Raw genomic sequence first — 55731 nt, 5'->3', positions numbered from 1 at the left:
ATTGGCCTGCCGTAGGAGGGACCTTCGCCCCTCGCCACCGGTATCGCGCCTGACAAGACTCGAGTGCAGAACTCTGTGCTCCTACCGAAGCGAGGCTCCCATGATGTCCGGCGATACCGAGATGGTCGACCGCGCCGGTCTCGACCGTCTGGTGGACGTACTGCGTGATAGCGGGTATCGAGTAATCGGACCCCAGCTGCGTGACAGCGCGATCGTGCTGGACGAACTGGACTCCGGGACGCAGCTACCCGGCGGTTGGGGAGTCGAAACCGCACCCGGCCGATACCGGGTGTATCGCCGCGCCGACGCTGCCGTATTCGCGCATTCGGCCGGACCGGGGTCGTGGAAGCAGTTCCTGCTTCCGCCGCGGCGCAAGGTATGGGAGACCGGGCCGGACCTGAATCCGCGACCGGCCGAGCAGGTCCCGGTCCGGATGGCATTTCTCGGCGTCCGCGGCTGCGATCTCGCCGCCATCTCGGTGCTCGGGCGCGTGCTGGGCGGCGGCGCCCATCCCGACCCCGCGTACGTCGGACCGTCCGGCACGCGGGCGGCTGGGCCCGCCGACACCGCGGTGCAGGGTGCGGAGCCCCGGGATGACCGTGGCCTACCCGCCGCCGATGACCAGACGCCCTTCATCGTCGCGGTGAACTGTACCGAGCCGGGCGGCGTGTGCTTCTGCGCATCGATGGGCACCGGTCCGGGGGTGGCGCCGGGATACGACCTCGCCCTCACCGAGCGCCTCGATGCGGACGGTCACCGGTTCCTTGTCGATATCGGCAGCGAGGTCGGCGCCCGAATTCTCGCCCAAGTCACCACTCGTCCGGCCGATACGACGGAGGTTTCCGATGCGCGCGCGGCGGTGTCGGCGGCGGCGGGCCGGATGGGCCGCACCATGCCGGAGACCGATATCCGCACCCTGGTCCGCGATTCCCGCGAGTCGCCGCACTGGCAAGATGTCGCGAGCCGCTGTCTGGCCTGTGCCAACTGCACCATGGTGTGCCCCACCTGCTTCTGCACCAGCACCGAGGATGTCACCGATCTCACCGGCGAACACGCCGAACGTTGGGAGCGGTGGGCGTCCTGCTTCGAACTGGACTTCTCCTATCAGCACGGTGGCAGCGTGCGGCAGTCCGGCGCGGGCCGGTACCGGCAGTGGCTCAGCCATAAACTGGGGACCTGGTACGACCAGTTCGGCAGTTCGGGATGTGTCGGGTGTGGGCGGTGCATCGCCTGGTGCCCGGCCGGTATCGATCTGACCGCCGAGGTCGCCCGGCTCGCCGAACTCGCCGCAGGTGTCGGCGATGACCACGGTTGACGAGTTGTCCGAGTTCGCCCAGCTGGGTTCATTGAGCCGGGCGGAACTGACCGCGCTGGCCGCGACCGGACGCGAGGTGTCCTATCCGGGCGGACACCGGCTTTTCGTGGAAGGCCAACCGGCGCAACGATGCTGGCTGATCCGCCGGGGGCGGATCCTGCTGGACTCGCCGGTGCCGGGGCGCGGCGATATCGTCGTGCAGACCCTCGGCAGCGGTGATCTACTCGGTTGGTCCTGGTTGGTGCCGCCCTACCGTTGGCACTTCGGCGCGGTGGCGGGTGAACCGGTGGATGCGATCGAGTTCGATGCGGCGGCACTGATCGAATTGGCCAACGCAGACCCGAAATTCGGGCATGCGCTGACCTTGATGCTGTTCGAAGCGTTACTCGATCGGCTGCAGGCTACCCGGGCCAGGCTGCTCGATCTCTACCACAATCCCGCCGAAGCGTGCGCCGACTACGCATGCCGCATAGGCGCCGGGCGGGGTGAAACATGAACCGAGCATCGTGTAGCGATTCCGCGGGGGGTGGTGGTCGGGCGACGGGTGGGCGCGTCGCCGTGCCGGCCCGCCCGACACCGGTCGGCGAGGCGATGCTGCCGTACCGGGTCACCCACCGCACCCAGCAGACGCGGGACACCGTGACACTGCTACTGGAACCGGTTGGTGTTGCGGCGCAACGCTTTCAGGCCGGTCAGTTCATGATGCTGTACAGCTTCGGTGTCGGTGAGGTCGCGATGTCGGTCAGCGGAGATCCAGCCGCGAACAGCGATGTGCTGGAACATACGATCCGCGCGGTCGGTGCGGTCAGCGGGGCGTTGCACGACACCGGAATCGGCGGCGTGATCGGCGTGCGTGGGCCCTTCGGCGTCGGTTGGGATCTGGCGTCGGCAGCCGGGAACGACCTGGTCATCGTCGGTGGCGGGGTCGGGCTAGCACCATTGCGCCCGGTGGTCCTCGGCGCGCTCGCGGCCCGTGCGGACTACCGCCGCGTCATTCTCGTCACCGGCGCGCGCACGCCGTCGAACATCCTGTTCGGGCGCGAGCAGAACGATTGGGAGGCCACAGGTTCGGTCGAACTTCACCAGACCGTCGACCATCCCGAGCCCGGCTGGACGGGGCGGATCGGTTTCGTGACCGAGCCACTGGCACATCTGCGGCTGGAACCGAGCCGCACCACCGCGTTCCTCTGCGGGCCGGAACCGATGATGCGATTCTGTGCACAGATCCTGTTACGCAAGGGAATTATTGCGACCGACATCAGGGTGTCGCTGGAGCGCAATATGCAATGCGGCGTCGCACGATGCGGTCACTGCCAACTCGGTCCATTGCTGGTCTGTCGAGACGGCCCGGTCGTCGACTACGCGGTGGCCGGACCATTGCTATCTATCCGGGAGTTGTGATGGCTACCCCGACCCTCGCGGTTTGGAAATTCGCCTCATGCGATGGCTGTCAGCTGACGCTATTGGATTGTGAGGACGAACTGCTGACCCTGGCGGGCCGGATCCACATCACGCATTTCACCGAGGCGTCCAGCGCGGTCGAGCCGGGACCCTACGATGTGTCGCTGGTGGAGGGTTCGATCACCACCCCCGAGGACGTGCGCCGGATCGCCGATATCCGTGCGCAATCCCGGATTCTGGTGACAATCGGCGCGTGCGCGACGCACGGCGGGATCCAGGCGCTACGCAATTTCGCCGATGTCGCCGAATTCACCTCGGTGGTCTACGCCAGCCCGGAGTACATTTCGACACTCGCCACCTCGACCCCGATCTCGGCGCATGTTCCGGTCGATTTCGAGCTGCGCGGCTGCCCGATCGACCGCCGCCAGTTACTCGAAACCCTCGGTGCTTTCCTGGCCGGTCGCGCACCCGATATTCCGAACACCAGCGTCTGCACCGAATGTAAACGCCGCGGCACCACCTGTGTGTCGGTCGCCGACGGCATCCCGTGTCTGGGACCGGTCACGCAGGCCGGATGTGGTGCGGTGTGCCCGGCCTACCACCGTGGCTGCTTCGGCTGCTTCGGACCGATGGCGAATCCCAATATCGGTGCGCTACTTCCCATCCTGCGCATCAACGGCATGGACCAGCCCGACATCGACCGGGTTTTCACGACATTCGCGGCGGCGGCACCCGCCTTCGCGGACCGGAGCCGCGATGAGTCACCGCAGTAGGCAATTGAAGGTCAGTTCGCTGGCCCGGGTGGAAGGCGAAGGCGCGCTGCGGGTCGTCGTCGCGGACGGGGTAGTCGAGCGCGCGGAGCTGAATATCTACGAGCCGCCCCGATTCTTCGAGGCATTCCTGCGTGGCCGCGCCTATACCGAGCCGCCCGATATCACCGCCCGCATCTGCGGCATCTGCCCGGTGGCCTACCAGACCAGTGCGTGCAGCGCGATCGAGCAGGTCTGCGGCATCCGGTTGGACGAACCGCTGGCCAACCTGCGGCGGCTGCTGTACTGCGGTGAGTGGATCTCCAGCCACACCCTGCACATGCACCTACTGCACATTCCCGATTTCCTCGGCTATCCGGATGCGATCACCCTCGCTGTGGACCACCGTGAGCTCGTCGAGCATGGCTTGGCCTTGAAGAAGGCCGGGAATATGCTGCTCGAGCTCATCGGCGGTAGGCCGATCCACCCGATCAATGTCCGGGTCGGCGGCTTCTATTCGGTTCCCGATCGCGGCGATTTCGCGCCGGTGGCCGAACAATTGCGCCGCGCACAGGATTATGCTTTGCACACCGCTCGTTGGGCCGCGGCCTTCGACTTTCCCGAGGTCGAACTCGACCACATACTCCTGGCCGCCACCGAACCGGACCGATACGCCATCGAAGGTGGCGACGTACATACCACCGATGGTCTCCACTTTCCCGCAGCCGAATTCCTGGCGCACGTCGTCGAGCAGCAAGTACCGCATTCCACCGCACTGCACGCCCGGCTGGACGGCAAAAGGTATTTGACCGGACCACTGGCCAGATACACGCTCAATTCCTGGCAGCTCTCGCCGACCGCCCGGCAAGTCGCGGCGGAAATCGGGCTCGGCGCGCAATGCCGTAACCCGTTCCGCAGTATTTTGGTTCGTGCCGTGGAGGTCGTCTACGCCGTCGACGAGGCGTTGCGGCTGATCCAAGGCTACGAACGCCCGGCCCGCCCCGCCGTACCGACCGCACCCCGCGCGGGCGTCGGTCATGGTGTCAGCGAAGCGCCACGCGGGTTGCTCTACCACCGATACGAGGTCGACGCCGACGGGATCGTCCGTGCCGCCACCATCGTTCCGCCGACCTCCCAGAACCAGGCCGCCATCGAGGACGATCTGCGTCGCGTCGTGGCGGCCAACCTCGACCTCGACGACACCGCGCTCACCACGCTGTGCGAGCGCACCATTCGCAACTATGACCCATGCATTTCCTGTGCCGCGCACTTCCTCGAGATCAATGTGGTGCGCCGGTGAGTGGGGTGCGTGCGGTTGTCATCGGCGTCGGCAACGAATTCCGCAGCGACGACGGAATCGGTCCGGCCGTGGCCACCGCCATCGCGGAACTGGGATTGCCAGGCGTGTCGGTGACCCTGTGCGACGGCGAGCCGGCCGGACTGCTGGATGTGTGGACGGATGTGGAACTCGCGATCGTGGTCGATGCGGTGCTGTGCGAACCGTGCACTCCGGGCCGCATCTGGCGCACCACCATCGATGCGCTGGGCGGGGCTACCCGGGCCGCCAGCTCACATGCCCTCGGCATCCCGGACGCCCTGCCCTTGGGCCGAGCCCTCGGCCGCCTGCCCGGCGAACTCATCGTTATTGCCGTCGAAGCGGCCGGCCTCGATCTCGGCGTCGGCATGTCCGAACCGGTCGCGGCCGCGGTACCACAGGTGGTCGACGCCGTACTGACGGAGCTGGCTCGACTGGGCATCTCGACCGGACAGGTCGGCACAGCCCGCCCGCTGGATGGCAGTCGGGTCCGGGATCATGGGAGCACTCGCCGCCCGGCAGGAAACTCCTGATCAATGGCTTTACATGGTTGCTTGCGGTTACCTCTAGGGCCGATCGGCCCCCGAATCCAGGGACCGGTGGCCCTGCCCAGATATGACCGCCCGGCAATACCGTTGGCAACAACGTGATCCACGAGCAAGGCAGCCACACATGACATCGGTGAGATCCGAGCACACCACCGCCGAGGACGTCGAACCGACCGATGCGGTCGAGCACCTGCGACACGACTTTCCCGCCGTTTCGGCCGAAGCGCTGTCTGCCGCGGTCACCGGTGCAGAGCGAGAGCTGAACGGTGTGCCGCCCGAATGGCTGGCCGAACTCGCCGAACGATTGGCGTGGTGGCGGATCAGCACGGCCAACGGGGCCGCACATTCATGGACTCCGGATTTGTCCGCTAACGGCTCGGCGAGGTGATCGGCGTAGCGCGACCGGACCACGGCGGCGCACTATCCGGCCGGGTGGGTCAGTCTCGACCAGCCGACCGGGCTTGGTCGAGTAGCAGGCGGCGCTCGGCGGCGGCGACGGCTCGGCGGGCCATGCGGACCGCGTCGGGGGTGACCGAGATCGAGGTAATTCCCAGGCGGACGAGGTGTTCGGCGAATTCTGGGTGGTTGGATGGCGCCTGACCGCACAGCGATGAGGTGATGCCGAGGCGGCGGGCGGTGGTGACGATGCGGGCGATGGCGTCCAGGACGGCTGGGTCGGATTCGTCGAAGAGTTCGGCGCATTCTTCGGAGTCCCGGTCCACGCCCAGCATGAGCTGGGTGAGGTCGTTGCTGCCGATGGAGACGCCGTCGATGCCGAGGCCGACGTATTCGGGGAGCCAGTGCATGACGGAGGGAACCTCGGCCATGACCCAGCGGTGCAGGCCGCGCTGGCGACCGAGCGGACTCGTGTCGACGAGTTCGAGACACGCCTCCAGTTCCCAACGGGTGCGGACGAAGGGGATCATCAAGTGCAGGTTGGGGGTGCGCTCCCGAACCCGGGCCAGCGCGGCCAGTTCCAGTGCGAACATTTCCGGTTCGCGGATGTAACGGTAGGCGCCGCGGTAGCCGATCATCGGATTGTGTTCCACCGGTTCGTATCTGGCGCCACCGGTGAGGGCGCGGAATTCATTGGTGCGGAAGTCGGTGGCGCGGTAGATGACCGGGCGCGGCTGGAATGCCGCGGTGATGCGGTGCAGCGATTCGGCCATGCGGTCGACGAAGAGGTGTTCCTCGCCGCGGGCGATCAGATCGCGGGGGTGGCGCCCGCCGAGCGCCTGGGTCAGCAGAGTTTCCGCGCGCAGTAGGCCCACACCGTCGACGTCGGTGGCGGCGACGCGTTCGGCCGCTTCAGGCAGTCCGAGGTTGACATAGATCCGGGTTGCCGTGGCTTCGGTGCCAGCGGTCGCCGCGGCGGGCGCGGTGGTTGTCGGGCTCGATTTCGGTTGTCCGGCACGGACTTCGCCCGCCGAACCGTCCACGGTGACCACGGTACCGTCGATGAGTGTGGTGGTCGCGGTGCGCGTGCCGACCACGCATGGTACACCGAGTTCGCGGGCGACGATGGCGGCGTGACAGGTCATTCCGCCGCTGTCGGTGACCACCGCCGCCGCGCGAGTGAGGGTGGGCAGCCAGTCCGGGTTGGTCATCGGCGCGACGAGCACCTCGCCGTCGCGCAACGATTGCCCCTGTGTGGGCGAGGAAAGATTGCGCACGGCCCCGGTCGCGCTGCCGGGTGCGGCGGCAAGCCCGCGCACCAGCAGCTGCGCGGGCATCGGGCCAGCGACGCGCTGTTGGGCCGGACCGTTGGGCAGCGTCGTGATCGGACGGGCCTGTACCAGCCAGAGATCGTTATCGTCGAAGGCCCATTCGACATCCTGAGGCTTGCCGCCGTGGTGCTCCTGTACGGCCAGCGCGAGGCGGGCAACGGCCAACGCCTGCACTTCGTCCAGTACCGGTCCGTCGGCTTCGGAACCGGTCAATTCCACCCGGCGATCTCCGTTGGGTCCCGCAACGATCGCGAAGCTCTGATGGCCGACGCGGGTTTCGAGTAGGGTCGGGCCGGCCGCGTCGAACAGGTAGGTATCGGGTTCGGTCGCACCGGAGACGACTACCTCGCCCTGACCGCGGGCGGCGTCGACCACGATCCGGTCCCTGCGTCCGGTCGCGGGGTCGGCGGTGAATGTCACGCCGGATCGCCGTGCGGTCACCATGCGCTGCACCACGACTGCCATGACCGGACGCTGACGCATGTCGCGCCGCGCCCGATAGGTCACCACCCGTGGCGTGAACAGGGAAGCCCAGCAGTCGATGAGCGCGGCGAGTAGTTGCGCGTCGCCGCGCACATTGGTGCGGGAGATGTTCATGCCCGCGAACGAAGAGGTGGCGCTGTCCTCGCCGACGGCGGAGGAGCGCACGGCGACGGGAACCTGCTCGCCGAGTGCGTGATACGCGGTCAGGATGGTGTCGCGAATGCCGCCGTCCAGGACGGCCTTGTGTACGAGTTCGCGCATGCGGCGGCACAATTCGGCCACCCGCGGGGTGTCGGCGCTCGCCGCGAGTGCCGCACTGTGCAGGCGATCCAGCTCAGCGCCGTCGGGACCGTCCGAGATCACTTGCTCATAGCAGGCCCGCAGGATCACGAAACCCGGCGGCACCGGCAGCTTCGCCGCCACCAGCTCGCCCAGGTTCGCCCCCTTGCCACCGGCCCGAGCCGTATCGTCGAGCCGCAGCTCATCGAATCCGGCCACATAGTCGCCCATCTCGGCTCCCGTCACTTTCGGTGTCTCGAAATGTCTTTGTTCTCACCGTCGTCCGGTCCAGCAGCGACAGTCACGGTCGAAGGTCCCGGCGTTGGACCCGCGGTCCGGACGGCGATCGGGCTCGGCTCCGGTTACGGGACGACGGTGTTCGACTGTGCCGCGGGCAGACCGAGTGATCGCGCGATGCTCGTGGACCAGGCGCGGATGGCGGCCCAGTCGCGCAGATCGCCGTAGCGGCCGCCACCCATCATGCGATACAGGATTCTGGCTTTCAGCGAGACGCCGACGTGTTCGTAGTGTCCGGAGAATGCCTGGTAGCCCCGCGGCGATATCGAGTCGCGCAGCGCGGCGATCTTCTTCGGCACGATCCGGCCGATCCGGCTTCCGATGGGCCCGCCGAGCGCGGGGCCCAGGCCGACGCTGAAAAGCCAGACGTTCTTGTTCCGCAATGCCTCGCGGTGCGTTCGCACGAAGGTGACCGCCGCGGGCAGGAAGTCCATATCGTGGATCGCGCTACCGAGCACGACGGTGTCGAAGCGGGACAGCTCTGGTGCGTGCTCGGCGTCACTCAGTTCCACTTCGGCGCCCTGATCCTTCAGTTCGGCGGCGATGAACTCCGCGATATCGCGGGTCGATCCCTTTTCGGTCGCGTATACGACCGCGATGCGAGGTGCCTTCGATTCCATACCCTCAGCGTCGCGCAGGAGCCGGACCGGCGGTGAGAGCCGTGATGCCCGTTGGTCGGGGACCAACGTCCCCATTCCCATTCGGCCTCGGTGGTGGCCGATGTGGATGTGGCGGCCGGACCGGCAGGCCGAGTGCGCTGCGCTGGCAAGCCCGCGTCAGATCGGTGGCGGTCACGATTCCGATGAGTCGGCCGAGTGCGTCGACCACCGCGATGGCGTCGAGGTCCGGCGCAGTACGGCGCGGGAAGCGACGACGCTGAGCGGTTCGTTCTCATGTGCGCGGCCGCGATGGTGCCGCGCAACATGTCAGCGTGCCTGCGAGGCAGTGTGCACCGGTCCCTCGGTGAGCAGAATCCGGTGTGCCTCCTGGGCCGCGGCGGCCGTTCGGTTCGCATTCGAGGCGTCGATGGGCAGCCGCTCGAGACCGTGGGCGAGTGCGGCGACCGCATCGCCGAGCGCGCGAACCCGATTCTCCAAGGCGGTGAACCGATCGATCGGCGGATCCTCGCCGGGGGAAAGCTGCGCCGATCGGTCGTCCGCGACGGGTGTTCGCCCGCCGCACAGCACCCCGTAGAGGTGCATCGGCAGCACCGCGAACACTCGGTTCAGCTGACCCGGGGCGAACAGATCCGACAGCGCGGCGGTGACGGCGCCCGCGACCGGTCCGACCTCGTCCGGATCGATGTCGGCCGCCCTGGCGAACTGGGTGACGAATTCGGAACGGCCATGGCGCACCGGCACATGGCTCGGCACCCAGCCCTCGTAGTAGACGCCGCGCAGGATCTCCGGCAGTTGCGCGCTGAGATGAGCGGAACCGGTAACGCTGATCCGGTCGCGGATGGTGTGCATCCAGGCCCGCAACACCCGATAGGCGAAGGCGCGGTCGTCGGTGTCGAGCCCGTCCGCGACGGCATGCACCCATGCCCGTGCGGTGTGCACGGCGGATGCGAAAGGATCATCGGAATGTGACATGGTGTGCTCCTCGGTGTTCACCTGGTGCGAATCGGGATCGCCTACCGCCTAGCCTGCGATGCGGGCGAGCCGGGTCCAAGGGGCGAAAGTTGCCGCGATGTGGGGCGATGGTCACGGTATCGGCCCCCCGAATGGCCCCAGCATCGTCGCGTGCCACGACCAGAGTCGAAAGTCCCTTCGGCCGAGGACTTTCCGCCGACGGCGCTGTCGGCGCCCGCTTTCTGAACACCATCGCCGAACTGCTGCAGTACCCGGACCAGCTGTGACCTATCGAGAGGTTGTGAACGACATGCCCGACACCCTGTCTCGCGCTGATGCGGATTCCGTTGTGCGGGCCGCACTGACCGGCTTCGCAACGACCGCCGAACTGGCGGCGCTCTCCGACACCGAACCGCTGCGCGGCACCCTTGATCTGGACTCCCTCGACTTCCTGACCTTCGTCGAAAAGCTCACGAAGGCAACGGGAGTGCGGATAGACGAGGACGACTACGCACATCTGGCCACAATCGGATCGTGTGTCGAATTCCTCACCGCGGCGCAGTAAGGATGCGCAGGGCTGCCCGCCCGGCGCCCTCGGCGGCACCTCCGCGCGCGGCTGTGGGCCGCTATTGCCGGATCGACCAGCGCGTATGCACGTCGGCCAGCAATTCCTCGACGGTAGTCGCATCGAATACCTCGGTACCAGGCAGCAGTACCGTCGCCGCGGCCGCCGCGACCCCGTACGCACAGGCACGGACACAGGTTGATACCACCGCCCCCGCCTCGGACCGAGCACAGCCGGGCCCGGTTCTTGCCCTCGTCATACAGCTGTTCCACCTCCAGACAGATGTCTACGGTCGGATTCAGCGTGACGGTCAGAATCGCTGACGTGGAGCGGTCTGGATTGCCGGAAGCCATATCCCTCGAGGTCCGCCGATGTCGCGGCGGGATAAAGGGCAATTAGGCGTTTCGACTGTCGACCTTTGTCTCTCACCCACAGCGGTACGCGCGCGCGAGGATTATCGAGTGGCAGTGCCACACTGTCCCATCCGCGGGTACCGGCTGCCACCATCGATCTGTCGAGGTTAACCATGACCGAGTTGCGTCCGTTGGATTCGGGATTCATGGAGTTGGAGGACACCGACAGGCATATCAGCCTGGGCATCGGCGCGGTGGCGATCGTTGCGGGCCAGCCGCCGACGCGCGAAGAGTTCAGCGCGGGAGTCGCCGCAGGGCTCGAACGTAACGCCCGCCTCCGGCAGCGGGTGCGCAGGGCGCCACTCGACCTGACTGCGCCGGTATGGGAAGACGACCCGAATTTCGATCTGGCGCACCACATTCGGTGGACCGCGCTGCCTGAGCCCGCCGACGAGTCGGCGCTGCGCGAACTGATCGCTACGGAACTGGAGGAACGGCTCGACCGAGATCATCCGCTGTGGCAATGCGTGGTCGTCGAGCGCTTGGCCGGCGATCGCTGGGCGATGATCGTCAAGGCCCATCACAGTATGGTCGACGGCATTTCGGGGATCACACTGTTCGAGGGTCTGTGCGACCGGCCAGGGGAAGACCACAGCGTGCGGGGCCCTCGTGCGGAGGATCGTTCAGGTAGTGGCCTATCGGGTCTGGTGGCGAAGGGGATCCGGCTGCCGCTGGTGGCGCCGCGGTTCGCGGTCTCGGTGGTGCGTGGTCTGGTGCCGGTGGTGTACGCGGCCATCGCACCGACTGCCGCGACCTCGTTGAACGGCCCGATCGGACGGCAACGACGCTATGTGGTCGCCCGCGCTTCGCTACCGGAAATCCGGGAGATCGGCGCGGCTTTCGATGCGACGGTCAACGATGTAGCACTCGCGGCCATCGCCTCGGCTTACCGAGCCGTATTGCACAAGCGCGGCGAGGAGCCCACACCGGACAAGCTCCGCATTCTGGTGCCGATATCCGTGCGCCCGTCGGACGCGAAATATGTCATGGACAACAGGGTTTCGGCCATGCTCCCGTACCTGCCCATCGACATCGAGGATCCGGTGCGTCGACTCGCGGCGGTGCACGACCGGATCTCCGAGCATCGTGCGAAAGGGGAGGCCGAGGCCGAGAAGTCGATGCTGTCGATGGCCGAATGGCTGCCTTTCGCCGTCGTCGCCTGGGCAATCCGGCTGGCCGGACACTTCCCGCAGCACAGCGTCGCCGCTCTCGCCACCAATGTCCCCGGACCACGCCGACCACTGACCGTGCACGGTCGTGAAGTACTGGAAATCCTGCCCTGCATTCCCATCGCCATGCGCTTACGCACCACGATCGCGATCCTCAGCTACCACGACCAGCTCGTCTTCGGCATCACCGGCGACTACGACACCACCCCCGACATCGACCTGATCGCCGAAGGTATCGAACAGGGAATCGCCGAACTGCTGGCCGCGTCCCGCGTCCCACACATCCCATGAGAAGGTGCCGCGAGACCGTTCCGTCCGCTACTGCCGCTTTTGCGGACAAAATGTGGCTGCGATGACCATTACCGCAATGAGTACGGCGCCGGTCAGCCAGTCCATGACAACTCCTTCGAACGCGCGGGATCCGATTCGTCCGTCGTCGAGCCGTGCGGTCATGTAGGGGAATTCGGACCTGCGAAGGTGCCTTTCGGCCTCTCTTGCACGGCCCTCATCGGATGCGACAGTCGAAGCACCGCAAGCGATCAGGAGTGCTGACATGAGTTCTTCGGACACCCCCGACTATCCCATCCACCTGCGCGGTGACCCGGACTGATGCTTCGGCAGGCGTTGCTGGGATACGTGATCGGCGCACTGGTGGCGGCAGGGCTGGTCGCGCGACCGTTCAGCACGACCGCCGCGGATCTGCTCTGGCTGGCGGCGACCGTGATCGCATTGCTGCCGGCGTTGTGGTGGGTCGTGGTCGACCTTCGCAAAGGGCGGTACGGCGCTGATCTGCTCGCCGTGGTCGCACTGATAGGTGCAGCCGCGGTCGGTGCGTACTTCGCGGGTGCACTGATCGCATTGATGGTGGCCACCGGCCGGGTACTGGAGGCCTACGCCGGGCGACGGGCGGGGCGAGATCTGTCCGAGCTGTTGCGGCGGGCCCCGGTTCGTGCGCATCTGCGGCGGGCGAAGGGAATCGAGACGGTTGCGGCCGCCACGGTAGAGCCCGGCGATGTGGTCGTGGTATTGCCGGGGGAGACCGTCCCGGTCGACGGTGTGCTGAGCACCGAGGGGGTGTTCGACGAGTCGACGTTGACCGGTGAGCCGGTGCCCGTCGTCCGCAAGGTGGGCACGGATGTGCGCAGCGGGGTGACGAATGCCGGTGCCGCTGTGGATATTCGGGCCGCCGCCACGGCAGAACAGAGCACTTATGCCGGAATCGTGACGCTGGCCGGCCAGGCGGCCGCGGCCGCGGCGCCGGTCGCGCGATTGGCCGATCGGGTCGCGGTGTGGTTCCTGCCCATCGCACTGGTCCTCGCGGGCATCGCGTGGGTGGTCACTGGGGACCCGGTCCGTGCGGTCGCCGTGATCGTCACCGCGACACCGTGTCCGCTACTGCTCGCGGTGCCGGTGGCGGTCACCGCGGGGATGTCGCGGACGGCACGGGCGGGAGTGGTCGTCAAGGACGGTGCTGCTCTGGAAACGCTCGGGCGCGCACGGTGTCTCGCGATGGACAAGACGGGAACCGTGACCGTCGGCCACCCAGAGGTAATAGATATCGTCACCGCTCCGGGCGTGTCCGAGGAGGTGACACTGCGTCGTGCGGCTGCGGTCGAACAATATTCGCCGCATGTGCTCGCCAAGGCCGTACTCGGCGCTACGGCGGCACGAGGACTGAAACCTGCTGTGGCCGTGGATATTTCCGAAGAACCCGGGCAGGGGGCAACGGGTACGGTCGAGGGCGATCGGGTGCGGGTCGGCAGGCTGCCCGCGGCTGCACACCCTGCACCATGGGTCGATGCCGCGTCCCGACGCGCGCATTTGGATCTGGCCGGCATCATCTGGGTTTCGGTGAACGATGCCCCGGTCGCGGCGCTGCTGGTGCGTGACCGTATCCGGGTCGACGCGGCACGGACTATGCGCCGACTACGGGGAGCCGGCCTGCACAGGTTGCTCCTGCTCACTGGGGACCGGGTCGACAACGCGACCGAGGTCGCCCGCATGCTGGGCCTCACCGAGGTCGTCGCCGACGCCGATCCCGCCGATAAGATCGCGGCGATCCGCGCCGAACAGCACGACCGCGTCACGGTGATGGTGGGTGACGGTGTCAACGACGCACCGGCCTTGGCCGCGGCGGATGTCGGTGTCGCGCTCGGCTCACGCGGGTCTACCGCCGCGGTACAGGCCGCCGACGCGGTGATCGTGGACGACCGCATCGACCGGCTGGCCGATGCCGTGGACATCGCCCAGCGAACGCATCGGCTGGCCGTGCAGAGTGCGCTCACGGGCATGTCGCTGTCGCTGGTAGCGATGATCGCGGCGGCGTTCGGATTCTTGGTGCCCGCCGCCGGAGCGCTCGTACAGGAGGGGATCGACGTAGCGGTGATCCTGAACGCGCTGCGGGTGTTGCGCATCGGTCGTGGTCGGCGCAGCGCCGCAATCGACCCGCTGGTGGCGCGCTTCGCACGCGAACACGAACGGCTGCATGCCGCCCGTTCCTCGGTGCGCGATGCCGCCGACGCCTTATCGCACGGGCCGGTACCCGATGCCGACGCCGCACTGCACAGGGCCCTGGATGTGCTCACCGCCGATGTTCTGCCGCATGAGCACGCCGAGGAGACACAGCTGTATCCGGCCCTGGCGAACTATTTGCGCGACCCGGAGGCGATGGTGACCATGAGCCGCGAGCACACCGAAATCGAGCGGCTGGTCGAGCGGATCCGCCGCCATCTCGCCGAGTCGCCCGGCGGCATCCGCGCCGACCAGATCGATGACCTGCGCGCCACCCTGTACGGCTTGGACGCGATCCTCACGCTGCACTTCGCGCAAGAGGACGAGGCATTGTTCACATTGGCGCGCAATCCGGGTGAGCACGATTCGGGTGTCGCTCGCTAGCATCGCGCTTCGGCTCGGGACTATGACGGGTGGACCACGACGACCGGGCAATGCGCCTGCTGCACAAGCCAATTGCTCGTCGAACCGAGCACCGGTCCCCGGAGACCGGCGCCCGCGGCCGACGACGACGATCACCTGAGCCGACTTCGACCAGACCAACAGGTGCCGGCGTGGCCCGGTGGCGAAGATTTCGACTCTATCCACAGCGGCGCTGCGCCGATGGCCTGAGCCGAATCCGAGCGTGAAAGCCAGGCCATCAGGGCGGCGGGGACCAATGTCCACGGCGGGAGGGCCGCCCGACTCTGTCCAGGCCGAAGTCCGCGCGAGCACAGTTGACGGAACCGGTTTCGGACCCTGCCGCGACCGGAAGGTCGCGCAAGGTGGTTTCGTCGATGATCGAGCTGGACGGGCTGACCAAGTCCTACGGCCGCAAGCAGGCGCTCGCGGAGGTGACATTGCGTGTCCCCGTCGGAGTCGTCTTCGGCTACGTGGGCCCCAACGGTGCGGGCAAGACGACGACGATCCGTATCCTGGTGGGGCTCATGCGCCCCACCAGTGGTTCAGCGCGGGTGTGCGGTGCGGACACGGTCCGGGAGCGGGAGGCAGCGCAGCGCCATATCGGTTACCTCCCAGGACAATTCGTCGCCTATCCCGATATGACGGCGGAGCACTATCTGACGTATCTGGCCAATTTGCGTGGCGGCGTCGATCTCACCGTCCGTGACGCACTGATCAAACGGCTGGATCTGGATCCCACCATCCGGATCGATGCGATGTCACATGGCAATCGCCAGAAGGTCGGTATCGTGCAAGCTTTCATGTCCGAACCCGATCTGCTCGTGCTGGACGAGCCGACGACCGGACTGGATCCGCTGGTGCAGCGCGAATTTCTCACCATGATCCGGGAGGCGCGCGACGCGGGACGGACGGTTTTCCTTTCCTCACACATCCTTTCGGAGGTACAGGCCGTCGCCGATACGGTCGGGCTGTTGCGGCAGGGTCGCTTGATCGAGGTGCGATCGGTCGCCGACCTCACCGGCCGGGCGCCACACCAGATCGATCTGCGATTCGCGGGCGAACCGCCCAACACCGACGCGTTGCGCCGGATCGCGGGCGTGCGGGAGGTCCGGCGCGATGCCACCACCGTGCATATCGAACTGTCGGGATCGACCGCGGAACTGCTGAAAGCCGTCGCACCGTACGACGTCGTCGACATCATCAGCCGCGAACCCGATCTGGAAGACATCTTCCTCTCCTACTACGGACAGGCGTGAGGCGATGCTGCGCAATGTATTTCTGAAGAGCCTGCACGATCAGCGCCGCGGACTGCTGGGGTGGGGTATCGGCATCGTCGCCGTCGTGCTGCTGGAATCGGCACTGTGGCCGTCGATCTCGAATATGGCGGGTCTGGGTGAGTTCCTGAACAGCTTTCCGGAGCCGCTGGTCAGGCTGTTCAATATGGATCAATTCATCACGGGCACCGGATTTCTCAACGCGGAACTCTTCAGCATGCTGCTACCGATCCTTTTCCTCGTATTCGCGATCGGCCGGGGTGCCCGAGCGGTCGCGGGTGAGGAAGAAAGCGGTGTACTGGAGGTGCTGCTGATCACCCGGCTCTCACCGATACGCCTCACCCTGGAAAAGGCCGCCGTGCTGGCCACCGCCGTGATCGCCCTCGCCGTGGTGTTGTTCGGAGCGATCGTGGCGGGTTCGGCGATATTCGGTCTCGGCATCTCGATCGCGGCTGCCGCGGCCGGTGCGCTGGCCATGGCGCTGATCGGTATCGAATTCGGTTGGCTGGCACTGGCTCTCGGCGCGGCCACCGGTCGTAGGATCGTTGCGCTCGGTGGTGCGACGGTCTTCGCTGTCGCCGCCTATGTCCTTTATGTCGCGAGCAAGATCGTCGATAGTGTGCGCCCGTGGGGCCCGTTGTCACCGTTCCATCAGGCGATCGAGGGCGGACCGCTCGGGGCGGGACTCCCTGTGGCGTACATATGGCTGGTGGTGGCCGGTGCGGCGGCCGTACTCGCGGCGCTGCCGGTGTTCGATAGGCGTGATATCGCGGGTGTCTGAGCGCCGAGCCGAATCGGTCATCGTGGACCCGAGTAGGCTGCTGGGTGTCAAGTGACGATCTCGGGAGGCGGGTGCCCGGTGATGAGGTCGGAGCGATTCTCGTGGACGCGCCTGCTGCGCGCGGACGGGTCACCGGCGGTGATCTGCATCCGTCTGGCGGTCGGGTTGGTGTTCCTGAGCGAAGGAATACAGAAGTTTCTGTACCCGGACAAGCTGGGTCCGGGCCGGTTCGACAAGATCGGGATACCGGCGGCGACGTTCTTCGCCGACCTCGATGGCGTGGTCGAAATCGCCTGCGGCGCATTGGTTGTCGTCGGCCTGCTGACCCGGCTGGCGGCGGTCCCGCTGCTGATCGATATCAGCCTGGCGATCGTGCTGACCAAATCGAGAGAGCTGCGGCCCGGCGGTTTCCAAGGCGTGCAAGGCTTCTGGGGCATGGCCCACGACGCACGCACCGACTTCGCCATGCTGCTCGGCCTGATCTTCCTGCTCTGGGCCGGGCCCGGCCGCTGGTCACTCGACGCCAGGCTCACCAATAACGCTCACGCCGTACGCAACACTGCCTCGAACCCGTAGCTGCTTGCGGCAGTGTCGCAGCGAGCTGCCCCGGGCTGATCAGCGGCGACATCGATGTCCATCTCCTGGTAGCCAGCCAACATCACCACGTCCTTGTGCAGCCCGGCGACGGGGGCGAGGGCTCGAACTCCTTCAACGTCAGAAATAGTTCCTGGTCGTAGGCGCCTGGATTCTGCTTCGGCTCGATATACACCGGGCCGACCAAGCCGCTGTACTGGCCCAGACTCGAATCCCCGCCGGCGACCAGATGGGTGTGATAGCACCGCAGCCCCGACGACCCCGGCGTGAACGACAACCGCCGCACCGTGCGCAGGGATATAGGGTGTGCCTTCCTCGGCGGACCCGTCCACCTCCGCTGGCAACGTCTGGTCGTGCCGGTGCAGCTGCTCAGGGGTATCGGTGTCGTTGTGGACATCGACCACCATCGGCTTGCCCTCGGTGAACCGCAGCAATGGGCCCGGGAACCGTTGTAGACCCTTGTTGACACGACCCGACCCGGCGCCAACTCCACCGCGCCCTGCCCGATCCGCAATGTGTAATCCGCCCCCGCAGGCGAGGAGGACCGGCCACACCCCGACACGACCCCCGCCACCATCGCCGCGCCACCCAATTCTAGGAGCTCCCGCCGGCCCAACCCGCATCACAGCCACCTTCCGAGATAGCAGTGTCCGATGCGGATCATTATCTGCGTCAATGGCTTTTACACTGATTATCTTGACTTCAAACTTTTCGAGGAAAAACGGACATCGGTCGGGCCGCGATTTCGAATTGGACCGACGCCCACCAGTGCGCCTCGCCGAACCGCAAGTGTTCTCCGACGTCGGAGTCGGGGTCGAAGGTCCCTTGTGGGCGAACATGGAGCAACCGACGATGGTTGTGTATCACGAAGTGTCCGAAGCGCTCGTTTATCACGCTTCTTTCTCCCGCACCTTTTCTGGTGCGCAGTTCGAACGAGAAGGAATAATCACATGCTTACCAAAATCGCCGGCTCCCTCGCCGCAACCGCAACGATTCTGTCCCTGGGCGTCATCGGGGCTACCACCGCAACCGCCAGCCCGGCTTCGCCCGTTGAAGGATCTATTGGACTGTGCTTCGCCCTCCCATTCCCAGGATCGGCCAGCTTGGTCTGGTGCCTCTGAATCAGCCGCGCCCGACTGAGGATATTCGGCTCTGTTCATCCCCTCTAGCGCGACGATGCCACCGAACCGCACCATCGCACCCAACGCGTTATCCATTGTCGCAGTGGAGGTTTCGCCAGAGGACGCCAAGTGAACCGGCGGAGAAGGCCGAGGTGTACCGGCACGGCACGTGGCCCGGATTCTTGCCGACGTGGCCGGCCGCAGCCGCACCGTGCTGGAGGGAATGGCCGATCGGCGCGGCGATAGCAGTGGGCATGACTTGCGATCGGGCACGGCAGCTCGCGCGCCCCGAGCAGAAGGTTGAATGGGGTAGTCGCCAAGCGCGCGGCCGGGAATGATCCTCGGATCATTGAACGAATCTGATCAGACCATCAGCCGCCGTCATGCCGAGCTGATCGGCGAGGAGCTCGGTGGCATCCATGAGATCCCGGAAGGGGTGGTGGAGCCGACTTTCGCGGGAGGGCGAGTGACTACGCGCGGTCGCGAGTGCTCGATGCGCTCGCCAAACCGTTACCGCCCTTTCAAGGCGACCGGTATGGACGCTATCGTCTACCGCGGTGATCCGCCGGGAATCCGCTTCGCCGACCAGCCGCGAAGGATGCGCTCCGACCCGCACGCGGCAACGCCTCTGACCACTGATCCCATGTCTGCCCCGCCGCTGTCCGAGGCGCAGGCAGCCGACCTGCTCTGTCGTGACGGCCTGGTCTTGGCCTCGATTCCCCAATTCTTCCGTGCGGTGACGGGTGTGTTTCGAGAAGGGGGAGTACGGATGCCTGAGTGTCAGGCGCGTCCGTGGCGACGTTCGTAGTCGAGACGTGCTGCTTCGGAGCGTCGGCGGGAATCGGCGTCGGCCAGTGCGGGGTCGAGGCCGTGCTTGATCAGGCGGCTGCGTCGGTAGACATACATCAGGGCCACGGTGAAGTAGATCAGTGGCAGATACAGCAGCGCCATCATTGCCACGCCCATCCATTTCGGGCCCGGGATCAGCAGGAAAAGCATGAGCGGCGGGATGACCGGGATGAGGAAGCGCATCAGGTAACGCCGTGCCGCACCGGGCCCGGTCAGGTCTTTGCGCACCCATTCCGACATCGACGCGGGCAGGGTGCGGCCGAAGATGTAGCCGATCCGCTGGGGCCAGGTCGGTGTGGTGCGTTCGCTCATCGGGCCAGTATCCCTCATGAGGTGTGCTGTTTGCTAAAGTGCGCAATCATGAGATCGGTCATTGGTGCCGATGCCACACAGGGCGGGAGGTTGGTTCGGGGGTGCCGGAACCGAGTTCGCCCCTCTCATAGATGAAGGCCGACTTCCTCGAGACGTGCCGAAACCCGCGTGGTGGTGGGCATTGTCACAGTCCCGTCGTAGGCCAGCTGATTGCATGATTTCTAAACTAGATACGTAGCAAGTTCGAAGGAGAGCAGCTGTGACCGATATCAGCGCATCCCCCATGTCCGTGCAGGACCCGACCGATTATCCCGGCATCACCGAGTGGGTGCGCGAGGTTGCCGAGCTGACCGCACCGGAGCGTGTCGTCTGGTGTGACGGCTCGCGGGCTGAGTGGGACCGGTTGACAGGGGAGTTGGTGGCCAAGGGCACCTTCGTGCCGCTGACCGGAAAGCCGAATTCGTTCTGGTGCGTATCGGATCCCGACGATGTGGCGCGGGTGGAGGACCGCACGTTCATCTGCTCCGAGAACCAGAACGACGCGGGCCCGACGAACAACTGGGTCGACCCGGTCGATATGCGCACGGTGATGACCGAGCACTACCGCAGCGCGATGGCGGGCCGGACGATGTATGTGATCGCGTACTGCATGGGTCCTTTGGATGCCGCCGAGCCGAAATACGGTGTGCAGATCACCGATTCGGAGTACGTCGCGGTCTCGATGCAGATCATGACCCGCTCCGGCGCGGCGGTGTGGGAAAAGCTCACCGATGGTGTCGAATTCGTGAAATGCCTGCACTCGGTCGGTGCGCCCTTGGCGGCAGGGGAGACCGATGTGGCGTGGCCGTGCGATAAGACCAAGTACATCGCGCATTTCCCGGAATCGCGCACCATCTGGAGTTACGGCTCGGGCTACGGCGGCAACGCCCTGCTGGGCAAGAAGTGCTTCGCGCTGCGGATCGCTTCGGTACTCGGCCGCGACGAGGGGTGGCTGGCCGAGCACATGCTGATCCTGAAACTTACTTCCCCGCAAGGCAAGACGCATTACATCGCGGCCGCGTTTCCGTCCTCGTGCGGCAAAACGAATCTCGCCATGCTCGAACCGGCGCTGCCCGGTTGGCAGGCCGAGACCATCGGCGATGACATCGCGTGGATGCGTTTCGGCGCTGACGGGCGGTTGTACGCGGTCAATCCCGAGGCCGGGTTCTTCGGAGTCGCACCCGGTACCGGGGCGAAGACCAACCCGAACGCGATCGCCACCATCGATATCGGTAATTCGATCTTCACCAATACCGCGCGCACCGACAGCGGCGACGTGTGGTGGGAAGGCTTGACCGACCAGCCGCCCGCACACCTGACCGACTGGCACGGCCGAGACTGGACACCGGAATCGGGAACCCCTGCCGCGCACCCGAATTCGCGCTACTGCACCCCGATCGAGCAGTGCCCGTCGGTGGCCCCGGAATGGAACGACCCGACCGGTGTGCCGATTTCGGCGATCTTCTTCGGCGGCCGTCGTGCGTCGACGATCCCGCTGGTCACCGAATCGTTCGACTGGCAGCACGGGGTGTTCACCGCGTCGGTGCTGTCGTCGGAAACCACGGCCGCGGCCGCGGGCAAGGTCGGTGTCGTGCGCCGCGATCCTATGGCGATGCTGCCGTTCCTCGGTTACCACGTCGGGGACTACTTCGCGCACTGGCTGTCCATCGGCGCTGGCGCGGATGCCGCGAAACTGCCGAAGATCTTCCAGGTCAACTGGTTCCGCCGCGACGCGGACGGCACATTCCTGTGGCCGGGATTCGGCGACAACGCCCGTGTGCTGAAGTGGGCGCTGGAGCGGATCGAGGGCACCGCGCCTGCGGAATGGACCCCGATCGGTCATGTGCCATCCGCCGATGCGCTCGACCTGTCCGGGCTCGACGAGGACGCCCGCGACCTGGTCGAGGCCGCCCTTGCGGTCGACATCGACGAATGGGTGGCCGAGACGCGCTCGATCGATGAGTGGTACGCCACCATCGGCGGCAACCGGCTGCCGGAGGAACTGCGCGAGCAGCAGGCCGCGCTGAAACTGCGCTTGCTCGACGCGCGCCGAGCATGAGGGCGCTACTTCCCACCTGGCCGGAATGGAAGCCCGCGGTTCGCGCGCCCGGCGCGGACCTGCTGGCCGGTCTGATCGTCGCCTTGGTGGCGTTGCCGCTAGCGCTCGGATTCGGGATCAGCTCCGGGCTGGGCGCGGCAGCGGGCCTGGCGACGGCGGTGATCGCGGGCGCGCTGGCTGCGGTGTTCGGCGGCTCCCGGTTCCAGGTGTCGGGACCGACCGGTGCGATGACGGTTGTGCTCGTGCCGATCGTGCACGAGCACGGCGCGAGCGGTGTGCTGACAGTCGGGCTGATGGCCGGGATCTTGCTCGTCGTGCTCGCTGTCGCGGGCGTCGGGCGCGCGGTGCGGTACATGCCCGCCCCGGTGATCGAGGGATTCACCGCAGGCATCGCGGTCGTGATCGCGCTGCAACAGTTCCCGGCGGCACTGGGGATCGCCGACGCCGAGGGTGACAAGGTGTGGCAATCGGCCCTCGACGCCGTGCGCAGGTTCGCAGTGGAACCGAGTCTGGCGACCCCGGCAACCGCGCTCGTGGTGGCCATCGTCATCCTAATCGGTGGCCGATATCTGCCCAAGCTGCCGTTTGCGTTGGTCGCGGTCGCCATAGCGACGGTGATCACCGGCGTATTCGATCTGGACCTGTCGTCGATCGGGTCCATCCCGTCCGGATTGCCCGCGCCGTCGCTGGGCTTCGTGCACTTGAACCAACTCGGATCGCTGCTTGCGCCCGCGCTGGCGGTGGCGGCACTGGCCGCGCTCGAATCGCTGCTGTCGGCGACCGCCGCGGACTCCATGTGCGTCGGCACCCGGCACAACCCGGACCGCGAACTGTTCGGCCAAGGCCTGGCCAACATCGCCGCACCGCTGTTCGGCGGCGTCCCGGCTACCGGCGCGATCGCCCGCACCGCTGTCAACGTCCGCTCCGGCGGCCGCACCCGCCTGGCCGCGCTCACCCACGCGGTGATCCTCGCGGGGATCGTCTACTTCGGCACGTCACTGGTCGCCGAGATTCCCTTGGCGGCGCTCGCGGGCGTGCTGCTGGCGACAACCGTGCGGATGGTGGAAACCGCATCGCTGACCGCGATCGCGCGGGCCTCGCGCGGCGACGCGATCATCATGGTCGTGACCTTCCTGGTCACCGTCGCACTGGACCTCGTCACGGCGGTCGCGGTCGGTGTCGGATTCGCGATCGTGCTCGCGCTGCGGGCGGTGGCCCGCGAGGCCCGCCTGGAACAGGTGCCCCTCGATGACACCGACCACCTCGCCGAGGAATATGACTTACTACACGACCACATCGTCGCCTACCGCATCGAAGGACCCCTGTTCTTCGCCGCCGCACACCGGTTTCTCCTGGAACTGGCCGAGGTCACCGACGTCAAGGTCGTGATCCTGCGCATGTCCAAGATCACCGCCCTCGACACCACCGGCGCACTGGTGCTAAAGGACGCCCTCGGCAAACTCGAGCACCGCCACATCACCGTGCTGCTGTCCGGGCTGCGCCTCGATCACCGCCGCCGCCTCTCGGCCATCGGAGCGCTGCCTGGCGGTGGCGCCGATGCCCTCTTCCCCAACACCCGCGAGGCGATCGATCATGCCCGCCGCTTCGTGCCTGTGAGCCATCCGAAGTTCCTCGCACACCACGCAGCCGCCGGTGCCGACCGCCACGAGCCGACAGCATCCGACGCCGAGAACAGCGAGGCACTCATCCGCTGAGCGCAAGGCATTCGAAGACCGTAGTGTCCCAATGGTTTTCGTCAATCGGATAGTGGTGGTTCCGACACGATGACGCGGCCGATGGAGGGCCGCAACGATCGTTCCGACCTACCGTCGGCCGCCGCCGATACAGCGGTGTGTGTGCGAAGTCCGGGAGTCTCACGGCCGAGTGCCGTTGGCCACGAGTGTCACCTCAATGCTGTCGCGGCTCGGCGGCAAGCTCGTCACCGGACACCGCGTCGATTCGCTCGACGAATTCGGTGGCGCGCGTGCGGTTGTGCGTGGCGTTGAAGTGGGGGCATACCTGGTCGGCCATCAGGGCCAGTTCCACTACTTGCTCGCCCGTGACCAACGGTAGCGATCTGTAGCTCCACACCGAGTTCGAACCGGCCGCCGTCGATCGGATCAGCACCACCGAGGAGTCGATTTCCATGTCGTCACAGATCCGTTCGTACGGCCGCCGGGCGCAGACCCGCACCGCGCATCTGCGCCTGGTGGCCCAGTATCTGAGCTGGCGCGCCGCGGGTGCGATGGAGTTGAAAGAGCTCGACGAGTTCCTGTTGGCGCGGGCGATGGAGCACGATTCCCCGACGCTGCTGTTTCGGTTGGGGTGTGAGTATCTGATCTCGGCGCGGGTGATCCGGCCCAGCCCCGATACTGCGGTTCGCCGCGTTGTGCACGCGCGTGAGCAGGCGCAACGGGAGACCTACGACCGGTTGGCGCATGAGCTGACTCCGCAGCGCTGCGCGGAGTTGGACGGATTGCTGGTCACCGATGCCTCGATCCGGATGTCTCGGTTGCGGTGGCTGTCGACACCTCCGATGGAGGCGTCGGCGGCCGCTGTGCGCAATGAGGTCGAGAAGCTGGGGTTCGTTCGCGGCTTGGGCGCGGACACTCTTGATCTGTCGGTGTTGCCGGCGGAGCGTCGCCGGTTCCTGGCTACTCTCGGTCGCCGTCTGACCGGGCAGGCTTTGGAGCGCCGTGATCCCGAGCGCCGATATCCGATCTTGTTGACGGTGTTGGCGCAGTCGGCCGTTGATGTGCTCGATGAGGTGGTGGCGTTGTTCGATCAGGCGCTGTCGGGGTTCGTGCCGGCCAAGTGGCGCGGCTATCTCGACGAGGCCCGCAAGACCGGCAATACCGTGGCCTATCGGCACTTTTGGGAATTGTGCGTGCTGCTCGGGTTGCGGGACGGGCTGCGCACCGGGGACGTGTTCGTGCCCGGATCGCGCCGCCACGCCGACCCGGCCGCCTACCTGCTCACCCCGGCCCAATGGGAGCCTCATCGGGCCGAATTCTGCCGCTTGGTCGACAAACCGGCCGACCCGGCTGCCGTGTTGGCCGCGCTCACCGCCGAGTGGACAGCGGCGGTCGGTGAGCTGGAGCAGATGCTCGCCGCCGGTGACGGGCCGGTGCGCCTGGACGAGGCTGGTGATCTGGTGATCTCGCCGCTGACTGCCGAGGACATCCCGACCGAGGCCATCGAGTTGAAGACCGAGTTGACCGAGATGCTGCCGTTCGCGCCGATCGTGTCGGTGCTGATCGAGATGGACAAGCGCACCGGATATCTGGATTGTTTCACCCACGCGGGCGGCAAGCAGGCGCGTAGCCCGGAGTTGAAACGCAATCTGATCGCGGTGCTGCTGGCGTATTCGACGAACCTCGGATTGACCAATATGGCTGCGGCATCGGGGATCTCCTACGACATCCTGTCCTGGACCGCGGAGTGGTATGTGCGGGAGGAGACACTGCGCGCGGCGAACCTGGCGATCATCGGCTGCCACCAGAGACTGCCGCTGACCACGGTGTTCGGCACCGGCACCCTGTCGTCCTCGGACGGGCAGCGGTTCCCGACGCGAGGCAAATCGGTCACCGCCCGCGCGGTCAATCACTTCTTCGCCGAGGAGGGCCTGTCGACCTATACCCACGTGACCGATCAGCACACCACCTACGGCACCAAGGTAATCGTCACCACTCGCCGTGAAGCCCACTATGTCCTGGACGAAATCCTCGGTAACGCAACGGATCTGCCGATCACCGAGCATGCGACCGATACTCATGGGGTCACCCTGGTGAACTTCGCGCTGTTCGATTTGCTGGGGATGCAGCTGTCCCCGCGTATCCGGGACCTGGGCAAGATCACCCTGTACCGGCCGGTGCCGCGCGCTGATGCCGAAACGCGGTTCCCGCACGCCGGAGGTCTGCTGACACGGAAGTTGAATCTGGACCTGATCGCCGAGCATTACGACGACCTGTTGCGGCTGGCCGGATCGCTGAAGTTCGGGCACGCCACCGCGTCCCTGCTGGTCGGCAAGCTGTCCGCGTCCGGGCGGCAGAACGCCCTCGCCGCGGCGTTGAAAGAATACGGGGCGATGCGCCGCACCATCTACGCCTGCCGGTACCTGACCGACCCTGACTACCGGCGCAAGATCTCGCGCCAGCTCAACAAGGGCGAATCCATCCACGCCCTCAAACGCGGCCTCATCTACGCCCACGAAGGAGTCATCCGCGCCCGTCACCTGGAAGCCCAGACCGAGCAGGCATGGTGTCTGACCCTGGTCACGAACGCCCTAATAGCCTGGACCACAGAGTATTACGGGCTCGCCGTCGACCAGATGCGCCGTCAGGGCCGCCGCATCGACGCCGACGTGCTGGCCCACGTCTCGCCCGCGCACAGCGAGAACATCAACTTCTTCGGCGCCATCGAGGTCGACATCGACGCCGAACTCGCCGCCCTCGGGCCGACCGGCTACCGACCGCTACGGGTGCGCGACACCCTGTTCTGATCCCGATCCCGGCCGACGAGGTGCGGCGGGGAGAGTATGTGGGTGCACGGGTTCGGGGAGTGCATGGGCATGAGCGAGATCCTGTGCCAGCGTGGTGATCTCGGCGCGCAGGTCGGTGGCGATGGTCTCGGTGCAGGCGAGGGTGATCTGGTGCTGGCGCTGGATGTGTTCGAGCTGGCGCAGGGTGGCCAGGTCGCGGGCGATGTCGTGGAGCAGCGGGTCGATTCGTTCGAGCACCGCGGTGTCGGTGGCGGGCGGGCCGATCGGCGGAGGTGTGCCGGTCATGGTGTGTCGCGGAGCCGGTCGCGTTCGGCGGTGAGCGCGGCATTGGAGTGGCGTAGTGCGGTGTTGGTGTCTTCGAGGTCGAGGATCCGCGCGATCGCGGCGAGGTTGATCCCTTGGCCGGCCAACGCGGCGATGCGCGCCAACCGGGCGAGATCGTCGTCGCTGTAGCGGCGGGTACCTCCCGCACTGCGAGCCGGGGTGACCAGCCCGTGCTGCTCGTACAGGCGCAGCGAATGCGCCCCCATCCCGGCCAGCTCGGCAGCCACCGAGATCCCGTACACCGCTTGCCCCGGGCCGGGCCGGTGATCCCCACCCGGGCCGGACAGGGGGTCGTTTCTATCCAGCATCCTGCTCCTCTTTCTCGACGCCACCAGATTACCTCAGCACGACACTTGCACTCTCCTCGCTAGAGTGATAAAACAAATCTCAGCCAGATGACAGAGGTTATCTGAGCATCACCGAGAGAGAATGGAGTGAGTGGAGGTGGCGACCATGCTGATGCGCACCGATCCGTTCCGGGATCTGGATCGCCTGACCCAGCAGATGTTCGGCACATCGGCCCGCCCGGCAGTCATGCCGATGGACGCGTGGCGCGAGGGCGACGACTTCTACGTCGAACTCGACCTGCCCGGCATCGACCCCGAATCCCTGGACCTGGACATCGAACGCAACGTGGTGACCGTCAAAGCGTCACGCCCGCAACTGGACCCGGACCGGTCGATGCTCGCCGCCGAACGCACCCGCGGCGTGTTCTCCCGCCAACTGTTCCTCGGGGAGAACCTCGACACCGACGCGATCCGCGCGGACTACCGCGACGGGGTGTTGCGCCTGGTGATCCCGGTCGCGGAGAAGGCCAAGCCCCGCAAGATCGAGATCACCCGCCACGACGAGCGTCAGGCGATCAACGCCTGACCCGGGTCACGTCACGGGAGGGTCCTGTGATGGTGTGCGCGACCGGTCACGCTGCGCCCGAGGCCGCCGAGGAGGTGTCGCGGCTGGATGCCCGGCTGCTGGGGCTCGATCCCGATCTCGAGGAGTTGTTCGCCGAGATCGACGAGGTCTTGTGCGAGGCATGGGACCGGTGGAGGTACCCGCCACGGCGCGAGCCTCGGATGCCCTGGCCACGGCCGGGCGCGCGGTGGTGGCGAGGGCGGGCCGCCCGGCTCGACGCCCGCCGGCCGGACGCGGGGGCGGCCCGCGAGCGCGGCCCGCCCCCGGGCGCGCGCCAGCGGCCTCGGTGCGGTATCCGATGGTGAGTGAGAGTGAGGTGATGCCTGTCGAAGACAACGAAGACCACACGAAACGTTCTCGCACAGAAGTGTTCTCGCGACGATCCGGGTCGGCGACCCGAGCCCGGCGCCTGCATACCGGCACCAGTGCGTCAGGACAGCCTCGTCCAGCGCGTGCACAGCCACTTGTGTGGCATCAGCAGGGCAGGCACGGCTCGCCGCCCCCCTTAGCGGGAGCATCGCAGAAGTTCCGTGTTCAGATTCCTTCCGTCGACGGGTGGCCCGGACAGCTCGGGTCTTCCGGGCTCACCCGACCTTTCGCCGAATCGACCACTCGATGACATTCCAGGAGGGAACCGCCGTGACCAACACCTGGACCATCACCCCGGCAGGCAGCGACTTCGACCGCGCCGGACAAAACGTTCCCGTCCGCGACAGCGACCGCGACATCGGATTGGACACCACCACGCTGCACCCGCTGGCCGAAGCGGTGCGCGCCGCGTTCGACACTGCCGAACTCACCGACCGTATCGACCAAGCCTGGATCACCCCACTGGACCTCGATGACGACTACGACTTCAGCTCGCGCAGATTCCGGGGCCCGGCGACCGGCTGGATCACCCGACTGGATCTCGCCGACGGCTACGACCGCGCCACCGCCGACTGACCACATCATCTCCTCGGGCGTCACCGCAGCCGATACCGCGCAGTACGACCCACACACCGGCGGCAAGCAAGAATTACCGCGCTGGCACCACGGCCAGGTCGCCTGGTTCAACACCGAGAAGGGGTTCGGGTTCCTGACTCCCGATACCGGCCCCGCGGTGTTCGTCGACTACCAGGTGATCGATGTTCCCGGGTTCAAGACCCTCCTCGCCGGGCAGCCGGTGGTGTTCACCGTCGCCGACACCCCGCGCGGCCCCGAAGCCACGCGCGTCGTGCCCTACACCCGCACACACACCACCCCGCGCATCCCGCCGCGCCCATCGGCTCCCGGTGCTCGACCACACCAGCCACGCTGGCGCCACCACGCGCCGTAACCGACCCAACGACTGGACACCAGGCAGCTCTTACCGCCCAGCCCCGATACGGCGAGCAGCACTCGCACCGACCAGCAACCGGCACAAGGAATACCGTGACCCCCCGATCACATATCGCCGACCCAGCCAACCACACGCTCGAGGTGAGCCACACGCACACGGTCGCAACTGATCCCGACGACTCACCGGTGGTGTACTGGCCTGAACCCAGCCCCCTGGAATCCTGGTGGAACACCATCATGCGCCCCGCTCAGTCGGTGTGACCGCCGACTCGGCGGTGTTCCGTTAGGCGATCCGCCACCGGAACACCGCGGCCGGACGAGTCCAGCCCTGGTCACAGGTGTTCCGTAGAGGCGTTCCGCGTACCGTCCCGCTCAACCCCCGCTATCCGGAACAATTCCGGGTATGGGTGAACCGTTCCGCGTCGGATACTGCCGTTGCTCCACCGATGAACAAGACGTCGAGATCCAAACTGACCAACTCCTCACTCTCGGCGTTCCACGCGAACGGATCTTCATCGACACCGGGTTCTCCGGCGGCACGGCGGCGACCGCACGGGCCTCGACAACGCGCTCGCCGCAGTGACCTCGGCAACGGCGGCCGTCACCGGGCGGCAGGTTGTGCTGACCACAACGAAATTCGACCGATTCGCCCGCAATATGGCCGAAGCCGGAGAGATCCTGACCGACCTGCGCAAGCGCGATGTCCTGTTCGGGCTCGGCAGCTCCGTCTACGACTGGAACGACCCGTTCGGCAAACTCTTCCTGCAAACCCTGGCCATGGTCGCCGAATTCGAGGCCAACCTCAACCACCTGCGCACCCGTGAAGGCATGGCCAAGGCCCGCGCCAAGGGCCGCCTCAAGGGCAAACAGCCGAAACTGCCTCTCGCAGCACGCAAAACGATCCACCGCCGCTACCACCGCATCCCGACGACGACGCCAGCCTGGCCGACCTCGCCGAGGAATACAGCGTCGGTCGCTCCACCATCCACCGCATCATCAGCAGCCCCGCCCCACCCCGCATCTGACGCAAACCAGCGTACGGCCCGAGCCGATCACGACGGTATCGTCGCTGGTCCAGCCATATGTGTTGTTTTCCGCGCGATTACTACCGGAACCCCGACCCGACACAACTGCGATTGATCGCCGACGATCTCGCCGAAGTCACCCAACTGACTCTGCGCAACGCGGTCATCTACGACCGCTTCGCGGGCACCGGCGTCCTGGGCACTGACGATGCCCGCGCACTCGGCTGCCTCGGCTACGCCGCGCGCGAGCGGTGTGGCGATCGATGCCCGCGTCGACCACCCCACCATCGACCTACCGGTCACCGCGGTACCGCCGATACCGGCGATGTCCTTGCTCGCTACGCGGTCCGCCGCGACGAATTCGCCGCATCAACCGATATGATCACCCACCTGGTCGAGAGCCACACCGGGCCAACACAATTCACGACGACAACTGAACCCGCCCAGCGAGCCGGTAGTGATGTCGGCATTGTGGAAGGCTGGCGCGGCACCATCGTGCATCGAGTCGAGACCGACGACACCGGCTGCCGCACCCGCGCCAAAATCGTCGACCCGTCCTGGTTCAACTGGCCCGCCCTGCCGATGGCCATGACCGAAACGATCGTGCCCGACTTCCCCCTGGTCAACAAGAGCTTCAACCTGTCCTACGTTGGTAACGACCTCTAACCAGGCGCACTGAGATTGTGACAGTGAAAGGTGGTGGCGCGGTGCGGTAGTCCTGGCCACGGATGGGCCTCTTAGCAGATGCGCCGATCCGGACGGCGTATCGACGACGCGGTCCTGGCCCACATCAGCCCCGTGCACAGCGAGAACATCGGTGGTGTCACCGGCGGTGTGCTGGCCGAGTGTCCCAGCGGTGGGTGGTCCAGGCGCGGCGGATGAGGGCGCGGACGGTGATGACGGCATCGCGGCGCGGTCGAACGGATCCGTGGGGACCGTCACGGTCCGTCCGAGCACCGCCGGACACGCCACATCAGCCAGATCGACCAGCACGTCGTGATGCGCCATCAGCTGACCCAACGGCAACGCCGAAATCGCGGGCCGAAGAGGCTCCCGCGCCGCAAGGTCAGCCCGAGGATTCGCTAACCAGGGTTGGTTCGGATAGCTCCTCGAGCAACTCGGCCTGCCCCGCGACCACCCCGGTCAGGATGGCCCGCGCCACCTTCAACAGCTCCGCAACCCGCGGCGAGGTCAACGCGTAGGAAACCGACAAGCCCTCCCGCCGGGCAGTCACCAGCCCAGTACGACGCAAAATCGCCAGCTGCTGCGACAGATTCGCCGGTTCGATACCGACCTGCGGCAACATCTCCGAGACCGCATAGTCGCGTTCGCTGAGCAGCTCCAACACCCGAATACGCGCCGGATGCCCGAGGGTCTTGAAGAAATCTGCCTTCATCCGGTAGAGCGGCTGGTGCGCATCCCCCATGATGTCCTCCACTCTCCGGATACCGACAACGCTGAGATTACTTTCTAATCTTAGCAACTCGCCTGTGGGTCACCTGGCCGGTTCGGGCAGGTGCCCGAGGCGGCCGATGACGCGCTGACGCAACAAAAGGTACTCATCCCACCGACGCGGCAACCGCCCACTCGGACGTTCGACAACGCGAGCGGCGGTCACGACCTGACCCAGCCGGAACTGATCACGAGTCAGATCGAGTTCGACACCAGTGGGCAGGCGATTCCACCAGTGAAATCCTTGTTGCTCCACACCGAGCATTACCTCGCCAACCATGAGATCCCCGCCGAACACGTCGTTGACGATCAACGCCGTTATGTCGCAATGACCCCAAGCAGGGTTGTCCGCCTGCCACTCGGCACGGGCGAGGTCGTCCACCGAACAGGTGTCAGCCGCCCAACTTGTGCGCAGAGCTTTATCTATGCCGAGCAGGTCCCAAACGGTCACACGCGCAGCATGCCATCTTTGTCAAAGCGCCGGATTGTGATGTGATTCCGCGTCCGTCCGGGTAGTTACGAGGGAGCATCCACCCGCGATCAGCACTGCTCGGTCGTCGCCGCGCTCGACCGGGTTGGATTGGGCACCCTGCTGACGGATCTGCTCACTCCTGCCGAAGAAGTCCGCTACGCACGGGTTTTCGACATCGAACTGCTCTCGGATCGGTTGGTGGATGTCACCCGCTGGCTCACCCAACAGTCGTGCGCCACCGGTCTGCCGATCGGTTACCTCGGCACCGGCGCGGCCGCCGCGCTGCAGGCCGCCGCCGACCCGCGCGTCGACGTCGCGGCCGTGGTGTCCCGCGCTGGCCGCCCCGACCTCGCCGGCGTCGACCTATCCGCGGGGCGGGCACCGACACTGCTGATCGTCGGCGGTGGCGACCCGGCCGTGGTCGACCTCAACCGCTATGCACAACGGGCCATGTCGTGTGAGAACAAGCTCACCATCGTGCCCGGAGCCACCCACCTCTTTCCCGAACCCGGTGCGCTGGAAACAGGTCGCGGCACTGGCCCGCGACTGGTTCCTGACACATCTGACCTCCGCCACCAGGGGCACCGCGACCGAAAAGTACGTCGACCGGCCATGACCGTACTGTAGGACCCCAGGTTCCCACCCTAGTGGCAGGCGAATGTGAATATGGACGGGCGCGGGGTGTGTGTACAGGTCGCTGCTGCGACCACGCGGGAGGCGGTCGACCTGCTCGAGGCTCCGCTCAAAGAGCGCTTCGAGCGGCTGACCCGGCACTGGGAAGCCATTCGCGGCCACCGCCCGGCGCCGGGTCAACACGAGTGGCGCCATGATGCCCCATCGCGGACCCCACTGCCCTACTTTCCGCGTCCGTTCGAGCAGCGTGAGGAGTGCGGCACAAGTCCTATGCACTGGCCGACGAGACTTGCGCCGAGGCCGCGTTCGACATGGAGCTGATGGATGGTCGGTGTATTCCCCGGAGTTGTGGTGACTTTCGTGTACGGACGGAGGACTTTAGCCCGGAGCGAGCCGGGCCGATCCGGGGCGATACTTGATGCCGCCGGGTAACCGGTGATCTGCCCGAGGCTCTGGGCCGGGGTATGCGAACTCGGTTGAGGCCAACCGTTCCAAAGCGGGGTCTTCATCCTCGGGCAAGTCTCGTTACCATGCGTTCCGTGACGGCAGCCCGCTGGCTTGCGCGGGTGCGGGGAGCGGATGAGCTGATGGCGGTCTGTTCGGCGTAAACGGGATCCGGCAGGGGTGCGGTGCGAATCAGTGAGGGACCAATGACACGCGGTCCGGCGACATTGGGACCTGCCGCCACGTCGCGCCCGGTAGCCAGGCTTGATAGGTCTGCTAGGAGGTCTCGATGCTGTTTCTCGATCGCGGTGATGCCGGCCGACGACTCGCGGTGCGGTTGCAACCGTTACATGGTGAAGACCTTGTCATCCTCGGTCTGCAACGAGGCGGTGTCCCGGTCGCGTACGAGGTTGCGAGGGCATTGGGCGCGCCGCTGGATGTGATCGTGGTGCGCAAGCTAGGTGTCCCGCATCAGCCGGAGTTGGCGTTCGGGGCGATCGGCGAGGACGGGGTCCGGGTACTCAACGATACCGTGGTCGCGGGCACGTGGCTCACCACCGAGGAGATGGCGAAGGTGGAACACCGTGAGCGCGAGGAACTTTCGCGGCGGGCCGAGCGATTCCGGGTGGGCCGTTCGCGGATTCCGTTGGCGGGCCGTACTGCGGTGATCGTCGACGACGGCGTCGTGACCGGTGCCACCGGCCGCGCCGCGTGTCAGGTCGCGCGGGCGCACAGGGCGGCGCGAGTGGTGTTGGCGGTCCCGGTCGGCGCCCAGGACGCATTGGCCGCGTTGTCGAAGGAGGCGGACGAGGTGATCTGCCTGGAGTCGCCGTTGTGGTTCTTCGCGGTCGGCCAGTGGTATCGCCACTTCGGGCCGACCTCCGCCCGGGAGGTGGTCGAATTACTGCGCCGCGCCGCCGAAGAGCTCCCGGAGCCGCTAGCGGGCCCGGCCGGGGATCCATTGCTCCGCGATGACGAGGTACGGGTAGTCGCGGGAAATGTCGAATTGGCGGGGCATCTCATCATTCCGGAGGATCCGAACGGGATCGTGGTGTTCGCACACGGCAGTGGCAGCAGCCGGCACAGCCCCCGAAACCGTTATGTGGCGAGCGTGTTGAACCGCGCGCGGTTGGGCACACTGCTGCTCGACTTGCTCACCGTCGACGAGGAAATCAACCGGGCTCGCGTCTTCGATATCGCGCTGCTCGCGCGTCGGCTGGTCGATGTCACCGGCTGGCTCAATCGCCAGGAAGCCGTGGCCGGTTTGCGGATCGGGTATTTCGGTGCCAGCACCGGCACCGGTGCCGCGCTACAGGCTGCGGCTGATCCGCGCGTCGAGGTCGCCGCAGTAGTCTCGCGCGGAGGCCGACCCGATCTGGCCGGTGCGACGCTGGCCGCGGTGCGCGCGCCGACCCTGCTGATCGTCGGCGGACACGATCATCTGGTGCTGGAACTCAATCGTCGCGCACAGGCAGCCATGTCGTGCGAAACGGCGCTGGCGGTAGTGCCGGGCGCAACTCATCTCTTCGCTGAAGCGGGCGCGCTGGAGAAGGTCGCCGAACTCGCCCGTGACTGGTTCGTCACTCAGTTGGGGCCTATCGCCGCAGACGACCGTTCCGGACGTGGGAATGGGACCGGATGAGCACCGCGCCGCTTCGTATCATTTCCGGCAGTGCCAGCTCGCGGCTGGCTGGTGCGGTGGGCAACCATCTCGGCGTCGGATCCAACGGTTGCGTGCTGCAGCGATTTCCGGACGGTGAGTTGTGCCCGATCGTCGAGAATGTGTGTGGCACAGACGTTTATGTGGTGCAGTCGACGGCACCGCCGGTGAACGAGCACATCATCGAGCTGCTGCTACTACTGAACGCGTGTCGGCGGGCTCGAGCGGCGCGGGTGACCGCGGTGATTCCGTATTTCGGTTATGCCCGCCAGGATCGTCGCACGGCGCCCGGTCAGGCCATCGGCTCGGCGGTGGTCACCGATGCGATAGCGAACGCGGGTGCCGACCGGCTGGTTGTTGTCGACCCGCACACCCTCGGTCTGGAAGCGCGGTGCCGCATTCCGGTCGAAACGCTCACCGCCGTCCCGATCGTGGCCTGTGAGCTCGCCACGGAGTTGGCGGATGACACCGTCGTCGTCGCCCCCGACCTGGGCGCGGTCGAACTGGCCGAACACTACGCCATGGCAGTGCGCGGTTCGGTCGCGATGGTACGCAAGCATCGCGAAAGCGGCACAACAGTCAGCGCGCTCGAACTCATGGGCGATGCGCGCGGCCACCTCGCAGTAATCGTGGACGACATGATCACCACAGGGGCGACCATCGAAGCGGCGGTGAAATTGTTGCGCGCCCGGGGCAGTACCTCGGACATCGTCGTCGCCGCCACCCATGGACTGTTCGTGCACGCCGCGGCCAGTCGCCTGCGCGACCTCGGTCTGCGGCGCGTGCTCGTCACCGACACCGTCGAGCACGAGAACACGACCACCATGATCCGGGTGTGTTCGATCGCGTCTGTGCTGGCCGAGGCGATCGCCGGTCTGCACACCGACCAGCCGCTGCTCGAACCGCGCATCCCAGCACGATGAGCGAATCCGAAGCTGGGCATCGCTTGATCCCGCACACCGCCGACCTGCGTATCGAGGCGTGGGCGCCGACTCGGGAGCGGTGTCTGGCCGAGGCGGTGGCCGCGCTGGTGGATAGCTTCCTGGAGCGTCCACTGCCGTGTGCGTCGACGGCCGTCGAAACGTCCTTGCCTGCTGATAGCGATGAGAACGTGCTCGTCGGAGTGCTCGAGGAGGTCATCTTCCAAGGGGAGGTTTCCGGGATGGTCCCGGTCGCGACGGAAGTGTCCGCGGACCGCAGCGGGGTGCGGGTGCGATTCCAGATGGTCGACCTGGCGGCCGCCACCCCGTGCGGTGCGGTACCAAAGGCGGTGTCGCTGCACCGATTACGGTTCCGGCGCGACTCGCACGGCTGGCGTTGCGCGGTGACGATCGATGTCTGAGGGAACGGTCATGGAACTCATCGAGGAGACACCATTCCGGTTCCGCATCGAACGACACGGCGACATGCGGGTTCCCGGACTGGTTTTCGCGTCCCGGGCGCTGGCGCCCGATATCGCCGGAGATAAGGCACTCGAACAGGTCGTGAACGTGGCCACGCTCCCGGGAATCGTGCTCGCCTCCTACGCCATGCCGGATGTGCACTGGGGCTACGGATTCCCTATCGGCGGCGTCGCCGCGACCGATATCGCCACCGATGGCGTCGTATCCCCGGGCGGGGTCGGATTCGATATCTCCTGCGGTGTGCGGCTGCTCGCCGCCGACCTCGACCGCGCCACATTCGCGTCGAAACTCACCGCCGTCATGGACGATCTCGACGCCGCGATCCCACGCGGCTTCCGCCGCGGCGGGCTGTGGCAGGTCTCCCGCGGCGAGTTCGGCGAAATCCTGACCAAGGGCGCTGCATACGCCATCGAACGAGGCCACGGCGTACCTCGTGACCTACGACGGTGCGAGGACCAGGGCAGGGTCGACGGGGCCGATCCGGATCTGGTCAGCGATCGCGCGGTTGCCCGCGGCCTGGGCCAGGTCGGCAGTCTCGGCTCGGGTAACCATTTCCTCGAGGTACAGGCCGTGGCCGAGATCTACGACGAACCGACCGCGAACGCTTTCGGACTGCATGCTGATCAGGTATGCGTGATGATCCATTGCGGTTCGCGGGGACTCGGACATCAGATCTGCGGCGACCACCTGCGACTGATGGAACCGGCGATGCGCCGCTACGGCATCGAAGTCCCGGATCGCCAGCTTGCCTGCGCCCCCGTGCACTCCCCGGAAGGCCAGGACTATCTGGCCGCGATGGCGGCGGCAACGAATTACGCCCGCGCCAACCGGCAGCTGCTCGCCGAGGCCGTCCGCCGGATCATCCTGGCCCGAACCGGCGCTGGTCTGGACCTGGTGTACGACGTTTCACACAACCTGGCCGCCATTGAAACCCACGATATCGATGGTCGGCCGCGGCTACTGTGCGTACACCGCAAAGGTGCCACCAGAGCGCTACCGCCCGGACATCCCGATGTACCCGCGGATCTGACCGAATCCGGTCAGCCCACGCTGATTCCCGGCACCATGGGAACCGCGTCGTTCGTATGCACCGGGGTCGAGAACGGCCAGGCGTTCCACTCGACATGTCATGGCGCGGGCCGGGTCTGGAGCCGGCACGCCGCGGCACGCAACATCAGCGGCAAGACATTACGGGCCGACCTCGAGCGGCAGGGGATCGCGGTGCGTGGCCTGTCCTGGAAGGGCCTCGCCGAGGAGGCACCAGCGGCATACAAAGACATCACCGCAGTCGCCGCCGCCAGCGAAGGCGCGGGGCTGTGTCGGACAGTGGCCCGACTCGTGCCGCTCGGCGTCATCAAAGGCTGATCAGTGACTCAGCTTGTCATGGGACGAAAGCCATTACGGCAGGATGCATGCGAAACCTGGAGATTGGCTGGTTGTGGAGGGCCGCGTTGTCGGTGGGCCTGTCCGGCGGGGCCTGATCGAAGAAGTGCATTCGGCGGACGGCTCACCGCCGTACCTCGTGCATTGGACCGACACCGGACATCGTGCGCTGACCTTCCCCGGCCCGGACGCGTACGTGCTCAGCAACGCCGAATTGCGCGCCCAAGAGGAGATAGCGGCGGCACGGTTCTCCTCGATGCAGCACGAATAGGCTCAGCATTCGACAACGGTGGGACTTGCTCGGCCCCCGACGACGCGGTCCTTGAACCGCCGCGCGGCCCGTCTGGCGCGGACTGCGTGAACCCGGTGCCGGGGTGGCCACGATCTTCGCCATGGAGACCACGCGGCGCGAACTGCTGGCCGAACGCCTGCGCGGATGGCAGGAGAAGTACCCGAATGTCGAGGTCCGTCGCGTATCGCTCAGCGGGCACGAGTCCAGGGCCAAGTCATCAAGGCCCATACCGTAATCAGCAGGACGGTCACGGTGGCCAGATACCACGGCCAGGGTCCGAGCACATCGAGCAGCGACGGGGTCGAGGGCTTCCCGTTGACGAATCCGTAGTTGGTATGGGCGAGGGAGTTGAAGGTGTAGGTGATCGCGACCCACACCGCAGTGGCTACCACGGTGATCCGGTAGCTTCGCCAGTCCGGGCGCATACCGATTCCCCAGGTCAGGTAGATCGCCGCCCAGACCACGGTCAGATGAATCGCCCAGAAGGCCAGAAACTCGTAGTGCGGGAAGTCCGGGCTCTGCAGTGCTGGTGAGATGAGCGCCTGCGTGCTCAGCGTGAGGCACCAGTAGTAGGTCAGCGCATACGCCCAGCGCCGGTGCGACCACAGCGCGTACGCGGCGACCAGGGTCGCGAGGTCGGTCAGGCGCAACGGGACCGAACGGTCGATAGTTGGCGGGATCGATATGAACAGGTAGATCGCCAGATATAGCGCCAGCGTCGTGGCACCGAAGGCCTGGCTGAAACGCCGTGCGGCGCCGGCATTTCGGTGTGTACGTCCGATGTGGACGGCGAGCACCGCCCCGACTGCGAATACGGCCAGCACAAGCCAGTGGGACAGGCCGTAAGCGGAGAACTCTCGCCGCGCCGCCAGCGGGTACATCTTCCTACTCTAGAAGCGGGTGGGCTTGACGCAGACGGCTTCAGTCGAGCTGTGCCGCCGAGGTCTCGGTGGCCGGGAGTGGCGGGTCGGTCATGGACTGGCCGCACCGGCACCGCAGTGCCAGTCGAATTGTCGACGTCGGCTCGGCGGCCGGGAGTAATCGCGGCCCTTGGCGAGGAAGCGGCGCAGGCGATGCAGCGGCCAGGTGTTGATGACCCGGTCGGCTTCCACCCACCCGCGTTGGGCGGTGGCGACGCCGAATCGCATGTTATCGGCATCGCGGGTTGGTTCAGTCCTGATGTACGACCATGACCGGGCAATATGCATGTTGCACAAGCGCATTGCTCGTGGAGCCGAGCAGAAGGCCGCGGAATCCGCCGCGACCACGGCTGCCGACCACAATGAGCTGTGCGGTCTTGGACCACTCCAGCAGACGCTGCCGGATGCGCCGGTCGTAGACCCGGTGACGGACCTCGACATTCGGGTACTTCTCCTGCCATCCACGCAGGCGTTCGGCCAGCAGTTCGCGCTGCGTGGTTTCCATCGTCTGGAGGGGTGCGTCGACGAAGGGGTATCCGACGAAGGAATCGACGAAAAGGTCGTGGTGGCCGTGCACCGCGACCAGCGTGGCCCCTCGGTCGGACGCCTCGGCGAAGGCGGTGGCGATCGCGGCTTGTTCGGCCGGGCTGCCGTCGACACCGACCACCACCGGCCCCTCGGCCGATAGCTGTCCGCGCGGGTCTGCGGTACGCACGACCACGACGCTGCCGTGGCCGTGCGCGATCACGGCCAGCAGGGTCGATCCGAGATGTGCGGCGGCACCGATTCCGGGTGTTACCCCCATGGCCACCAGATGGGCGGTGCGTGAGTGCCCGATCAACAGCTCGGTGGGATGTGCCTCGGATACCTCTGTCGAAACGGTCGACTCAGGGGCTTCCTCGCGTGCGATACCCTCCGCCATGGCGACGAAATCCGCACCACGCATGCGGATTTCGTCCATGAGTGCGTGGATGGCGCCCGCGTCGAGATCGACGGTTGCGGCACGCAGATCCATGCCATGCGTGATCAACAGTGTCCGCCCGCGCTGCGCGGCGGTCCGGGCGGCCCATCGAACGGCGAGATTCGACGCGGGCGTGCCGTCCACACCGACGACCACCTGCGCCGATGCCAACCGGTGCGGATCGTTCTCGGTCATCTCGGTTGTCCTTCGAGTTGGTTGCGCGGGCGTCGCTGGCTATCCACTGGTCGACCGGTCGGCGATGCAGTCTTTGGTCCGCGAGCTCATCGAATAGTGCGGCGCCGGTTCGGCCGGGGTGGTGCTCATGGTGTGCCGGATCAGACATTCGAGGCCGTCGATCGCGGCCAGCGAGGAGCACTCGTCGGCATAGGTCAAGCCGGGGTATTCGTCGCTGGAGGCGATGAAGGCGGCGGCCGAGGGCGTCCATCTGACGTCGGGGAAGAGTTGGCAGATCCGCCGGTCGATGTCGTCCATCGGAAACTCCTTTGTGTTCGGGGACAGTCGTTTCCGCGTCTCGGCCGCGTCTCGGTCAGCCGTGGCATTCGCTGAAGACGTCCGCGAGTGAGCGACGACCGTGCGGGTCGATCGATAGCAGCTGCCGGTCGGTATCGGTGTGCAACTGCAGCCGGGTGCCATCGAACACCCAGCGCCACGGCTGGGTGTTGTGCACCGAGGGGGCTCGGCAGGCCAGCCGCATCGCGGCCATCATCGTCGGACGGTCGGGCACAACGAGGGCGAGTCGGGTCATACTTCGACTGTCGTCCGACAGTAGCGCCGCTGGATACGGCCCTTCCTCCCGTTCGGATGTGCCGATGGTCATCAGGTGTGGCGAACGGCTCTGGTTTCGGTGACTTCGGCACCCAGCGGGCGTCCGCAGCAGCCCCGCGGCACGACTCGGTCAGCGGCGGCTCAACTGGGCGGGCGGGCTTGTGAACTGATAGTCGGTGAGGCCCTTTCCAGCTGATCCCGATGGCGTTGTACCGCAAGAATTGTCGATAACGCGGGGCGGCGCTGTGCGATGTAAGCCTGACTCGGGCCTTACGGTCCGGTGATCTCCCCGCCCGCTGGATCCGTTGCTGCGGGCTCGGTTATCGCGCGGTGCGTGGCCAGGCGGCGCAGCCGTTCGTGTTCCAGTAGGAACAGCGAAATACTGGTGAGGAACAGCAGCGCGGTGGTGAGGGCGGCGAGTTTCGTCCAACCAGCGAAACCGTGAGCCGCGGCGGTGAGTGTCGAGGCCAGGCCGACCACTCCGAGTGCGAAGAGCACGATGCCCGGGATATTGAAGGAATCGGCCAGGCTCTCGCCAGGCTTGGTGTGGATGGGTGCGCCAAATGTCGCGCTGCTCATGATGATTCCTTCGATCGGGAATGTGGAGTGGGCCGCGGATGGGCGGTTTGTCCGCGGCCCGATGATCACCATGCCGGTCCGGCGGGGTGGTCGAGCAGGGGCTTCGGTCCCGGAGGGTGAGGCCGAAGGTCAGCTCGGATGTACGACCATGACCGGGCAGTCGGCGTGCTGCACAAGCCAATTGCCGGTCGATCCCAGCAACAGGCCGCGGAATCCGCCGCGTCCACGGCTGCCGACCACGATCAGCTGCGCGAACTCCGACCATTTACCGAGCAGCTCATGTGGTCCGAAAACGGAGACCTTGCGGGTCACGGTGACATCGGGATACTTTTCCTGCCAGCCCGCGAGCCGCTCCGCCAACAGCGCGTGTTCGGCGATCTCGAGGTCGACGATGGGGATTTCCAGATAGCCCTCGCCGGCGAACGCGCCGACGTTCAGATCGCTCCAGGCGTGCACGGCGACGAGTTCGGCGTCGCGCTCGGATGCCTCCGCGAATGCCACCGCGATGGCGGCTTCACCGACCGGGCTGCCGTCCACGCCGACCACGACCGGACCGCCGGGATGAGCCGGTTGCCCCGTGTCAGCGCCGCGTACGACTACCGTGGCACCATGCCCGTGGCTGGCCACCGCAAGCAGTGTCGACCCGAGGTGGGCGAGAGTGCCGACACCCGGGGTGGCGCCGAGGGCGACCAGGTTGGCAGTTTGCGAGAGTTCGATCAACAATTTCGCGGGATTCGCTTCGGAGAGTTCAGTAGTGACGGCCAGCTCTGGGGCGACGTCATGAGCCAGTGCACTGGCCTTGGCGAGGATGTGCTCACCGCGGACCTGCAACGGCCCGACGACCGAGGGCTCCATGGCGTCGTAGCTCCCCAGGGCCGCGCGGGCACCGGCGAGGTCGAGGCCGTGCGCGATCAGCAACCGTCGCCGCTTGTGAGCCGCCGTCCGCGCGGCCCACTGGACGGCGGCGTCGCTGGTTGTCGAGCCGTCAGTTCCCACCACAACCGCGGCTGATGCCAGTTGGTGTGGATTCGCTTCGCGAGGAGCGATCATGTCGATACCTTCGGTCAGTTGTGTGGGCGGGCGATGATGAGTGGGCAGTCGGTGGCGTGGAGGACGGTTTGGCTGACTGAGCCGAGGGTCATGCCGGCGAAGCCGCCACGGCCGTGGCTGCCCAGGACGATGAGTTGGGTGTTTTCGGATTCGGTGAGGAGGCGTCGGGCTGGTCGGTCTTCGACGACGACGCGTTGGATTTGCAGGTCGGGATAGTTTTCGGTGTAGCCGGCGAGGCTTTGTGATAGGAGTTGTTCGGCTTCGTTCTGCATGTCGGTGCGGGAGATGTAGCGGTTGAATGCGGACCAGGTGAGTACCGCGCGCACCGGAACTTTGCGGTGGGCGGCTTCGTCGAAGGCGATCTCGATGGCGCAGGTGGAGCTGGCCGAGCCGTCGACACCGACCAGGACCGGCCCGAGTAGCCGGTCTGGTGTGTAGTTCTCCGGTTCGGGGATGACGGCGACCGGGCAGTGTGCGTGCCTGGCCACGGCGGTGCTGACCGAGCCGAGCAGGCCGCGGCGGAAGGCGCCGAGGCCGCGGGTGCCCACGACGAGTAGGCGGGCGTCTTTGGAGCGGTCGAGCAGGACCGGGATCGGTGGTGCTTCGACCATGAAGGTGGTGATGTCGAGTTCGCCGACGGGCGCGGCCGCTGCGGTCGCGTATCCGCGGGCGGTGTCGAGGGCCTCGTTACCGGCGGCCCGGTAGGTGTCGTAGTCGATCTGGTCGAAGGTAACTGCGGGTCCGAAGTCCATCGGCGCGCCGATACCGTGCACGATGTGCAGGGGCGCGCGATGGTGGACGGCGTCGACCGCGGCCCAGCGCACGGCCTCGGCGGCGGCAACGGAACCATCGATGCCGACGAGTACGGGGGGATTGATGGTGGTGGGCATGGGAGTTGGTGGCCCTTCTGCGCGACAGGGGGACGGGGGTGGTGTTACCGCAGGTCGATGACCATGACCGGGCGATACACGGTCTGGACCGGCGTATTGCTGGTCGAGCCGAGCAACAGCCCACCGAACCCGCCGCGACCCCGGCTACCGACAACGAGTAACTGCGCCGCGATCATTGCCACGTTCCGTGCGCCTTGGTTGGTTCGACGAGTGTCATGCCCGCGGTGGCGCCACCGTCGATGACGAATTCCGATCCGGTCGAGAAAGTGGCCTCGGTGACGATGAAACCGACCATCGCTGCGACCTCTGCTGGCTCACCGAAACGCGGAAGCGGTTGCCCCGCAGCCATGCTCTCGTCGAAACCGGCGGTCATCGGAATGTGAATCGGGCCGGGATGCACCGAGCAGACTCGGACCCCGGCATCGCCGAGTTCGAGCGCGGCGGCCTTGGTCAAACCGCGCAGGCCCCATTTACTCGCCACGTATCCGGCGATCCCGGAGTAGCCGATCAGCCCGGCGGTCGAGGAGATGTTGACGATGACACCGTCGCCATTGGCGCGCAGCCGCGGGGCCGCCAGATGCATGCCGAGCCACGCGCCGTACAGGTTGACATCCACGACATGGCGGAACATCGCGGGGGATTCGGACTCGATGCCGCCGAAGTCGACGATGCCCGCATTGTTCACCAGCACGGCGAGCGGTCCGAAATTCGCTTCGGCATCGTCGAGCACCTGCCGCCAGCCGTATTCGTCGGTGACGTCGAGGTGGCGGAATATCGCTGTCGGGCCTAGGGATTCGGCGGTTGCCGCCCCCTCGGCGTCGAGGAGATCGGCCACGACGACGCTCAGGCCGGACTTGACGAGGGTGTGGGCGATGGCCGCGCCGATACCGTGCGCGCCCCCGGTGACGACGGCAGTTCGGCCATGGAATTCGGACATGGTGTCGACCTCCGCTGCCGTGGAAACTGCTTCGATTCGACGCTACGACCGGGCAGCGCGCCCGCACAGTGCCGAACCGACGCATGCCGAGGGACCTTCGACCATCGCCGTCCGGTGATCGAACCGTGCGATTCTGGCCATCTGCTGGCGCGTCTACTTCCGGGCCTGCGGCAATTCGACGGCTATGACCGGACTCGGCTGCGTGCCGATGTCCTGGCCGGTGCCACGGTCGCCGCCTATCTGGTGTCGCAGGTGACGGCCTATGCGACCGTGGCCGGACTGCCGCCGGTCGTCGGGCTGTGGGCCGCGATCGGACCGTTGGCGGTATACGTGCTGCTCGGCACGTCCCGGCAGCTGTCGGTGGGACCGGAGTCGACCACGGCGCTGATGACCGCGGTGGCGCTGGCGCCGCTGCGACCGGTGATCCGGATCGATACGCGGCATTGGCAGCGATGCTCGCCCTGTTGGTGGGCGCGCTGTGTCTGGCGGGGAGCGGTGGCGCAGCTCGGCGTGCTCGCCGATCTGCTGTCGAAACCGGTGCTCGTCGGATATTTGGCGGGTACCGCGGTAATCATGATCGTCGGCCAGCTCGGACGCATGACCGGGATTTCGGTCGAAGGGGAACCCATTCCGGCGCAGCTGCATTCGCTCGTATCCGACTTCGCCGGCCGTAGTCGCGGTCTATGAAAAGGCGAGGTCGGTGGACCCCGGGAGACGATGACCTTCTTCCCTGCCCGCGCACGCGCCCACGCGCGATGCTCGAATCAGTACAAACGCGACCGGAAGAAGGTGATCGGCGATGTCGCAGGACTCGGCGTTCCCGATCCGTGCGGCGTGGTCTCCAGTGCGACGGCTGTGGTGGCTGCGCCCGTGGAGTCCGAATCCCTTGCTGCGGCCGTCGGATCGAATCGAGGCCGTACTGCGACTCGTGGTCGCACTCGCGGTCGTCGTCGCCATCCCGATCGCCGGGGCATGGGGGACGGCCGCCTACACCGAGGCCGCGGCCCGGATCCGTGCCGAGGACGCGGCGAAATCCGCGGTGAGCGCGGTGATCACCGACAAACCCGAGCGCACGCCGTCGCATCTGCCCGAGGCCCGGGTGCAGTGGACCCACGAAGGCCGTCCCGACACCGCGACTGTGCGCGTGCCCAACCACGCGGCACCCGGCGATCACCTGACGGTGTGGCTGGGGCCGGACGGGACTCCGACTGCCGCGCCACGGCGTTCCGCCGCCGCCGCGCTGACCGGGATCGGCGTCGGCGTCATGGTGTTCAACGGCACCTGGATCGTCGCGTACCTGCTGATGCAGGGCGCGGTATGGCTGCTCGAACAGCGTCATGGAGTCGGCTGGGACCGGCAGTGGCGTCAGTTCAATAGTCCGATCAAAGAGGACCCGCAATGAGTGGCGCGGTGACCCCGAACAGCGACCGGCTCTGTCGGTCATATCGGAAAGGAAGTGACGATGGGCAATTCCGCAGGGCGGCAGATCATCGCGGCCGTCGACGGCTCGGCGAGTTCGTATCAGGCGGTCGCCTGGGCCGCGGTCGATGCCGCGTTGCACCACTGTCCGCTGCGTATCCTCACGTCTTTGGCGATGGCGAACTTCGGTCCCGACAAGGCCCCGAGCGAAGCGGATGTGGAGTGGTTGCGCCGCGACGGCGAGCGGATCGTCGCCGAAGCGGCCCGCGTGGCGCAGCAGGCCACACCGGACGAGGAGTTGGACCTGACTACCGAGGTGATCTTCGCACCGATCATCTCGACCCTGATCCCGCGCTCGGCGCAGGCCAGGATGCTGGTGGTCGGCAGCCGCGGCGTCGGCGCGTTCCAGCGCGGACTGCTCGGCTCGGTCAGCACCGCGCTCACCCACCACGCGCACTGTCCGGTCGCGGTGATTCATGGAAATCCGGCGCTGGATCCGGTGTCGGTGAGCAAATCGGTCCTGGTCGGTGTCGACGGATCGGACAATAGTGTGCCCGCCATCGAGCTGGCGTTCGAGGAGGCGTCACGACGCAAAGTCGGACTCACGGCGTTGCACACCTGGAGCGATGCCAGCGGCATCGATTTGCCGCATTCCGGCTGGGAGGCCGCCCGCGAGTCCGAGCAGACCCTGCTGGCCGAGAATATGGCCGGTTACCGCGATCGGTACCCGGACGTGCCCGTGGTGCGAATCCTGAAGGTGGACCGGCCCGTTCGGGCACTGCTCGAGGAGTCGGTGAATGCGCAGCTGCTGGTGGTCGGCAGCCACGGCCGCGGTGGGTTCGCGAGCATGCTGCTCGGATCGACCAGCAACGCGCTGCTGCATACGGTCGAGTGCCCGATGATCGTGGTGCGCAAAGGCTGATCAGACGATACGGCGACCACTCCGGCGAACGCCCAGACGACACGCCGCCACGGTCGTGGCAGCCACGGGAGTCAGTGCCACAATGCCGAGCACCAAGCGCACCGCATCGCCGGCATGCCGCTCGACGACTCGGGGTGTGGGTGGATCGTCGTCAGCGGGCCTAGCTCGCGCGGCCGGTGCCCGGGTCGCCTCAGTCGTCATCGTCATCGCTCTTTCGTCGGTGGATCTGCACTGTCCCAACCGAACCCACGTGCGACCAGGGGCCTACGGCTCCGGAATCGGGGCCGAGCCGGGGGCAGGTGATGCCGACCGTGAGGTTGAGCAGCGCACCTACCGCGAGCCCGGCGCCGCACCACCGAGCACGTCGAGCGGGGTGTACGCACCCGGATAGATTCGCGCGGTGGCGGCGAGCATCGCCATCGCGATGGTGGGCAGCGGGATGCGGCGGCCGAGATCGATGCGCAAGAACAGTTCGCGGCCGGCCCGGTCGATCGCGGCGAACCCGGTCGCGAGTGTGCACAACACGGTCATCAGCACACCGGCGGCGGCGAGCCGCAGGTCCGCCACTTGGCGTCGCCCCGGTGCGATCATGGTGTGTGCCAACGATGATCGGTCACAGACCGGATGGGTAGGTCTCGGGCGTGGTGCCCGCGATCCATTCGCTGGTCGGCTCCAATGGTTCGAGTGCGGTGGTGTGATCGATGTGTATGAGTGCGTCGAACTGGTCGGCAGGCCTGGTATGGAAGTAGTGGCTCTGGCGTTCGGTGCCCGGCTGGTAGACCACGCCGATCGCGCGCTGCAGGCGGGGCTGGCGCAGCAGTTCGCCGGCCTCGCCGGAAAGGTCCATGCGGAGCAGGAATTCCGGGTTGCCGGTGTCGCGCAGCAGTTCCTCCAGACTCGAAGGCAATGCGGGACGGACGGTTTTGCGGCGCGCGGACCCACCCCAGTCCTCGGCCGCGGTGACCGTGCCGGCGCAGGTGCTGAAGCCGATGAGACGGCAGTCCCGGCCGTGGCGTTCGCGCATCAGCTGTCCGAGCGTGAGCTGGCCTTCGCTGCCCGTCTCGGTGGCGCGGGCGTCACCGACGTGAGAGTTGTGCGCCCAGACCACGATTCGAGCCGGGGCGCGCTCACCGGAACGGCCGAGATGGGTGGCGAGTGCGTCGAGGGTGTCGGCCATATGTTCGTCGCGCAGATTCCACGAGGACACCCGGTCGCCGAACATGGCCCGGTAGTAGGCCTCGGCATCGCGCACCGACCAGGCATTGCGCAGCGCGTCGAACAGTTCGTCAGCGGCGAAGGGTTCCAATTCACCCCGGGCGATCGCGACGCGCTGCAACTCCAGCATCTGCCGGATCACTTGGGCCTCACAGGATCTGCCCGCGCCGAAGGCGGCGGCGAACCCGTAGGCTTGCGCGTCGTCACCGGCGAAGTGGTCGAAGCAGGCGTAGCGAATCTTGGCGCGCTGCGCCGCGTTCGGATCGACACGGTCGAGGTAGCGCACCACCTCATGCATCGACCGATGCAGACTGTAGAGGTCGAGACCGTAGAAGCCGGTCTGCGGCGCGTCGTTGCGCAATTGCTCGGCATTGTGCTCGTTCAGCCAGGTGACGAAGTCGCGGACCTCGGTATTGCGCCACATCCAGGCCGGGAAGCGTTCGAATCCGCGCAGCGCCTGCTCGGCGGTGGTATCGGTGCCGCGCCCGTGTACGTACCGGTTCACCCGATAGGCGTCGGGCCAGTCCGCCTCGGCCGCCACGGCGACGAAGCCCTTCTCCGCGATCAGCCACCGCGTCATCGCGGCCCTGGCCCGGTAGAACTCCGCTGTGCCGTGCGAACTTTCACCGATCAGCACGAACCTGGCATCGCCGATCAGCTCGTCGAGTGCCCACGCGGGCGGGACGCCGCCGGGCGCGTCGACGGTCGCGGCGCGGATGGTCGCCGTGGCGTCGATGCGTGGGACGGCCGTGCCGGTGGTCGACATCCCCAGCAGGATGCGCACCTGCTCGTCGGTGACCTGCGTGAAGTCCCAGAACCATTCACCGACCGCGCGGAACGGAGTCGGCATGGTGGCGCAGACCATTTCATCGACCGATGCGCCCAATCCCCGGCAGGTCGACTCCGGTGCGGCGGGGACCGCGACCACGATCCGCTTCGGCTCGCCTTCCCGGATCGCCTCGACGGCCGCGAACATGCTCGCGCCGGTGGCCAATCCGTCGTCGACCAGGATCACCGTCCGCCCGGCCACCTCGATCGGCCCGCGGTCGGCGCGATACGCCGACTCCCGCTGGACCATCTCCGCGGCCTCATCGCGGGCGATACTGCGCACCTGTTCGGCGGTGAGCCGCAGCGCGCGCACCATATCGTCGTTGAGGACAACGCGGCCACCGCTGGACAGCGCGCCGATCGCGAACTCCGGATGACCCGGTGCGCCGAGCTTGCGCACGACCAACGCGTCCATCGGCGCACCAAGCGCCGCGGCGACCTCCCAAGCGACCGGAACACCACCGCGCGGCAGTCCGAGCACCAGCACATCAGGATCGCCGCGATAGTGTTCGAGCAGACCGGCCAGCACCCGGCCCGCCTCGTGCCGATCCCGGAAGATCGGTCGAGGTGGTTCCGGCTGTACTCGTGTATGGCTCATCGCAAGCCTCCCATCAGCTGGACCCTTGCGGGCCGAATTATCTTGTCACAGTGCGGTATTCGGCGGCCAGAACCGTTCCGGTCGGTGCGCGGGAAGACCGAGCGCGCTGCGCTGAACCGCCAGCGTCAGATCCGTCGCGGTGACCACACCGACGAGTCGACCCGGTGTATCGACGACCGCGACGACATCGAAATCGGGGCGCAGCACTACCTGGGATGCCACAGTGGACAGCAGTTCGTCACCGGATACCCGGGCCGTCGGCGGCAGCGGACGAGCGATCCTGCGCACGGCGGTGGTCTCCCGCGCCGCGGCGGGCAATGCCGCGAGATCGGACCAAGCTAGTTCACCGATCGGGTGACCCGCCGAATCGATGACCGGGAACACCCGGTGATCGGAATGCACGATCTGGGAGCGCAGCAGGTCGCCGACCGACCAGGTGGCCGGAATAGACAGCGGGCGTTCGGTCATGACATCGCGTACCCGGATGTCGCCGAGCCGATGTCGCAGCCCGGCGGCGGACAGTTCGACATTCGCGGCCGAGAACAGGAACCAGCCGAGCAACATCAGCCACAGCCCGCCACCGTTGCCAACCAGCAGCAGTTCCATGCCACCGAGGATCAGCAGCGCCAGCCCGAGGACCCGGCCGCTGCGCGCGGCAATGGTGGTGGCGCGCAACCGATCTCCGGTGCGCCGCCAGATCAGTGCACGCAGCACGCGGCCACCGTCCAGTGGCGCGCCAGGCAGCAGATTGAACACGGCCAGAATGAGATTCATCGCGGCCAGCCAGCCGAGCATCTCCGGCACCGGCCCATTGACCACCACCCCGACCACCTCGGCGACACCGAAGAACACGACGCCGAGCACAAAGCTGGTCAGCGGTCCGGCTATTGCGATCCGTAGATCCGAGCGCGGATCCTTCGGTTCGTCACCGAGTTCGGATACCCCGCCGAGCAGCCACAACACGACCACATCGACGCGAGTGCCGCGGCGGCGCGCGACGATCGAATGCGCCAGCTCATGACTCAGCAGGGAGGCGAACAGCCCAGCCGCGCCGCCCGCGGCGACCAGCCAGACCACCACCGAGTTCCCATGGGTGTCGGTGAGCGAGCGGCCGAGCAGATAGGTGAACAGGCCCAGGGTGACCAGCGCCGACCAATGCGCGCCGACGCGAATGCCCGCGACCCGCCCCAGCGGAATCGTCGCACGCAGCATGTCAGCGCTCCCGCGCTTCGGCGCCGACCAGACCTTCGGCGAGCAGAATGCGATGTGCCTGCTGGGCCGCGAGGTTCGAGCGGTCGTCCCCGGGCTTATCGGCGGGAAGTCGCTCGAGGCCGCGCGCCAGGACCGCGACGGCATCGCCGAGCGCCTGGATACGGTTCTCGAGGTTGGCGACCGGATCGACCTCGCGAGCCATGGTGACCGGTTGCCATTCGGTCATCGACTCGTCGGCCGGCGGTTGGGCGCCGCAAAGTACGCCGTATAGGTGCATGGGCAGGACCGCGAAGATCCGGTTCATCTGGCCGGGGGAGAACAGGTCCGCCAACGCGATGGTGACCGCACCCGCGACCAGGCCGACCTCGTCCCGGTCGATGCCCGCCGCCCTGGCGAAATGCGTGACGAATTCGGCGGTGCCATGTCGGACCGGCACATGGCTGGGCACCCAGCCCTCGTAGTAGGCCCCGCGCAGCAACTCGGGCAACTGCGCGGCCAGATGCGCCGAGCTGCTGACATTGATGCGGTCGCGCACGGTGTGCAGCCAGGCACGTAGCGCCCGGTACGCGAAGGCCGGGTCGCTATCGAGACTGTCGGCGATGGCGCGCAGCCAATCGTGCGCGGTCTGCACGGCGGGCGCGAAGGGATCGTCGTGGTGCGGCATGGCTGGCCTCCTCGGTCCTTCCCTGGTGTCGTACGGCCCAGCCTGCGACGCACGTGGCCGCTGGCCAAGGGCCGAAGGGTGCTCTCGGGTGTGCCGATGGTCCTGCTTTCGGATCACCGATCGCCCGATATCGCGCAGTGCGGTGGCTCCGGCACGCGTTGGCCGGAAGTCCTCTCCTTGGTGGGCGTTTCGCACACGGGGACTCGGCCGTGCGGTGCTCCGGGCGGTGACGATGGCGATATGACAGCTACGGCCCCAATCGGCGCATCCACAGGCGGTGTGGTCGGCTAGATGCCGATCGCAAAGCCGCAGACCGAACCGGCGCGGGCCATTCTCATCGACTACGACCGAACGTGTCGCGAATTCTCCTGGGACAAGGCGCGATCCGAACTAGCGGGCTGACGCACGGCGGGCTGACCATCGCCTGGCGGTGGACCGGCACGCCGAGGGTCCGTCGGCAAACACACCCACGTTGCGCTGGTTGCCGCCATGAGCGGCGAGGTCGTCCTGGCCCACGCCGACCTCGCCGCCCCGACTGCTGGCCGGGAGACCGATGTCCGGGTGTGCGTGTCTATTCGCCGGTCGCGGGAATGTGATTCATCCCGCGGCCTCGATAAAAGGGCATTCGGTCGCTGGTTCGCGGGGACCTTCGGCCCTGGGCGGCGGCGGGGCGCAATGGTGGCATGGGAAGCCGACCGAGCGAGCCGAGCATTATCACCGGTATCAGACCCATCGAAAAGGAAAGGTAGGCAATACCATTGACGCGTGATCTGACCCAGCGCGAAATACTCGCCGAGCTGGAGCCGATGGCCGAGGACTGCGTGCACCGGCACCTGTCGATGGCCAAGGATTGGCATCCGCACGACTACGTGCCATGGGATGAGGGCCGCAATTTCGCCGCACTCGGCGGGATCGATTGGGCGGCCGAGCAATCTGCGCTCAGCGAGGTCGCCAAGGCGGCGATGATCACGAATCTGCTCACCGAGGACAATTTGCCCTCCTATCACCGCGAGATCGCGGAGAACTTCTCCCGCGACGGCGCCTGGGGCACCTGGGTGGGCCGGTGGACCGCCGAGGAAATGCGGCACAGCACGGTGATTCGCGATTATCTGGTGGTGACTCGCGGTGTCGATCCGGTCGCACTGGAAGAAGCCAGGATGGTGCATATGACCAACGGCTTCGCATCGGGGGTGAGCACGGCCGATGTGGACAGTGGGGCCGGATTTCTGCATTCGGTCGCCTATGTGAGCTTCCAGGAGCTGGCCACTCGGGTTACCCACCGCAATACCGGCCGGGTATGCAACGACGCGGTCGCCGACAAGATGTTGCAGCGCATCGCCGCCGACGAGAATCTGCATATGATCTTCTATCGCACCATCTGCGGCGCGGCCCTGGATCTGGTGCCCGATCAGACGATCGAGGCCATCGCGAATATCGTGCAAAACTTCCAGATGCCCGGTGCTGGGATGCCGAACTTCCGTCGCAACGGTGTGCTCATGGCCAAGCACGGCGTCTACGATCTGCGCCAACATCTCGAAGAGGTCCTGCAACCGGTGCTGCGGCAGTGGAATCTGTTCAGCCGCACCGATTTCAGCGCACGCGGCGAACAGGTGCGCGAGCGGTTGGCGGCGTTTCTCGAGGATATGGAGCAGGTGAAGATCCCTCGCTTCGAGGAACAGCGCGACCGCGCATTGGCTCGTGAACGTGCCCGGGTCTGATTTGCCGGCCACCGCCGTGGACCCGTCTCGGCGGGTCTCGGCGTGGCTACTGTTCATCGGTGGTCTGCTCGGTTGGCTGGCCTCGGTCACGTTGACCATCGAGCGCTTCAAGCTGTTCACCGAACCCGGCTACCGCCCGTCGTGCAGCTTCAACCCGATCCTGTCCTGCGGATCGGTCATGCTGACCAAGCAGGCGGCGGTCTTCGGATTCCCCAATCCGATCCTCGGCGTGGTGGGTTTCTCGGTGGTGGTCACCCTCGCCGTGTCGGTGGTGGCCGGGGTCGGATTGCCGCGCTGGATCTGGGGTGGATTGTGGCTCGGTACCGCGGTTGGTGTCGGATTCGTGTGCTGGTTCGTCTTCCAGACCTTGTACCGGATCAACGCACTGTGTCCCTACTGCATGGTGGTGTGGGTCGCGACACCGTTGTTGTCGGTCGTGGTGAGCGATCGACTGTGGGGCCGAACGAGCGGACTGCTCGGCGCATTCGTGCAGTGGCGATGGACAATGCTGGCACTGTTCTACGCGGTCGTCCTGCTGCTGGTTTTCCTGCGGTTCCAGGACTATTGGCTGTCGTTGGTGTAACCGGCCTCTTTGTGCCGTATGACTCCGGACCACCCGAACCGCGACCGTCCCATGCTGCGCTACCGCAGCATGGGACGGTCGCGGGGTTCAGGGGCACTTCCCCGACCTGACCCGAGGTCAGAGTCTTCGATTCGGCGCGGTGACTTTCGGGGTCCATTGGCGCGACATTGGGCCCGTGGCAGGCGTCCGTACCAGTGCCATCCTGAGTGAGCACCGAGTCGATCTCCGCCAGAAGGGTGCCGATGATGTTTGTCGATCGCCGTGACGCCGGGCGTCGGCTCGGCCTGCGCCTGCGGTTCCTGCACGATCACAATGTGGTGGTGCTCGGGGTGCCGCGTGGCGGTGTCCCTGTCGCGTACGAAGTCGCACGGGCGCTGGACGCGCCGCTGGATCTGGTCGTGGTCCGTCGGCTCGGCGTGCCCGGACGGCCCGAGATCGCGTTCGGCGCGGTCGGGGAGCATGGTGTGCGGGTGCGCAATGCCGCCGTCGCGCGTCGGTACGAGCTGACCGCCGCGGAGATGGCGCGAATCGAGCACGACGAGTTGGAGGCACTCGCCGAGCAGGTCGAGCGATTGCGGGCAGGGCGCATTCGAATCCCGCTGCTCGGGCGACCGGTTGTCATCGTGGATGACGGCGTTTCTACCGGCGCGACGGCCCGCGCCGCATGCCGCATCGCCCGGCTGCGTGGAGCCCGGCGGGTCGCATGGGCCGTTCCGGTCATTGCCCGGGATATGGTCTCGGCGCTGAACACGGTCGCCAATGAGGTGATCCGCCTCGAGACGCCAGTGCGGCTCTTCGCGATCGGGCAGTGGTACCGGCGGTACGGGTACACCTCCGAACACGAGGTCGTCGAGCTGCTGCGGCGCAACGCCGCGGCCTTTCCATGGCACACTGAGGTCGGCGCGGATGATCCCATGCTCCGGAGCCGGTCGTCCTAGCACCGATCGGACCATCTGGTCGCCGGATGTGCGACCATCCGAAGCAGGCGTATTCGGAAATGCTCGCACCGATGGAGGGGGTCATCGCCCCACTGTCGACCGGAGCGCGTGCCGGGCCGCGGCAGCGCGGCGTTTCGATATGCACCGGATGACCGGTGATCATGTCACGCTGTACCGGCGGATCCTGGCGCAAACCCGAGCCGCGCGGCCGTGGTCACCGCCTTGGGGGCGGCCTGACCGGGATATGGCTCATGCCCCGGCAACGTGCCCGGGGCATGAGCCCTCCCCGACATTATTGTGACCCTTGGTCGGTGGATGCCGGAAGATGTTGTGCGCATACGGCTTCCACGAATTCACCAACGGTGGTATCGGGCAGGCGGCGGGACAGGTCGGCTTCGGTGATGATGCCGACCAGCTTGCCCGCCTCGGTCACCGGGAGTCGTCGGATCTGGTGCTGCCCCATCAGCGCCAGCGCGTCATCGACCTCGGTGCCGATGTCGACGGTGAGCAGGTCCTCGCCCTGAGCCATTTCACCCGCGGTGGTCGTGCGCGGATTCACCCCGGCGGCAACGCACTTGACGACGATATCGCGATCGGTGACGATGCCGACTGGATGTCCCTCACCATCGCAGATCGGCAAAGCGCCGATATCGAGCTGACGCATCCGCTGCGCCGCGGTCTCCATGGTGTCGCGGACCGTAATGCTCGCGACATCGGGCTGCATGATGGCCTGTGCGGTAGTCATGACTGGCTCCTTGTCGAATAGGTCGTGCACTGGTCGCACCCATCATCGACCGGTCGGATCGGGGCAGCGAGGGCCGAAAGTAACTGTGCCGCGAGGATTCGGCGGTGGTGTTCGCCCCGCGCTTCGGGTGCGATGAACCCAACGTCCTCGATTCATGGGACCTTTGGCCCTGTTCGGTGCCGCGGCGTCCGATTGACACTGCCTGGGTTGCGTGCGGCAGGGCTGCCGAGAAGGGGTTGCCGAGTGAGTACATCCGAGCTGTGGTCGACGGGGACAGCTAGGGAACGAGAGTGCACCACCAAGGGGGCGGTGGATCCCGTTCTGATCAACCGTGTGATGCGGGCGGTCGATAGAACGCTGCGCTGTCACCATGTCGATGTATCGGCGCGAGTGCGACTCACCGGACCGGCGTGCGCGGACGCGCCGACCCTGGCGCAAGCGAAAGTGGCGTTCCGGAATACTCATGTGCGAGTCCAGGTTCCGGGTCCCAGCGGATTCATCGCAACCTTCCTGGCCGACCGGCTCGACCGCCAGCTCGCGCGGCTGACCTCCGGTGCACTGCCGCGGTATTGGCCCGATCCGGCGCGACCGCCATTGGCGATGCCCACCGACGAACGTCCGATCGTGCGCCGTAAGCACAGCGCACTGCTGACCGGAACTCCGGACGAAGCCGTGCGGGCGATGGATGCGATGGACTATGACGCCTACCTCTACACCGATGCGGAGACCGGTGACGACGCGGTCGTCTACTGGGCCGGCCCGCTGGGGGTGCGCCTGGCCCGACAGCACCAGCGGCAGCTGCCCGAGTCGGCTTCGGCGTTGTCCCTCACCGTGAATCCGCACCCCACACGGCGCCTGACCGAGGTCGAGGCTGTGGCCCGGCTGTGTCGGTACGGCCTGCCGTTCCTGTTCTTCACCGATCCGAGCAGTCGGCGAGGGCGGTTGCTGTACCGCCGCTACGACGGAGCATTGGCAATCGTGCTGCCCGCGGCACAGGGCGGTCGATCATGACCGAATTCGCCGTCGACGGCCACTCAGCCCGCGCGGTTGTCGAGCTCGATCGGACGTCGGCGTTGAACCTGCTCGCGTCCATCCCGATCGGTCGAGTGGTGTTCAGCCGCAACGCATTACCAGCAATCCGCCCGGTCAACCATCTCGTCGAAACAGACGG

57 protein-coding genes and 7 pseudogenes are annotated in these 55731 nt (G+C 66.6%); 38 read left to right on the top strand and 26 right to left on the bottom strand.

All coding sequences use genetic code 11. The annotated features are described in order from the left end of the window. The first annotated feature begins 103 nt into the window (after positions 1-103). The 7 genes from AB0L63_RS30080 (at position 104) to AB0L63_RS30050 (ending at position 5716) form a co-directional block, all read left to right on the top strand. Positions 104-1315, top strand: coding sequence for a 4Fe-4S dicluster domain-containing protein (locus AB0L63_RS30080; protein ID WP_364507642.1), 1212 nt, complete (start codon positions 104-106; stop codon positions 1313-1315). Continuing rightward, entirely contained in the window at positions 1302-1811 is a 510-nt protein-coding gene (locus AB0L63_RS30075) for a cyclic nucleotide-binding domain-containing protein (RefSeq protein WP_364507639.1), read from the top strand. The genes AB0L63_RS30080 and AB0L63_RS30075 overlap by 14 nt, the downstream gene beginning before the upstream one ends. A gap of 95 nt (positions 1812-1906) precedes the next feature. Then, complete coding sequence (locus AB0L63_RS30070; protein WP_364507704.1) at positions 1907-2716, top strand: FAD/NAD(P)-binding protein; 810 nt, start codon at positions 1907-1909, stop codon at positions 2714-2716. After that, the gene (locus AB0L63_RS30065) at positions 2716-3489 is read left to right on the top strand and encodes an oxidoreductase (RefSeq protein WP_364507637.1); all 774 of its coding nucleotides are present in this window, start codon (positions 2716-2718) and stop codon (positions 3487-3489) included. Before AB0L63_RS30070 ends, AB0L63_RS30065 begins: the two co-directional genes overlap by 1 nt. After that, positions 3473-4765, top strand: a complete 1293-nt coding sequence (locus tag AB0L63_RS30060) for a Ni/Fe hydrogenase subunit alpha (RefSeq protein WP_364507634.1) — start codon at positions 3473-3475, stop codon at positions 4763-4765. The genes AB0L63_RS30065 and AB0L63_RS30060 overlap by 17 nt, the downstream gene beginning before the upstream one ends. Further along, positions 4762-5313, top strand: coding sequence for a hydrogenase maturation protease (locus AB0L63_RS30055; protein ID WP_364507631.1), 552 nt, complete (start codon positions 4762-4764; stop codon positions 5311-5313). Before AB0L63_RS30060 ends, AB0L63_RS30055 begins: the two co-directional genes overlap by 4 nt. Before the next feature lie 139 nt (positions 5314-5452). Further along, the gene (locus AB0L63_RS30050) at positions 5453-5716 is read left to right on the top strand and encodes a hypothetical protein (RefSeq protein WP_364507628.1); all 264 of its coding nucleotides are present in this window, start codon (positions 5453-5455) and stop codon (positions 5714-5716) included. A gap of 49 nt (positions 5717-5765) precedes the next feature. Here the strand turns inward: AB0L63_RS30050 and ppsA are convergent, their stop codons facing one another. The 3 genes from ppsA to AB0L63_RS30035 all read right to left on the bottom strand — a co-directional run bounded on the left by ppsA (position 5766) and on the right by AB0L63_RS30035 (position 9706). Beyond that, positions 5766-8048, bottom strand: coding sequence for a phosphoenolpyruvate synthase (gene ppsA, locus AB0L63_RS30045; RefSeq protein ID WP_364507701.1), 2283 nt, complete (start codon positions 8046-8048; stop codon positions 5766-5768). A gap of 131 nt (positions 8049-8179) precedes the next feature. Further along, a complete protein-coding gene (locus tag AB0L63_RS30040) occupies positions 8180-8734 on the bottom strand; it encodes a flavodoxin domain-containing protein (protein ID WP_364507625.1) in 555 nt (184 codons plus the stop codon). A gap of 306 nt (positions 8735-9040) precedes the next feature. After that, complete coding sequence (locus AB0L63_RS30035; protein WP_364507622.1) at positions 9041-9706, bottom strand: DUF2267 domain-containing protein; 666 nt, start codon at positions 9704-9706, stop codon at positions 9041-9043. A gap of 131 nt (positions 9707-9837) precedes the next feature. Here AB0L63_RS30035 and AB0L63_RS30030 point away from each other — a divergent pair, with 131 nt between their 5' ends. Next, positions 9838-9972: a hypothetical protein gene (locus AB0L63_RS30030; RefSeq protein ID WP_364507620.1), complete on the top strand. Its 135-nt coding sequence runs from the start codon at positions 9838-9840 to the stop codon at positions 9970-9972. 23 nt (positions 9973-9995) lie between these two features. Then, positions 9996-10250: an acyl carrier protein gene (locus AB0L63_RS30025; protein WP_364507618.1), complete on the top strand. Its 255-nt coding sequence runs from the start codon at positions 9996-9998 to the stop codon at positions 10248-10250. A 61-nt stretch (positions 10251-10311) separates the two neighbouring features. Here the strand turns inward: AB0L63_RS30025 and AB0L63_RS30020 are convergent, their stop codons facing one another. After that, the gene (locus tag AB0L63_RS30020) at positions 10312-10458 is read right to left on the bottom strand and encodes a hypothetical protein (protein ID WP_364507615.1); all 147 of its coding nucleotides are present in this window, start codon (positions 10456-10458) and stop codon (positions 10312-10314) included. A gap of 318 nt (positions 10459-10776) precedes the next feature. Between AB0L63_RS30020 and AB0L63_RS30015 the strand changes: the two genes are divergently transcribed. After that, positions 10777-12123, top strand: a complete 1347-nt coding sequence (locus tag AB0L63_RS30015) for a wax ester/triacylglycerol synthase family O-acyltransferase (protein ID WP_364507612.1) — start codon at positions 10777-10779, stop codon at positions 12121-12123. Between the two features lie 318 nt (positions 12124-12441). Continuing rightward, on the top strand, positions 12442-14727 hold the full coding sequence (locus tag AB0L63_RS30010) for a heavy metal translocating P-type ATPase (RefSeq protein ID WP_364507609.1): 2286 nt from the start codon (positions 12442-12444) through the stop codon (positions 14725-14727). 20 nt (positions 14728-14747) lie between these two features. On the opposite strand, the pseudogene AB0L63_RS30005 reads toward AB0L63_RS30010, so the two are convergent. Further along, positions 14748-14931 (bottom strand): annotated as a pseudogene (locus AB0L63_RS30005) (universal stress protein); the annotation flags it as partial. A gap of 188 nt (positions 14932-15119) precedes the next feature. Between AB0L63_RS30005 and AB0L63_RS30000 the strand changes: the two are divergent. The 5 genes from AB0L63_RS30000 to AB0L63_RS29980 all read left to right on the top strand — a co-directional run bounded on the left by AB0L63_RS30000 (position 15120) and on the right by AB0L63_RS29980 (position 19323). Beyond that, entirely contained in the window at positions 15120-16001 is an 882-nt protein-coding gene (locus tag AB0L63_RS30000) for an ABC transporter ATP-binding protein (protein WP_364507605.1), read from the top strand. 4 nt (positions 16002-16005) lie between these two features. Beyond that, positions 16006-16800 carry a hypothetical protein gene (locus tag AB0L63_RS29995; RefSeq protein ID WP_364507603.1) on the top strand — a complete coding sequence of 265 codons (795 nt, stop codon included), beginning with the start codon at positions 16006-16008 and terminating at the stop codon, positions 16798-16800. A gap of 114 nt (positions 16801-16914) precedes the next feature. Further along, positions 16915-17376, top strand: coding sequence for a DoxX family protein (locus AB0L63_RS29990; protein WP_364507699.1), 462 nt, complete (start codon positions 16915-16917; stop codon positions 17374-17376). A 284-nt stretch (positions 17377-17660) separates the two neighbouring features. After that, positions 17661-17849: a hypothetical protein gene (locus tag AB0L63_RS29985; protein WP_364507601.1), complete on the top strand. Its 189-nt coding sequence runs from the start codon at positions 17661-17663 to the stop codon at positions 17847-17849. A 1015-nt stretch (positions 17850-18864) separates the two neighbouring features. Further along, the gene (locus tag AB0L63_RS29980) at positions 18865-19323 is read left to right on the top strand and encodes a hypothetical protein (RefSeq protein ID WP_364507599.1); all 459 of its coding nucleotides are present in this window, start codon (positions 18865-18867) and stop codon (positions 19321-19323) included. Here AB0L63_RS29980 and AB0L63_RS29975 read toward each other — a convergent pair. Continuing rightward, positions 19296-19676, bottom strand: coding sequence for a DUF5313 family protein (locus tag AB0L63_RS29975; RefSeq protein ID WP_364507596.1), 381 nt, complete (start codon positions 19674-19676; stop codon positions 19296-19298). The genes AB0L63_RS29980 and AB0L63_RS29975 overlap by 28 nt on opposite strands. A gap of 283 nt (positions 19677-19959) precedes the next feature. Between AB0L63_RS29975 and AB0L63_RS29970 the strand changes: the two genes are divergently transcribed. Then, entirely contained in the window at positions 19960-21774 is a 1815-nt protein-coding gene (locus tag AB0L63_RS29970; RefSeq protein WP_364507696.1) for a phosphoenolpyruvate carboxykinase (GTP), read from the top strand. After that, positions 21771-23489, top strand: coding sequence for a SulP family inorganic anion transporter (locus AB0L63_RS29965; RefSeq protein ID WP_364507593.1), 1719 nt, complete (start codon positions 21771-21773; stop codon positions 23487-23489). The genes AB0L63_RS29970 and AB0L63_RS29965 overlap by 4 nt, the downstream gene beginning before the upstream one ends. Positions 23490-23682: 193 nt before the next feature. On the opposite strand, the gene AB0L63_RS29960 is transcribed toward AB0L63_RS29965, so the two are convergent. Next, positions 23683-23922: a hypothetical protein gene (locus tag AB0L63_RS29960; RefSeq protein WP_364507590.1), complete on the bottom strand. Its 240-nt coding sequence runs from the start codon at positions 23920-23922 to the stop codon at positions 23683-23685. Position 23923: 1 nt separating this feature from the next. Between AB0L63_RS29960 and AB0L63_RS29955 the strand changes: the two are divergent. Continuing rightward, positions 23924-26275: pseudogene (locus AB0L63_RS29955) on the top strand (Tn3 family transposase); the annotation flags it as partial. On the opposite strand, the gene AB0L63_RS29950 reads toward AB0L63_RS29955, so the two are convergent. Together AB0L63_RS29950 and AB0L63_RS29945 are read right to left on the bottom strand one after the other, a co-directional pair. Further along, the gene (locus AB0L63_RS29950; RefSeq protein ID WP_364507587.1) at positions 26249-26560 is read right to left on the bottom strand and encodes a hypothetical protein; all 312 of its coding nucleotides are present in this window, start codon (positions 26558-26560) and stop codon (positions 26249-26251) included. The pseudogene AB0L63_RS29955 and the gene AB0L63_RS29950 overlap by 27 nt on opposite strands. Continuing rightward, on the bottom strand, positions 26557-26907 hold the full coding sequence (locus AB0L63_RS29945) for a MerR family transcriptional regulator (protein WP_364507584.1): 351 nt from the start codon (positions 26905-26907) through the stop codon (positions 26557-26559). Before AB0L63_RS29945 ends, AB0L63_RS29950 begins: the two co-directional genes overlap by 4 nt. Positions 26908-27037: 130 nt before the next feature. Between AB0L63_RS29945 and AB0L63_RS29940 the strand changes: the two genes are divergently transcribed. From AB0L63_RS29940 to AB0L63_RS29920, 5 genes and pseudogenes are all read left to right on the top strand, one after another. Then, positions 27038-27472 (top strand): HSP20 family small heat-shock protein, encoded by a 435-nt coding sequence (locus AB0L63_RS29940; RefSeq protein WP_364507581.1) that lies wholly within the window; start codon positions 27038-27040, stop codon positions 27470-27472. A 678-nt stretch (positions 27473-28150) separates the two neighbouring features. After that, positions 28151-28456, top strand: coding sequence for a hypothetical protein (locus AB0L63_RS29935; RefSeq protein WP_364507579.1), 306 nt, complete (start codon positions 28151-28153; stop codon positions 28454-28456). A 91-nt stretch (positions 28457-28547) separates the two neighbouring features. Then, a pseudogene (locus AB0L63_RS29930) lies at positions 28548-28727 on the top strand (cold shock domain-containing protein); the annotation flags it as partial. Positions 28728-29234: 507 nt separating this feature from the next. Continuing rightward, positions 29235-29971: pseudogene (locus tag AB0L63_RS29925) on the top strand (recombinase family protein). Then, positions 29968-30522 carry a hypothetical protein gene (locus AB0L63_RS29920; RefSeq protein WP_364507577.1) on the top strand — a complete coding sequence of 185 codons (555 nt, stop codon included), beginning with the start codon at positions 29968-29970 and terminating at the stop codon, positions 30520-30522. The pseudogene AB0L63_RS29925 and the gene AB0L63_RS29920 overlap by 4 nt, the downstream one beginning before the upstream one ends. 400 nt (positions 30523-30922) lie before the next feature. Here AB0L63_RS29920 and AB0L63_RS29915 read toward each other — a convergent pair whose 3' ends face one another. Together AB0L63_RS29915 and AB0L63_RS29910 are read right to left on the bottom strand one after the other, a co-directional pair. After that, positions 30923-31285 carry a metalloregulator ArsR/SmtB family transcription factor gene (locus AB0L63_RS29915; RefSeq protein ID WP_364507694.1) on the bottom strand — a complete coding sequence of 121 codons (363 nt, stop codon included), beginning with the start codon at positions 31283-31285 and terminating at the stop codon, positions 30923-30925. 66 nt (positions 31286-31351) lie between these two features. Continuing rightward, entirely contained in the window at positions 31352-31759 is a 408-nt protein-coding gene (locus AB0L63_RS29910) for a hypothetical protein (protein ID WP_364507574.1), read from the bottom strand. A 135-nt stretch (positions 31760-31894) separates the two neighbouring features. On the opposite strand from AB0L63_RS29910, the pseudogene AB0L63_RS29905 reads away from it, so the two are divergent. The 6 genes and pseudogenes from AB0L63_RS29905 to AB0L63_RS29880 form a co-directional block, all read left to right on the top strand. Next, positions 31895-32396, top strand: a pseudogene (locus AB0L63_RS29905) (phosphoribosyltransferase); the annotation flags it as partial. A gap of 750 nt (positions 32397-33146) precedes the next feature. Continuing rightward, positions 33147-34499 (top strand): phosphoribosyltransferase family protein, encoded by a 1353-nt coding sequence (locus AB0L63_RS29900; protein WP_364507571.1) that lies wholly within the window; start codon positions 33147-33149, stop codon positions 34497-34499. Continuing rightward, complete coding sequence (gene prs, locus AB0L63_RS29895) at positions 34496-35440, top strand: ribose-phosphate diphosphokinase (RefSeq protein WP_364507567.1); 945 nt, start codon at positions 34496-34498, stop codon at positions 35438-35440. The genes AB0L63_RS29900 and prs overlap by 4 nt, the downstream gene beginning before the upstream one ends. Continuing rightward, positions 35437-35859, top strand: a complete 423-nt coding sequence (locus AB0L63_RS29890) for an archease (protein WP_364507565.1) — start codon at positions 35437-35439, stop codon at positions 35857-35859. Before prs ends, AB0L63_RS29890 begins: the two co-directional genes overlap by 4 nt. Before the next feature lie 10 nt (positions 35860-35869). After that, positions 35870-37285 carry an RtcB family protein gene (locus AB0L63_RS29885; protein WP_364507562.1) on the top strand — a complete coding sequence of 472 codons (1416 nt, stop codon included), beginning with the start codon at positions 35870-35872 and terminating at the stop codon, positions 37283-37285. A 43-nt stretch (positions 37286-37328) separates the two neighbouring features. After that, complete coding sequence (locus AB0L63_RS29880) at positions 37329-37574, top strand: DUF1918 domain-containing protein (RefSeq protein WP_364507692.1); 246 nt, start codon at positions 37329-37331, stop codon at positions 37572-37574. 209 nt (positions 37575-37783) lie between these two features. Here AB0L63_RS29880 and AB0L63_RS29875 read toward each other — a convergent pair whose 3' ends face one another. The 10 genes and pseudogenes from AB0L63_RS29875 to AB0L63_RS29830 all read right to left on the bottom strand — a co-directional run bounded on the left by AB0L63_RS29875 (position 37784) and on the right by AB0L63_RS29830 (position 43718). Beyond that, a complete protein-coding gene (locus AB0L63_RS29875; RefSeq protein ID WP_364507559.1) occupies positions 37784-38476 on the bottom strand; it encodes a TIGR02206 family membrane protein in 693 nt (230 codons plus the stop codon). Positions 38477-38566: 90 nt separating this feature from the next. Beyond that, positions 38567-38743, bottom strand: coding sequence for a hypothetical protein (locus AB0L63_RS29870; RefSeq protein ID WP_364507556.1), 177 nt, complete (start codon positions 38741-38743; stop codon positions 38567-38569). Between the two features lie 22 nt (positions 38744-38765). After that, a complete protein-coding gene (locus AB0L63_RS29865; RefSeq protein ID WP_364507553.1) occupies positions 38766-39671 on the bottom strand; it encodes a universal stress protein in 906 nt (301 codons plus the stop codon). A gap of 39 nt (positions 39672-39710) precedes the next feature. Next, positions 39711-39968, bottom strand: a complete 258-nt coding sequence (locus tag AB0L63_RS29860; RefSeq protein WP_364507550.1) for a hypothetical protein — start codon at positions 39966-39968, stop codon at positions 39711-39713. A gap of 55 nt (positions 39969-40023) precedes the next feature. Continuing rightward, positions 40024-40242, bottom strand: coding sequence for a hypothetical protein (locus AB0L63_RS29855; protein WP_364507547.1), 219 nt, complete (start codon positions 40240-40242; stop codon positions 40024-40026). A gap of 290 nt (positions 40243-40532) precedes the next feature. Continuing rightward, the gene (locus AB0L63_RS29850; protein ID WP_364507544.1) at positions 40533-40841 is read right to left on the bottom strand and encodes a hypothetical protein; all 309 of its coding nucleotides are present in this window, start codon (positions 40839-40841) and stop codon (positions 40533-40535) included. Positions 40842-40970: 129 nt separating this feature from the next. Then, positions 40971-41891 carry a universal stress protein gene (locus AB0L63_RS29845; RefSeq protein WP_364507541.1) on the bottom strand — a complete coding sequence of 307 codons (921 nt, stop codon included), beginning with the start codon at positions 41889-41891 and terminating at the stop codon, positions 40971-40973. A gap of 14 nt (positions 41892-41905) precedes the next feature. Further along, positions 41906-42781, bottom strand: coding sequence for a universal stress protein (locus AB0L63_RS29840; protein ID WP_364507538.1), 876 nt, complete (start codon positions 42779-42781; stop codon positions 41906-41908). Positions 42782-42825: 44 nt separating this feature from the next. After that, positions 42826-42948, bottom strand: a pseudogene (locus AB0L63_RS29835) (universal stress protein); the annotation flags it as partial. Between the two features lie 5 nt (positions 42949-42953). Beyond that, positions 42954-43718, bottom strand: coding sequence for an SDR family oxidoreductase (locus tag AB0L63_RS29830; RefSeq protein WP_364507535.1), 765 nt, complete (start codon positions 43716-43718; stop codon positions 42954-42956). Between the two features lie 114 nt (positions 43719-43832). On the opposite strand from AB0L63_RS29830, the gene AB0L63_RS29825 reads away from it, so the two are divergent. The 3 genes from AB0L63_RS29825 to AB0L63_RS29815 all read left to right on the top strand — a co-directional run bounded on the left by AB0L63_RS29825 (position 43833) and on the right by AB0L63_RS29815 (position 46059). After that, positions 43833-44405, top strand: coding sequence for a SulP family inorganic anion transporter (locus AB0L63_RS29825; protein ID WP_364507532.1), 573 nt, complete (start codon positions 43833-43835; stop codon positions 44403-44405). Between the two features lie 112 nt (positions 44406-44517). Beyond that, positions 44518-45120 carry a hypothetical protein gene (locus tag AB0L63_RS29820; RefSeq protein WP_364507529.1) on the top strand — a complete coding sequence of 201 codons (603 nt, stop codon included), beginning with the start codon at positions 44518-44520 and terminating at the stop codon, positions 45118-45120. Positions 45121-45180: 60 nt separating this feature from the next. After that, positions 45181-46059, top strand: coding sequence for a universal stress protein (locus AB0L63_RS29815; RefSeq protein WP_364507526.1), 879 nt, complete (start codon positions 45181-45183; stop codon positions 46057-46059). Between the two features lie 330 nt (positions 46060-46389). On the opposite strand, the gene AB0L63_RS29810 is transcribed toward AB0L63_RS29815, so the two are convergent. Genes AB0L63_RS29810 through AB0L63_RS29795 form a run of 4 tightly spaced genes read right to left on the bottom strand, consistent with a single transcriptional unit; the run spans position 46390 to position 50576 of the window. Beyond that, complete coding sequence (locus AB0L63_RS29810; RefSeq protein ID WP_364507523.1) at positions 46390-46650, bottom strand: hypothetical protein; 261 nt, start codon at positions 46648-46650, stop codon at positions 46390-46392. Between the two features lie 22 nt (positions 46651-46672). Further along, complete coding sequence (locus AB0L63_RS29805) at positions 46673-48700, bottom strand: erythromycin esterase family protein (RefSeq protein ID WP_364507520.1); 2028 nt, start codon at positions 48698-48700, stop codon at positions 46673-46675. A gap of 45 nt (positions 48701-48745) precedes the next feature. Further along, on the bottom strand, positions 48746-49912 hold the full coding sequence (locus AB0L63_RS29800) for a site-2 protease family protein (protein ID WP_364507517.1): 1167 nt from the start codon (positions 49910-49912) through the stop codon (positions 48746-48748). A 1-nt stretch (position 49913) separates the two neighbouring features. After that, complete coding sequence (locus AB0L63_RS29795) at positions 49914-50576, bottom strand: DUF2267 domain-containing protein (protein WP_364507514.1); 663 nt, start codon at positions 50574-50576, stop codon at positions 49914-49916. A 758-nt stretch (positions 50577-51334) separates the two neighbouring features. Here AB0L63_RS29795 and AB0L63_RS29790 point away from each other — a divergent pair. The 3 genes from AB0L63_RS29790 (at position 51335) to AB0L63_RS29780 (ending at position 53815) form a co-directional block, all read left to right on the top strand. Continuing rightward, on the top strand, positions 51335-52294 hold the full coding sequence (locus AB0L63_RS29790; protein ID WP_364507511.1) for an acyl-ACP desaturase: 960 nt from the start codon (positions 51335-51337) through the stop codon (positions 52292-52294). Further along, positions 52281-52877 carry a vitamin K epoxide reductase family protein gene (locus AB0L63_RS29785; RefSeq protein WP_364507508.1) on the top strand — a complete coding sequence of 199 codons (597 nt, stop codon included), beginning with the start codon at positions 52281-52283 and terminating at the stop codon, positions 52875-52877. Before AB0L63_RS29790 ends, AB0L63_RS29785 begins: the two co-directional genes overlap by 14 nt. A gap of 242 nt (positions 52878-53119) precedes the next feature. Then, the gene (locus AB0L63_RS29780; RefSeq protein ID WP_364507506.1) at positions 53120-53815 is read left to right on the top strand and encodes a phosphoribosyltransferase family protein; all 696 of its coding nucleotides are present in this window, start codon (positions 53120-53122) and stop codon (positions 53813-53815) included. Positions 53816-54107: 292 nt separating this feature from the next. Here AB0L63_RS29780 and AB0L63_RS29775 read toward each other — a convergent pair whose 3' ends face one another. Then, entirely contained in the window at positions 54108-54560 is a 453-nt protein-coding gene (locus AB0L63_RS29775; RefSeq protein ID WP_364507503.1) for a CBS domain-containing protein, read from the bottom strand. Between the two features lie 243 nt (positions 54561-54803). Between AB0L63_RS29775 and AB0L63_RS29770 the strand changes: the two genes are divergently transcribed. After that, positions 54804-55571: a sigma 54 modulation/S30EA ribosomal C-terminal domain-containing protein gene (locus tag AB0L63_RS29770; RefSeq protein ID WP_364507500.1), complete on the top strand. Its 768-nt coding sequence runs from the start codon at positions 54804-54806 to the stop codon at positions 55569-55571. Beyond that, positions 55568-55731, top strand: a pseudogene (locus AB0L63_RS29765) (hypothetical protein); the annotation flags it as partial. The gene AB0L63_RS29770 and the pseudogene AB0L63_RS29765, both read left to right, overlap by 4 nt.

Source organism: Nocardia sp. NPDC051990, assembly GCF_040680755.1.
In the GTDB taxonomy this organism is placed as follows: Bacteria; Actinomycetota; Actinomycetes; order Mycobacteriales; family Mycobacteriaceae; genus Nocardia.
This window is presented reverse-complemented; position numbering and strand designations above follow the sequence as displayed.

Coding starts and splice junctions, on each gene's coding strand:
- AB0L63_RS30060 (WP_364507634.1), top strand. CDS start 3,473: ATGAGTCACCGCAGTAGGCAATTGAAGGTCAGTTCGCTGGCCCGGGTG.
- AB0L63_RS29960 (WP_364507590.1), bottom strand. CDS start 23,922: ATGGAAATCGACTCCTCGGTGGTGCTGATCCGATCGACGGCGGCCGGT.
- AB0L63_RS29820 (WP_364507529.1), top strand. CDS start 44,518: ATGTCGCAGGACTCGGCGTTCCCGATCCGTGCGGCGTGGTCTCCAGTG.
- AB0L63_RS29950 (WP_364507587.1), bottom strand. CDS start 26,560: ATGACCGGCACACCTCCGCCGATCGGCCCGCCCGCCACCGACACCGCG.
- AB0L63_RS30010 (WP_364507609.1), top strand. CDS start 12,442: ATGCTTCGGCAGGCGTTGCTGGGATACGTGATCGGCGCACTGGTGGCG.
- ppsA (WP_364507701.1), bottom strand. CDS start 8,048: ATGGGCGACTATGTGGCCGGATTCGATGAGCTGCGGCTCGACGATACG.
- AB0L63_RS29995 (WP_364507603.1), top strand. CDS start 16,006: ATGCTGCGCAATGTATTTCTGAAGAGCCTGCACGATCAGCGCCGCGGA.
- AB0L63_RS29775 (WP_364507503.1), bottom strand. CDS start 54,560: ATGACTACCGCACAGGCCATCATGCAGCCCGATGTCGCGAGCATTACG.
- AB0L63_RS29865 (WP_364507553.1), bottom strand. CDS start 39,671: ATGACCGAGAACGATCCGCACCGGTTGGCATCGGCGCAGGTGGTCGTC.
- AB0L63_RS29780 (WP_364507506.1), top strand. CDS start 53,120: ATGATGTTTGTCGATCGCCGTGACGCCGGGCGTCGGCTCGGCCTGCGC.
- AB0L63_RS29830 (WP_364507535.1), bottom strand. CDS start 43,718: ATGTCCGAATTCCATGGCCGAACTGCCGTCGTCACCGGGGGCGCGCAC.
- AB0L63_RS29975 (WP_364507596.1), bottom strand. CDS start 19,676: ATGAGCGAACGCACCACACCGACCTGGCCCCAGCGGATCGGCTACATC.
- AB0L63_RS29800 (WP_364507517.1), bottom strand. CDS start 49,912: ATGCTGCGTGCGACGATTCCGCTGGGGCGGGTCGCGGGCATTCGCGTC.
- AB0L63_RS30050 (WP_364507628.1), top strand. CDS start 5,453: ATGACATCGGTGAGATCCGAGCACACCACCGCCGAGGACGTCGAACCG.
- AB0L63_RS29890 (WP_364507565.1), top strand. CDS start 35,437: ATGAGCGAATCCGAAGCTGGGCATCGCTTGATCCCGCACACCGCCGAC.
- AB0L63_RS30070 (WP_364507704.1), top strand. CDS start 1,907: ATGCTGCCGTACCGGGTCACCCACCGCACCCAGCAGACGCGGGACACC.
- prs (WP_364507567.1), top strand. CDS start 34,496: ATGAGCACCGCGCCGCTTCGTATCATTTCCGGCAGTGCCAGCTCGCGG.
- AB0L63_RS29880 (WP_364507692.1), top strand. CDS start 37,329: ATGCATGCGAAACCTGGAGATTGGCTGGTTGTGGAGGGCCGCGTTGTC.
- AB0L63_RS29815 (WP_364507526.1), top strand. CDS start 45,181: ATGGGCAATTCCGCAGGGCGGCAGATCATCGCGGCCGTCGACGGCTCG.
- AB0L63_RS29860 (WP_364507550.1), bottom strand. CDS start 39,968: ATGGACGACATCGACCGGCGGATCTGCCAACTCTTCCCCGACGTCAGA.
- AB0L63_RS29965 (WP_364507593.1), top strand. CDS start 21,771: ATGAGGGCGCTACTTCCCACCTGGCCGGAATGGAAGCCCGCGGTTCGC.
- AB0L63_RS30040 (WP_364507625.1), bottom strand. CDS start 8,734: ATGGAATCGAAGGCACCTCGCATCGCGGTCGTATACGCGACCGAAAAG.
- AB0L63_RS30065 (WP_364507637.1), top strand. CDS start 2,716: ATGGCTACCCCGACCCTCGCGGTTTGGAAATTCGCCTCATGCGATGGC.
- AB0L63_RS29970 (WP_364507696.1), top strand. CDS start 19,960: ATGTCCGTGCAGGACCCGACCGATTATCCCGGCATCACCGAGTGGGTG.
- AB0L63_RS30015 (WP_364507612.1), top strand. CDS start 10,777: ATGACCGAGTTGCGTCCGTTGGATTCGGGATTCATGGAGTTGGAGGAC.
- AB0L63_RS30080 (WP_364507642.1), top strand. CDS start 104: ATGTCCGGCGATACCGAGATGGTCGACCGCGCCGGTCTCGACCGTCTG.
- AB0L63_RS29885 (WP_364507562.1), top strand. CDS start 35,870: ATGGAACTCATCGAGGAGACACCATTCCGGTTCCGCATCGAACGACAC.
- AB0L63_RS29850 (WP_364507544.1), bottom strand. CDS start 40,841: ATGAGCAGCGCGACATTTGGCGCACCCATCCACACCAAGCCTGGCGAG.
- AB0L63_RS30000 (WP_364507605.1), top strand. CDS start 15,120: ATGATCGAGCTGGACGGGCTGACCAAGTCCTACGGCCGCAAGCAGGCG.
- AB0L63_RS30030 (WP_364507620.1), top strand. CDS start 9,838: ATGGCCCCAGCATCGTCGCGTGCCACGACCAGAGTCGAAAGTCCCTTC.
- AB0L63_RS29870 (WP_364507556.1), bottom strand. CDS start 38,743: ATGCGATTCGGCGTCGCCACCGCCCAACGCGGGTGGGTGGAAGCCGAC.
- AB0L63_RS29840 (WP_364507538.1), bottom strand. CDS start 42,781: ATGCCCACCACCATCAATCCCCCCGTACTCGTCGGCATCGATGGTTCC.
- AB0L63_RS29845 (WP_364507541.1), bottom strand. CDS start 41,891: ATGATCGCTCCTCGCGAAGCGAATCCACACCAACTGGCATCAGCCGCG.
- AB0L63_RS29945 (WP_364507584.1), bottom strand. CDS start 26,907: ATGCTGGATAGAAACGACCCCCTGTCCGGCCCGGGTGGGGATCACCGG.
- AB0L63_RS29795 (WP_364507514.1), bottom strand. CDS start 50,576: ATGCCGCACCACGACGATCCCTTCGCGCCCGCCGTGCAGACCGCGCAC.
- AB0L63_RS29900 (WP_364507571.1), top strand. CDS start 33,147: ATGCTGTTTCTCGATCGCGGTGATGCCGGCCGACGACTCGCGGTGCGG.
- AB0L63_RS29805 (WP_364507520.1), bottom strand. CDS start 48,700: ATGAGCCATACACGAGTACAGCCGGAACCACCTCGACCGATCTTCCGG.
- AB0L63_RS30075 (WP_364507639.1), top strand. CDS start 1,302: ATGACCACGGTTGACGAGTTGTCCGAGTTCGCCCAGCTGGGTTCATTG.
- AB0L63_RS30035 (WP_364507622.1), bottom strand. CDS start 9,706: ATGTCACATTCCGATGATCCTTTCGCATCCGCCGTGCACACCGCACGG.
- AB0L63_RS30025 (WP_364507618.1), top strand. CDS start 9,996: ATGCCCGACACCCTGTCTCGCGCTGATGCGGATTCCGTTGTGCGGGCC.
- AB0L63_RS29875 (WP_364507559.1), bottom strand. CDS start 38,476: ATGTACCCGCTGGCGGCGCGGCGAGAGTTCTCCGCTTACGGCCTGTCC.
- AB0L63_RS29810 (WP_364507523.1), bottom strand. CDS start 46,650: ATGATCGCACCGGGGCGACGCCAAGTGGCGGACCTGCGGCTCGCCGCC.
- AB0L63_RS29855 (WP_364507547.1), bottom strand. CDS start 40,242: ATGACCCGACTCGCCCTCGTTGTGCCCGACCGTCCGACGATGATGGCC.